This is a genomic window from Corynebacterium sp. HMSC05D03 (assembly GCF_001807205.1).
Lineage (GTDB): Bacteria > Actinomycetota > Actinomycetes > Mycobacteriales > Mycobacteriaceae > Corynebacterium > Corynebacterium aurimucosum.
The window spans coordinates 113,704-171,374 of the sequence record NZ_KV788182.1 but is presented as its reverse complement, the minus strand read 5'-3'; the positions used below and the strand labels follow the sequence as shown (position 1 = coordinate 171,374).

The window sequence follows — 57,671 nt, the reverse complement described above, 5'->3', positions numbered from 1 at the left end:
GGCCCGGATGCCACGGGAGCTGCTCGGCCGCCTTGACAGTGATGTCAACACCGGCGGCGCGGGCAACCTGGCGCGCGGACTCAATGGCATCTGCGTAGCTATAAGCACGACCAGAGCCCCACGGACCCTCGTGCTCAATGTTGCCGGTAGCGACCGTGGCCACGTGCAGCGGCTGTAGCGGCAGCGACTCCAAAAGCTCGCTCACCACGGAGTCCTCCGGGCGCGTCTCCACCGACGGCATCGGGGACGCATCAGCACGCTTGAATGCCACCTGTTGGAGACCGAAGAGGGCGAGGTCACTTCGACCACGGGCCACGTTGCGGGCGATGGCTTCAAGGAGATTCGGAAGCAACGTCGTGGACAGAATGGCCTTATCCGATTCGAGAGGATTCTGCACGGCAACAGTGCGGCGGCGCGGGTCTTCCTTATCCAGACCCCAGGTGTCGAAGGTGTCGTTGGCAATGAACGGCGAAGGCAGAACCTCGGCATAGCCCGCATAAGCCAAGCCGTGTCCGATTGCACGGCGACGCTTCTGCGCCGGAGTAAGGCCGCGACCTCCCACCGGGGTAGGCAGAATGGTCGGAATATCTTCGAGGCCCTCCAGACGCAGGATCTCCTCGATGAGATCCACATCCATGTCGATATCGGTGCGCCAAGACGCGGGGACGACGGAAAACTCTTCTTCGCCAGAGACCTCGCAGCCCACCTCAATAAGGCGCTTCACCACGGTCTCGCGGGAGTACTCAACGCCGGCGTATTCGCTCGGCTTGGCGGCGCGCAGTGTAATGGGCTCGCGCTTGGCGACGTCTCCCACGAGCGTCCTGCCAGTCTCGATGGTGCCGCCAGCAATCTGCTGCAGCAGCGCACACGCAACGTCGAGAGCAACCTCTACGATGGCCGGGTCGACGCCACGCTCGAAACGGCGGGAGGCTTCCGAGGACAGCTTGTGGCGGCGCGACGTGCGGGCCACGGTAATCGGATCCCAAATGGCCGATTCGAAGTACACGTCAGTGGTCGTCTCGGAGATTTCAGAGGTCGTGCCGCCCATGACACCAGCCAGGGACTGAATTCCGTTGCCATCGCAAATGACCACGTCACCCGCCGAAAGCTCACGCTTGACATGGTCGAGGGTCTCAAATGTCTCCCCCTCGCTAGCATTGCGCACCACGAGTTCGCCGTTCACGACGTTGGCATCGAAGGCGTGCATCGGTGCTCCGAGGAGCAGCATAACGTAGTTGGTGATGTCGGTCGCCAGATTGACGCTGCGCTGGCCGGACAGCATGAGCTCGCGCTCCATCCAGAAGGGTGTGCGGGCAGCGGGATCAATGCCGCTAACCTTGCGCAGACCAAAGCGCTGGGCCTTGGTTTCTTCACGCAGATCGACGGCGATCAGCTCGCCCTTCGGCGCCGGTACAGCAGAGGTATCGACTCCAGCAACGTTCGGATCCTGCGCCACGTCGGGGAAGGCGAGGTCGAAAGCGGAGGCAATCTCCCGCGTCAGGCCACGTGCCGACAAAGCATAGCCGCGGTCTGGGGTGATGTTGACGTCGAAAACCGTATCGGACAGCCCAATGAGGGGGCGAGCGTCCTCACCGACCTTGTCGGCGACTTCCTCTCCCAGAACGATGATGCCATCAGCCTTCGCACCAAAGCCCAGTTCAGCCGCGGAGCACATCATTCCGTTGGAGATGTGATCATAGGTCTCACGCGCAGCAATCTTGAAGCCTCCCGGCAACTCAGCCCCCGGAAGGGAAACCACAACATAGTCATTGAGGCGGAAGTTACGCGCGCCGCAGATAATGCCCTGTAGCTCGCCGGTGCCATTGGCCTTACCAACATTCACCTGACAGTAGCGGATTGGCTTCTTGAACTGGGTGAGCTCTTCAATCTCCACAACTTGGCCAATAACGAGCGGGCCCGTGGTCTCCGGAAGAGCCTCATAGCCCTCGGTTTCGAAGCCGACGCGGACAAAACCGGAGTCTAGCTCTTCGGCGGATACGTTCCAGCCAGAGTTTGCGGTGCCGAGGAGGCGGGTAACCCAGTCTTGGGAAATAAGCATTGTTTTCTTTCTATCCTTTCTCTGGGTTCCTATGCCTGCACGCCGAATGGCAAGGTAAAGCGGACATCGCCTTCCACCATGTCGCGCATGTCGGTGAGACCATTGCGGAACTGCAGGGTGCGTTCAAGGCCCATGCCGAAGGCGAAGCCGGTGTACTCCTCCGGATCGATGCCGACCGCACGCAAAACGTTGGGGTTAACCATGCCGCAGCCACCCCACTCGATCCAGCCGGCGCCGCCCTTCTTGTTCGGGAACCACACATCGACTTCAGCAGAAGGCTCGGTGAACGGGAAGTAATTCACGCGCATGCGAGTGGTGGTCTCCGGACCGAAGAGAACTTTGGCCAGGTGCTCCAGAGTGCCGCGCAGGTGGGCCATGGTCAGTCCCTTATCCACGGCAAGGCCTTCCACCTGGTGGAAGACTGGCGTGTGGGTCGCGTCGAGCTCGTCGGTACGGAAAACTCGGCCTGGGCAAGCGATGTAGAGCGGTACATCACGCTCGAGCATCGTACGCACCTGCACCGGCGACGTGTGAGTACGGAGAACCTGCTTCGAGCCCTCCTTACCCACATGGAAGGTGTCCTGCAACGTACGTGCCGGATGATCGGGCTTGAAGTTCAGAGCATCGAAGTTGAAGTACTCAGCCTCGACCTCTGGGCCGTCGGCGATTTCCCAACCCATGCCCACGAAGATGTCCGCAATGCGCTCCGACAGCGCAGTAATTGGGTGTAGTGCACCGGTCTGCGCCCGGGTAGTTGGGACGGTGACGTCGACTTTCTCCGCCTTGAGCTGCGCGGCGCGAGCCTCCTGCTCGAGCACTTCACGAATTTGTGCAAAGCGCTTCTCCATCTTGCCGCGCGCGATGTTCACCGCACGCCCAGCATCCTTGCGCTGATCCTTTGGCAACTGCCCCAGCGACTGGCGGGCCTGCGGGATATAGCCGCCATCACCAAGGTGCTCACGGCGGGCGGAAGTGAGCTCGTCGAGGTCGGATGCAGCCTCGAAGGCGGCAATGGCCTTCTGCGCGGCGGCCTCGAGGGCCTCTTCGGTCAATTCGATCTGAGGTGTGTCGGACACGTGCCTTGATTACCTTCTTCTCGCACAAAAACTAACGCGAGCTATCTTACCGTGCTCCCCGACTTCTGTGGCCACCAGCCCCAGCCCAAGGAGAGACTAGCGGTTCTGCTGCTTGGCAGATTCGTACAGGCAGATGCTGGCAGCCGTGGCAAGGTTCAGAGACTCTGCACGGCCCAGAATTGGAATGCGCACGCGCATATCGGCTTCATCCAACAGTTCTCCTAGTCCATGCGCTTCGTTTCCAAACAGCCATACGGTGGGTTGGGAAAGGTCCGCATCCGCGAGGTCCACCTCGCCGTCAGCGGCCGTTGCCAGCACCTGCATGCCGGAGGAGCGCAACTTACCCAAGACATCTTTGATATTGGGATCACGAGCCACGGGAATATGGAAGAGTGAGCCTGCTGATGCACGCGCGACTTTACAGCCCAAAGGGTCGACCGTCTCACCCGCGAAGATGACGCCATCGGCGCCCATGGCATCCGAAGTCCTGATCAAGGTACCTGCATTGCCCGGCTCGGAAGTAAGCACTGGGACTGAGACCAAACGCGGCTTGCCCGCCAGGATTTTACCTGCAGTCCACAGGACAGGACGGCACACAGCAAAGAGGCCTGTGCTCGTCGCCGTATCGGAGAGGTGCTTGGCTGCCTTGTCGGTGATGGGATGAACATAGACGTCCATATAGCCGCAGGTTTGCACAATATGTGCAAAGCGTTCGGCGGCCTTTTCCGTTACGAAAACGTCCGTGGCTGCGCCAGTGGACACCGCTGCGTCGACAGCATTTTCACCCTCAATAAGGAAACGCTCTGCCTTCCGACGGCTAGCGGCACGATGCAATTTTGCGGCATTGACTATGCGTGGCGTGCGCTCGGTGAAGGCATTCTCAAAGTCCAGTATCATAGCCTCCACCCTACCGAGGCCTCCTGCGAGCTCACGGATCGCATGGGCAGCACAATGCAGCTAGCCCACCTCTTCCAAGCTTGAGAGAGGTGGGCTAGAAAATATGTGCAAAAGACTACTTCTTCAGCGGGATGCCGTTGGAGTCTCGGTCATAACCGCCTGCACCGGCGATGATCATGATGAACTCAATAATCACCCAGATCCAGAGGATACCCGCCGAGATTGCACCAATACCCAGCCACGACGTTAAGACGCTAAAGACACAGAGGGATACCTGGCCGATAGCGCGACCCGTGCGGCCAACGTAAAAGTTATGAGCGCCGAAGCCACCGAGGAAGAAAGCCAGCAAAAGGGCAACCAGCCAGGACTTCTGCGGCGCGTTGACCGGAGCCTGCTGAGAGTAATACTGGCCTTGACCTTGGTACCCGCCCTGCTGGGCCGGCAGGTTCTGGCCGTAGTTGCCGCCCTGGTACTGGTTTCCGTTGGAGTCGAACGGATTGGAGTACTGAGGGTTATTGCCCGAAGCATTCGGGTTGTTCTGCTGGAAACCGCCGTTGGGGTTGGTCATGAGAAAGACTCCTTTTTAAGCCTGTAAACACAGGAAGAGAACGTGGGAACTTGATTAAGGTAACACAAAGCACACGCCATGTCCCCTTTTTCTTCACCTCACTGGGGCCTATTCCCCATTGGCTCCTGTTCCCATAATTGAAGCTTGGAACGCCAAACGCCCACCGTTTCCTTGTTGTGGGAAGCAGTGGGCGTGGGCAGGCTAGTGAAAGCTTAAGCAGCCTTCGGAGCGTTAACGTCCTCCGGCAGTGCAGCCTTGGCGGCCTCGCACAGAGCGGAGAAAGCCTCGAAGTCATTAACAGCAAGCTCAGCCAGGATCTTGCGGTCAACCTCAATCTCAGCCAGTCGCAGGCCGTGGATGAGGCGGTTGTAGGTGATGTCGTTCATACGAGCAGCAGCGTTGATGCGCTGGATCCACAGCTTGCGGAACTCAGACTTACGGGCGCGACGGTCGCGGTAAGCGTAAGTCATGGAGTGCAGCCACTGTTCCTTGGCCTTGCGGTAAAGACGGGAGCGCTGGCCGCGGTAGCCCTTAGCGGACTTCAGGATCGCGCGACGCTTCTTCTTGGCGTTAACTGAGCGCTTTACTCGTGCCACAGTAATACTTCCTTATCTTGATTGTGGTGTGTGGAAATGGAGTGTTTCGGCGCTGACTATGCGCGGCCGAGAAGGCGCTTGATGCGCTTGGTGTCTGCCTTGGCAACGTCCTCGGTGCCCTTCAGGCGACGGGTGCGCTTGGAAGGCTTGCCCTCCAGGAGGTGGCGGCGGTTGGCCTGCTCGCGACGCAGCTTGCCGGAGCCGGTCACCTTGATGCGCTTGGCGGTGCCCTTGTGAGTCTTCTGCTTCATGAGAATTAAATCCTTAAATCCTAAGTGGAGCGTGGTCTACTTCTTGCCTTTGCGGACGGGCCCAAGAACCATGGTCATGTTGCGACCATCCTGCTTGGGGCGCGACTCCACGACGCCAACCTCTGCGACGTCATCAGCCAAACGCTCCAGCAGACGGAAACCGAGCTCCGGGCGCGACTGCTCGCGACCACGGAACATGATGGTTACCTTTACCTTGGAACCCTTCTCCAGGAAGCGCACCACGTTGCCCTTTTTGGTCTCGTAATCGTGATCATCAATCTTCGGACGGAACTTCTGTTCCTTCACCACGGTTTGCTGCTGATTCTTACGGGACTCGCGGGCCTTCTGGGCCTGCTCGTACTTAAACTTGCCGTAATCCATGATCTTGGCTACGGGCGGCTTCGCGTTCGGGGCGACCTCGACCAAGTCAAGGTCTGCTTCGTACGCGAGCTTGCGAGCATCGTCTGTACGAACGATGCCCACCTGTTCACCACCGGGGCCAACAAGACGGACCTCGGGTACTCGGATGCGCTCATTAATGCGAGCTTCAGCGCTGATTGTGGTTCTCCTCGATTGTGGGGGCTAGTAGTGTGCCTACCGTGACCACAAACGAATAAATCCCGGTGCCATAGGCATCCGGGAGTTTCTTTTCAAGCACGCGCCATAAATGACGCCTACTCTTAACCTTTATCCTGCACTGGACAATTCATCCTGCGCGGCATCGGGTGGGAGAAACTCCGCTTGCGGCCCAAGTACCTCCTGGAGGAGGCGCTACGGGCGGTAGTGCGCACTACTCTATCACCGCGATCATCGTGAGCCAAATCGGCGTGCCGACGTGTTTGTCGATACCTCTCTTGCAGCGGTTGACGACGTCCCTACCACCGCTGATGGCGCACTGGGTTGCGCGCAACCTTCCAACGGCGTTAGTGCTCTGGCTTTCAGCGCCTCAGAGACCACTCGGTCAACTCCGGCGGCTAGCATGTCGAGGGCGGGTATCGCTTCATCGGCATACTCCCCAGGCATAGTGACCTCAATGGCCAGACCCACCGCGCTATTCTCCGCAGTCCCGCCGCCTGCAGTTTCTCGAACTCCAATTTGACGGTGAGTATATCCGTTATCAGTTTCAGATAATCCCCAGCCACCTTTGGCGCGGGTGTCCGGCAGCTTATCAAGCCCATTGTCTTGCCACTCCACGATGTCATCCATCGCGTCATACACTTGCTCAGCTTCTGGTATGCACGGCAAGTGCGCGCCGAACTTCGCTTGTTCTTCGAGCGACCACGTGGAATAGCCAAAGGGTTCGGCAAATTCACCGGTTGAGTCATACTCTTTCAACAGGGATTTCACCGCGCTGCCGGCATCCCCCTCGGTCCATTGGACGTGGGACCACAGTGCATAGGCTGCATCATTATCAGATTCTTTAATTGCGAGGTCCACGAGCTCGAGGCTAGCTCCATCACGCAGAGCGGCAATGGCGATGGGAACCTTCACGGTCGACCATGCGGGTTCATGGCCCTTGAGCCCAGCGTTGAACGTCTCCTTTTTATCCGCCACGGACACACCGGCACGAACGTCAAACTCGCTTTCTACGTCGGCGATAACGGCGCGCAGCTCCGAGGACACGTCGAAGTTCGGCGTATCACCCTCACCTGCTTCTTCAGTAGATGGATGCTTGATGTTCTGTTCGGGGCTCGAACAGCCAGTTAAGGTTGTTGCCACGGCGAGGCAAAGAGCTAAAGCAGCCCTGGGGGTGTTCTTCTGCCTCACCATCACACCATCTCCTTGAGGAAACCTCCCGTATAGGAGCCTTCTACCTGCGCCACGTCCTCCGGCGTGCCTTGGGCCACGACAGTCCCGCCACCGGAACCGCCTTCTGGCCCCATATCCACGATCCAGTCGGCGGCCTTGATGACGTCTAGGTTGTGCTCAATGATGATGACCGAATTGCCCTTGTCCACCAGCCCCTGGATGACGAGCATAAGTTTGCGGATGTCCTCAAAATGCAAACCAGTCGTCGGCTCATCCAAGATGTAGACCGTGCGTCCATTCGTGCGCTTCTGAAGCTCGGATGCCAGCTTTACGCGCTGTGCCTCACCACCAGAAAGCGTCGTAGCGGCCTGACCCAAGCGGACATATCCCAGGCCTACCTCCACCAAGGTGTTGAGGTAGCGATGAATTGAGGTGATGGGTTCGAAGAACTCGGCTGCCTCCGAAATCGGCATATCGAGAACCTCTGCGATGTTCTTACCTTTATAAAGGACCTCCAGCGTTTCGCGGTTATAGCGGGCACCATCACAGACCTCGCACGGCACGTAAACATCGGGCAGGAAGTTCATTTCAATCTTGATGGTGCCGTCGCCTTGGCAGGCCTCACAGCGTCCACCCTTAACGTTGAAGGAGAACCGCCCCGGCTTGTAGCCGCGGACCTTCGCCTCCTGGGTTTCCGCGAAAAGATTACGAATCTTGTCGAAGACGCCTGTGTAGGTTGCCGGATTCGAGCGCGGGGTGCGGCCGATGGGGCTCTGGTCCACCTGCACCAGCTTGTCTAGGTGTTCCACGCCCTCCACGCGTGTGGCACGACCGGGCACTTGGCGGGCACGGTTGAGCTTGTTGGCCAAGGTCTTGGCCAGGATTTGGTTGACCACTGTGGACTTTCCTGAGCCAGACACACCAGTGACGCAGACGAGGACGCCCAGTGGAATCTCGACGTCAATACCCTTGAGGTTATTCTCGCGCGCGCCGACGACCTTGAGCATGCGCTCGGGGTCAATCTCACGGCGTGTATCCGGGACCGCAAGGTTCTTCTTTCCTGACAGATACTGCCCCGTCAGGGACTCCTCCACGGATTCGATACCGGCGGGTTCTCCCTGATAGACCACAGTTCCGCCAAATTCGCCGGCGCGGGGGCCAACGTCGACAAGCCAGTCCGCTTCCCGGATGGTGTCTTCATCATGTTCCACCACAATCAAGGTGTTTCCGATATCGCGCAGGCGCTTCAACGTGGCGATAAGGCGCTGATTATCGCGCTGGTGCAGGCCAATCGAGGGCTCATCCAGCACGTAGAGGACTCCCGCCAGACCAGAACCAATCTGGGTGGCGAGTCGAATGCGCTGTGCTTCACCGCCGGACAACGTGGAGGCGCCGCGGTCAAGGGTGAGGTAGTTCAGGCCGACGTCGAGAAGAAAGCGCAGGCGAGCCTGGATTTCTTTGAGCACGGCACCGGCAATGATCTCCTCGCGGTGGCCCAACACGAGCGAGTCGAGGAACTCCGCCGCCTCCTCGATGGACAGCGCCGTCAAGCCAGCGATGGACTGCTCGCCATGTGCGGTGGAGGCTAAGCGCACCGCCAAGATTTCCGGCTTCAGGCGGGTACCGCCACAAGCGTTACAAGGCACGCGGCGGGTGTACTGAAGCAGACGGTCCTTCTGGGATTCAGAATCCGTCTGATCGAGCTTGCGTTCCAAGAAGCCGATGGCACCCTCGAACGGCGCGGTCCAGTTGCGCTGGCGGCCATAGCGGTTCTTATAGCGCACGCTGACTTCCACATCCGTGCCATAAATCAGCGCGTGGCGCTGCTCCTTGCTCAGCTCGGACACCGGGGTGCGCGGATCAAAGTCCAGGGCTTTCGCTAGCCCTTCAACCAGTTTGACAAAATATCGCGCATTGGGGCTCGACGTCCACGGTTGGATGGCTTCGACAGCCGGGGCATCCGGATCCGGGATCAACAAATCCACATCCACTTCAAGGCGCGTGCCCAAGCCATCGCACACCGGGCAGGAACCGAAAGGCGCGTTGAATGAGAACGCGCGAGGCTCGTATTCCTCAATGGTCAGCGTGTGGCCGTTGGGGCAGGCTGCTTTCTCCGAGTAGGTGTGTGTGAGCTCTTCGCGGTCTACGAAATCCAGGGTGACTAGGCCGTCTGCCAAGCGCAGTGCTGTTTCCACCGAATCCGTCAGCCGCTGCTTTTGGGAAGCCTTCACCTGCAGGCGGTCCACGACGACATCGATGTCGTGCTTGATCTGCTTCTTCAGCTTGGGCGGGTCACTGAGCTGGTAAAGCTCACCATCCACCCGAACGCGGGAATAACCCTGCGCCGCGAGATCTGCGAAGAGGTCAACGAACTCGCCCTTGCGGCGGCGCACCACAGGGGCAAGGACCTGGAACTTCAGCTTCTCCTCGTGACTTAAGACCTCATCCACGATCTGCTGCGGGGTTTGGCGCTCAATGACGGCATCGCACTCAGGACAGTGCGCTGTACCCGCGCGAGAAAAGAGCAAACGCAGGTAGTCATAAATTTCAGTGATGGTTCCGACGGTGGAACGCGGATTGTGGTTGGTGGATTTTTGGTCAATGGACACCGCCGGTGATAAGCCATCGATAAACTCGACGTCCGGCTTATCCATTTGGCCAAGGAACATGCGCGCATAAGAGCTTAAGGACTCCACGTAGCGCCGCTGGCCCTCGGCGAAGATGGTGTCAAAGGCGAGTGAGGACTTGCCGGAGCCTGATAGACCGGTAAACACCACCAGGTTATCGCGCGGAATGTCGATATCCACGCCCTTGAGGTTGTGCTCACGCGCGCCTCGTACGACCAAACGATCAGCCACTAGTTGCTGCCTTCCTACACAAAAGAATGTGTGTTCAGAGAGTTCTCACTCAGAATGTACCCGTATGGTTGGACTTATGAACAACGCGCTTGAGCTTCACAAAATTTCCGTGTCCGAGATGGACAACAATTGCTACCTGTTGTGCGCCGGTGACGAGGCGCTGCTTATCGACGCCTCCGCTGACGCCCCTGCGCTGCTCTCCTTGGCCGCCGACCATGGGGTAAAGATCACTTCCGTTCTCACCACGCACCGTCATTGGGACCACGTGCGCGCGCTCAAAGAGGTTCTGGATAAAACCGGTGCCGTGCACTACTCCTCTTTCCTGGACTCCCCGGCCTTGCCGGCACCCGTCGACGTCGAGCTCAAGCACGGCGATACGCTCCCATTCGCCGGCTACGAACTACCCGTTATTATTCTGCGCGGACACACCCCCGGCGGTGCGGCCATTGCCGCAGAGATTGATGGGGTTACCAACCTTTTCGTTGGTGATTCACTCTTTCCTGGCGGAGTGGGCAAGACCACCTCGGAAGGTGACTTCGTGCGTCTGTACAAGGATGTCACGCAGCGTCTCTTTGATGTCTACCCGAACGAAGCGATCGTCCGCCCTGGGCACGGCGCACCCACAACGCTCGGCGCAGAGCGCCCGCACATGGACGAATGGTGGGAGCGGCGTTGGTAACAACTTATTAACTGCTGCACTGACAGCGGCACTTGCTTAACCCGCGTACTATGGTGTGACGAACGTCTTTAAAGATCTATTGAATGGAGCACGTTATGATTCGTAAATTTGCCCGTCCTATGCTGGCCTCCGTGTTTGTCTGGGATGGTGTGGATACGCTCCGCAACACCTCGGAGCACGTCGCGGACACCGAGTCCGCGCTCAAGCGCCTGCGCAAGGTGCTGCCCCGCGAATATGCAGGCTACATCCCAAATGACCCAGAGCTCGTTACCCGCGCACTCGGCGGTGCAAAGACCGCTGCAGGTACCACCTTGGCACTGGGCAAAGCCCCGCGCACCTCGGCTGCAGTGCTCGCGCTGACGCACGTCCCTAACCTGGTGGGCAACGCTTTCTGGACCGCCGATTCCAAGAAGGACAAGGAAGCACAGCGCAACAGCTTCATCACCAACACTGCCCTACTTGGTGCCTTGGCCATTGTTACGCAGGACACCGAAGGCAAGCCCTCCGTGCGTTGGCGTGCTGCCAAGGCCTCGGAGCGTGCCAACAAGAAGATCCAGCAGGCGCTGCCGGGTAAGTCCGAGCAGCAGAAGTTCGCAGAAGACTTCTCCAACCGCGCCAACGAGATTTCTTCTGATGTGACCAATAAGGCTAATGACTGGTTCGAAACCGCCAAGGACTACGTCGAGGACAACCGTGATGATTGGGAGTCCGCTGGCCGGGACTTCATCGACTCCGCGCGCTCCTTCGTCGAGGACAAGGCTGAGACCGCTCGTGAGTTCTTTGAGGAGAACAAAGATGATTGGCTTGACGCTGCACGTGACAACACCGAAACCGCCCGCAAGGGTCTGGTAAAGGCAGCCGGCAAGGCACAGGACCGCGCTGACGAGGCCCTAGCCAAGGCAGATTCGCTCGACGGAAAGCGCGCCCAGAAGAAGGCTCGCAAGCGCGCTGAGAAGCTCCAGAAGCAAGCCTCCAAGAAGCTGGATAAAGCTTTCAAGAAGTTTGGTGACCGCTTCTAAGCTCTCCTTCCTACGCTGCGGAAAGCCCCGCAACGCACCGCGATAATTACCGCGGTGGAGACAACAACGGCTCAGCTAGTATGCTGGGCCGTTGTTCTTTTTCCTGTCCACTCTTCCTTTATCTCCCTTCTTACTTCCCGTCTGTTCACGAGAAGCCTTCATACGCACCCAAGGAGCCTTGTGTCTGAATCTTCACCCGCGACTCACACCGGGAAAACCAGCGCCCACGCGAGCGAGCACAGCGCCGAAATAGCTAGCGAACAAGCCTATGTCGACGGCCTCTTTGAGCGTCTGGACAACGAGGTCCACGCTGCCAATGTTCGCCTCAACGAGGTGCAAGCAGCCGTCGACCCTCATACCCCAGATGCTGATGCTCTCGTGCGCCGCGAAACCGAGTACCACGGCCTACAAGCAAAACTGGATCGGCTTAACGTTGCCCAACTCGGTCTAGTTTTTGGGCGCATCGACATTGATGCACCTGGCGATAATCCCACCCCGGAAGGCCTCGACCGCCGCTATATCGGCCGCATGGGACTTGATGCCCGGGAGGAGGACTACCGCACGCTTCTTTTGGATTGGCGTGCCCCGATGGCGCGGCCCTTCTACCTGGCAACCACTGCGCACCCTGAAGGGGTTCACGTCCGCCGGCATATCAGGACTACCGGTCGCACTGTCACCGGTATTAGCGACGAGATCCTCGAAGGAGACAACACTGCAGCAAGTAGCGATGTCGCTAGTGAATCCGCCCTCCACCACGTCATGCAGCGTGCCCGCACTGGCCATATGCCCTCCATCGTGGAGACCATTCAGCGCGAACAGGATGAGATCATCCGTGACAGCACGCGCGGCGTCATGGTGGTCGAAGGCGGACCAGGAACCGGCAAGACGGCGGTGGCGCTGCACCGTGTGGCTTACTTGCTCTACACCTACCGCGAACAATTAGCCGCCACGGGCGTGCTCATCGTGGGCCCCAATTCCACCTTCCTGGAATACATTTCCCGAGTACTCCCGGAACTTGGTGAGACCGGCGTTGTACTCTCCACCATTTCTTCTCTCTTCCCCAGCATCGAGGCTACACACGCTGAAACCTTGCTCGCCCGCGAAATCAAGGGTTCAGAGGCCATGGTGGAGATTCTCGGCAACGCGGTGAAGGACTACCAGCGTGTGCCCGAGCAGCTGCGCACGCTGGAGATCGATCGGCTCGAGCTCACCGTGGCCCCCCAGATGGTCAAGGCAGCACGAACCCGCGCACGGCGCTCGCGCAAGCCGCACAACGATGCTCAAGCGGCGTTTGCGGAACACCTCATTGAATCGCTGGCCCAACAGATGGCCGAACGCATCGGTTCTGATCCGCTGGGAGGCGCCAACCTGCTCTCCCGCGCAGATGTGGACCAGCTCCACGATGATCTTGCTGAAGAACCGCAGGTCCTGGAGCTCATCGACGAGTTCTGGCCCCATCTGGCGCCTACAGATGTGCTCGCCGAGCTCCTGAGCAGCACCGAACGCATCGATTCAGCGGCCAGCGCCTACGATGAGGAAACCCGGGGTGCCCTCTACCGCGAGGATGGCCGGGCTTGGGCGGCGTCCGACGCTGCGCTTCTCGACGAACTCGCTGTCCTCATCGGCATGCCAGACCCAGAAGCGGAACGCGCTGCAGAGGAGAAGGAATGGCGTGAGCAGGTCGCCGAGGCAGAAGATGCCCTCGACATTCTGAGCTCATCTGATTCCACCGACAACGATGATGACATGTTCGAAGCGGAGATTCTCTCTGCCCACGACGTCATCGATGCCGAGCACCTCGCTCGACGCCACGAAGTTCGGGATTCCCGCACCACCGCTCAACGTGCCCGCGAGGACTACACGTGGGCTTACGGGCACGTCATCGTCGACGAGGCACAGGAGTTGACCCCAATGGAGTGGCGCATGATTTTCCGGCGCAGCCCTTCCCGGTGGATGACGCTCGTCGGCGATACCTCCCAGACTGGAGCTCCCGCCGGCGTTGATGATTGGGGCGAGACTCTCGAGCCTTTCGTCGGCCAGCGCTTCCGATTGCACGGTCTGAGTGTCAACTACCGAACCCCGCGCCCGATCACGGAGCTGGCCAACCAGCTCCTTCAATCCATCAACCCCGAGGCGACGCCAGGCATCGCGGTGCGCGACGGTGTGGACGTTATCTGGCAGGACGGTGAGAGCGACCTTCAGCCCGCAACCTTCCAGGACGCTGACGGGCGCCTGCGCGCTGTGATCACCGCAGCCAACGTTGAGCAGATCAAAGGACTGGAGTTTGACCACGTCACCGTAGTCAATCCGGATGACATCGTGGAAGCGTCCCCGCAGGGTCTGCACAACCTCTACGTGGCGCTGACGCGTGCGACGCAGTCCCTCACCATCGCCGGCCGCTACGCGGAGGTTTTCCGTTAATCTGGTGCGCATGGCACTTTCCGATATCGCCCGCAAAGTCGAATCCACCGCAAATGCTTACTCGCTCAAGCGCTCAGCACGCAAAGGCTGGCGCCCCAGTGTTACTGGCTATGCCGGCTACGGCAACGAGGAATTCGTCCACGTGCTGGGGCGGGTCCTCATGCATGACCCTGCCGCCGAAGAGCGCGATACGTGGGCTCAACGCGGATACCGCCAGTTCTTCACCATTCAGGTCACGCACCACGAGGTTGAAGTTACGGTTGGCGGGAAAACGGTAGCGGGCACCACGAACGACAACGGCTATGTCGACGTGCTAGTCCATGACCACGGGCTCGAACCCGGTTGGCACGAGGTCACCATCCGGGCCAAGGGCGCCGAGGAAGCCAGCGCGGAGGTCCTCATCGTGGATAAGGACACGACCTTCGGTGTGGTCAGCGATATCGATGACACCATCATGGTGACGTGGCTGCCACGCGCGATGATTGCGGCGTGGAATTCTTGGGTCAAGCGCACCAATACGCGCAAACCAGTAGAAGGCATGGCCAGCTTCTACCGAGAGATCTCCCAGCAGCACCCAGAAGCTCCCTTCATTTACCTCTCCACCGGTGCGTGGAACACCTATGACACGTTGGTGAATTTCATGGCGGACAACGGATTCCCCCGTGGCCCGCTACTCCTGACGGATTGGGGGCCTACACCTACCGGCCTCTTCCGCAATGGCCTGGAGCACAAGCGCGTCCAATTGCGAAACCTGTTCATCGCTTTCCGCAAACTGCGCTGGCTGCTCATCGGCGATGATGGACAGCACGATCCCTTGACCTATGCGGACGCGGCAGCGGAGCACCCCAACCATGTGGCAGCAGTTGCGATACGCAACCTCACACCGCAGGAGCAGCTGCTGTCCCACGGTTCGCTCGCCCCTTTGGTAAAGGTCAACGAGCAGTCTTCTTTCGATATCCCGCTCATTCAAGGCACCGACGGTAACGCCCTTGCCAGTGCCTACCGCATTCTTCCTTCCAGCTAGGAAGATAAGAAAAGGCGCGCAGCGGCCCAGGTAACCCTTTCTTTGAAGGTCTCTGGGCGCTGCGCGCCGTGCACGCAATAAAGTGCTAGTTGACGGTGTGGACAATCATGACATCGCAATCAGACTGACGTGCGACATCCGCCGGAACCGAACCAAGCAGGCGGCCGGTCAGGGAGTTGATTCCACGGTTACCCACGATGAGCAGGTCTGCCTTGTTGTCGTTGACAATGGACATCAGGGCCTGAACCGGGGTGCCCGGGCGCACAGCGGTCTCCACCTTCGCCACGCCGAACTTCTCTGCGTGCTCCTTGCCAGAGGCGAGGTTGGCCTGGGCCTTCTCATCACCGAGAATCGTCACGGAATCCTGGCGCAAAGTCTTGGAAGCCTGCTCCTGGTTCTCGTAGTAGGCGCAACCGATGATGAGGGTGGCATCGAAGGCTGCGGCGATCTTGGCGGCGCGCTCCACAGCAAGCAGGGAGGACTTGGAACCGTCGGTGCCGACCACGATCTTGTTGTAATCGCTCATGATGACCTTTCTTCGCTGGCCTCAACCATGAGGCCACCGCTTGACAAAATTTTAAAGCTTTTGCGCACCCGCTAGTCTAACAACGCTGGCGCGTTCACGTCGATCAGCGCGCACGAGGCTCAGCGCGCCATGTTCTGCCCTAGTCAGTGGTGTTGACCACGACGACGTCAGCGTGGGCTTTACGAGTGAGCTCCGTAGCCACGGAGCCGAACACGCGACCACGCACCGAATGAATTCCCTTGTTACCCACAACGAACATATCAACGTCGTGGTCCCTGCCGACTTCGAGGAGCGAATTCACAGGGTCACCGGACTTAGCGATGATCTCAATCCGCTCCGCCCCCTCGCTGTGCGCAATCTCCGCGGCATTGTTGAGGAAGCTTTCCGACATCTCTTCGCTCACAACCGGTACTCGGGCATCCTCTGAGTTCGGGGCGCCGAGCATCGAACCCGAGTGGTTGTAGAAAGCAGACACGATAATCAGTGTCGCGTCATAAGCGCGCGCCATGGATGCGGCAGAACGGACAGCGCGCATGGACGTCTGAGAACCATCGGTTCCGACAGCGATAACGTTGTAGCTCAGCATAATTCTCCTTATAAGTAGCGATTAATCCTTAACAGTATGACACGGTCTGCTATGCCGAGACGGGTTTTACCCGCACATTGAGTTGGCAAATTTCAGGACTGGACGCGTCGTCAAATGCCGGCCTCCTTGAGACCGCGTTGCTCCTTTTTCAGATCAGCGATCTCATCGCGTAAGCGCCCCGCCAACTCGAATTTGAGCTCCCGGGCTGCCTCGCGCATTTGGGTCGTTAGGTCGTCGATAAGCGCCTGCACCTCGTCGGCAGCCATGGAGGACACATCCGGCTTGTCGACGATGGCCGTGGGATCCGCGTCCTGCCCCTGCTCATCGGCGTTCTCATAAACCTGGTCCAAGATATCGGCGATCTTTTTGCGTAGCGGCTGCGGGTCGATGCCGTGCTCCTTGTTATAGGCAATCTGCTTCTCACGGCGGCGCTCAGTCTCCTCGATGGCTTCCTGCATTGAGTCCGTAATCTTATCGGCGTACATGATGACCTCACCGGACACATTTCGGGCGGCGCGGCCAATAGTCTGAATAAGCGAGGTGGTGGAGCGCAGAAAACCTTCCTTATCGGCATCCAAGATGGCGACAAGTGAAACTTCAGGAAGGTCGAGGCCCTCACGCAGGAGGTTGATGCCCACGAGGACATCGAATTCCCCCAAGCGCAATTGGCGCAGCAGCTCCACGCGCTGAAGCGTGTCAATATCCGAGTGGAGGTAGCGCACCTTGATACCGTGTTCCAGCAAATAGTCCGTGAGGTCCTCTGCCATGCGTTTGGTCAACGTCGTGACCAGGACGCGCTCCTGCTTCGCGGTGCGGGCGCGGACCTCATCGATGAGATCATCAATCTGGCCCTTGGTGGGCTTGACCGTCACCTTGGGATCTACGAGGCCGGTGGGGCGAATGACCTGTTCCACGAACTCGCCGCCGGAAGCCGTCATTTCGAAATCACCGGGCGTCGCCGACATGTACACCGCTTGTCCCACACGTTCTTCGAACTCATCGAAAGTGAGCGGACGGTTGTCTACGGCAGAAGGCAAACGGAAGCCAAACTCCACGAGGTTGCGCTTGCGGGCCATATCGCCCTCAAACATGCCGCCGATCTGCGGGACGGTCACGTGAGACTCATCGATGATGGTGAGGAAGTCCTCTGGGAAATAGTCCAGGAGTGTCGCCGGCGCGGAGCCGGCGGGACGTCCATCAACGTGGCGCGAATAGTTCTCAATGCCGGAGCAAAAGCCCACCTGCTCGATCATCTCAAGGTCGTATTCGGTACGCATGCGCAGGCGCTGCGCTTCGAGCAACTTGCCGCGGTTCTCCAGCTCCGCGAGGCGCTCCGCGAGCTCCTCCTTGATGTCCTCGATGGCACGGGCCATGCGCTCTGGCCCAGCTACATAGTGCGTTGCGGGGAAGATTCTTACCTCGTCGACCCGCTCCAGCACGTCGCCCGTCAAGGGGTGGATGTAGTAGAGCTCGTCCACGTCATCGCCGAAGAACTCGATGCGCACCGCGCGCTCTTCATAGGCAGGGATAATATCCACGGTATCGCCCTTGACGCGGAAGGTTCCGCGCGTAAAGCCCACGTCATTGCGCTCATACTGAATATCCACGAGCAAGCGGAGGAAGCGATCGCGGTCGATCTCCTCCCCTTCCTCTAGCACAACAGAGCGATCAAGATAGGACTGCGGCGTGCCCAGACCGTAGATACACGACACAGAAGAAACCACAACCACATCACGGCGAGAAAGAAGAGCTGACGTGGCGGAGTGGCGGAGGCGCTCCACGTCCTCATTAATAGAGGAGTCCTTCTCAATGTAGGTGTCCGTCTGCGCGATATAGGCTTCCGGTTGGTAGTAGTCGTAATAGGAGACGAAGTACTCCACCGCGTTGTGCGGGAGAAGCTGGCGCAGCTCATTCGCCAGCTGCGCCGCCAGCGTTTTATTCGGCGCCATCACAAGTGTTGGGCGCTGCTGCTTTTCGATGAGCCAGGCGGCTGTCGCGGACTTACCAGTACCCGTGGCACCCATGAGTACCACGTCGCGCTCGCCGCGACTGAGCCGCTCATCCAGTTCCGCGATGGCGGCGGGCTGGTCGCCAGCGGGCTGGAATTCGGACTCAACACGGAACTCGGCTGAGCGCCGCTCGATTTCGCCAACAGGGCGATGTTCGGAGACGGGCAGGATGGGGTGTTCAGCAGCAAAAGCCATGCTGACCAGTCTAACGCGCACACCACGAAACCTGCTAGGGCCCACTAGCTAGGCAACCTGTCTCACCTGTGTCTGTGAAGGGAGGCCTCACTGCATTTTAGGGCAACGCCGCGCGCGTCCTGCGCAACCACAGTTCAAGCTCACCCGTGGTTTCCCACAACGCATAAATCGGGGAACTGTTGGGCTCCATCGCTGTATTGATTTTCTTGCGCAACCAGGCCCGGGTTTGTGGTGTGCGCAATGCTTTAACGTCATCCGCGCTAATTCCAGCGGGGAGCTCATCTTCAGGCGTGGTGGCCAATGCCCCCAGGGCGATGATTACCCCAGCATCGTCGACATCGATGGGAGAATCCACGCAGCTTTTCTTAAACGTATCAAGATCGAAGGAGCCATCACGGATTGCCGCGAGCACTTCGCACGCGGCGTGATTATCAAAAGGCCCAACATCCCACGTTCCCATGGAGGTGCAGATTAAGCAGGGAATGTGAACGGGATGCGAGCACAAGGTAAATTTTAGCCGCCATATCCTTTAAAAGTTGGCGCTCTCCTTTAGAATCTGCTGACATGAAGCTTCGTTCTCTTACCAGCGCGTTGACCATTGCCGGACTAGTGCCTGTCGCTATCGTGACCCACTCCCCTGCGGCCCACGCGTCACCGTGTACGGCCTACTCGAGGTCCGGCAGCTTCACGTCGAAACCCGAGACTTCCGGCTCTTCGCTCGGTGGGCTCGACGCCCTACTCGGCAGCTCTTCCCGGTCCAGCAGTTCGGGCAATACTGAGGCACCACAGCGCAGCAACTATAACCAGCGCCAGATTAGCGGCGGGCCAACCCAAATCATGCAGCTCATCACTGGTTCCGGTTCTCCAAACCGCACCGACCGGAAGTTTGATATTTCCGGAACTGACCTCGGCATCGCCTACTCGGATGGCGCGGGCAAATCCTACTATGTCTTCGGCGATTCCATGGATTGCTCAAGCGAGGGCGACGGGTGGCGTTCCAACCTCCTTTTGCGCACGAGCGACCACGACTATGGTGACGGCCTGCGCCTGGAGGAAGCACTAACGAACTCTGGATGGTCGGCTCAAGGCCGGGCTAAGGAGTTCATCCCTTCCCAGAAGGTGGGAGATAAAGACACCAACGGCGAGCGCACCACTATCCCCACGGCCGGCATAGTGGTCGACGGCGTGCACTACATCGACTACATGTCGGTGCGCTCCTGGCACGATCCGAAGACCGGCTGGTCCACCAACTTTGGCGCGACCGTGAAGTCGACTGATGGCGGAGTCACGTGGCGCGCAGTGCCAGAGGCCACCCGAACCAACACTAGCCACGGTGCGAACGCGCCGATTCCCGGCGGCGCCAACTACCGCAAAGGGTTTGAAAAACTTCAACAATCAGCCTTCATCGAGCACGACGAGTACATTTACCGCTTCACCACCGGCAACGGCCGCCGCGGCCCAGCATATTTGTCCCGTGCGTTGAAGTCGGAGTTTCCTAACGAGGAAGCCTTCAGCTACTACTCTGACGGCTCCTGGGTGAAGAATCCGGCGCGCGCCACCGAGGTACTCGACGGCAAGGTATCCGAACTCTCTGTGGCTTACAACCACTACTTGGGCAAATACATCACTATGTACGGGGTGGAGGGCGAAGGCATCGTTATGCGCACGGCCGATAGCCCAGAAGGCCCATGGTCGCCGCGCCGCATGCTGGTGAGTGAAAAGACCACCAAGGTCGTCAGCGGCCAGCCGCTCAATGACACCTATGCTCCCTTCGTTCTGCCGAACCAGGACGATCAGCACCTCTATTACACTCTGACGTCCTGGCATGACTACAACACCATGCTCATGCGCACAGACCTCGACTTCGTGGGCGAAGACATGGAAAACAACGACCACGTTGAAGTCTCTGACGTCGTAGCGACGCGTTAGTTAATTGCGCGTCCCTAGGCGAACCGGGAGCGGAGCTTGTCGACGACCCCGTCAACCTGCGCATCGAGCTCATCGCGAGCGCCGTTGTTATCAATGATGAAATCAGCAGCGGCGCGGCGCACATCGTCCGGGACCTGCGCGGCTATCCGGCGGCGCGCATCCCCCTCATCCAGCCCGCGATACTCCACGAGGCGGCGAACCCGCTCCTCCACATCGACGTCAACGACGATGGTGGCGTCCATATTTTTGTGTAGACCCTTGTCCACGAGGAGCGGCATGTCATACACCACGAAGTCGGCGCCAGCGCGGCGCGCGGAGTCGAAGCGGGCCTGGGTTTCCTCCTGAATACGCGGGTGCGTAATGGAGTTGAGGAGATCGGTCTTCTCCCGGCTGGCGAAAGCGCGGGAAGCCAGCAACCCACGATCGAGGCTTCCATCGGCTTGAAGGATATCCTCCCCGAAAGCGTCTGCTAACTCAGCGAGCGCCGGTTGCCCCGGTTCAACGATGTCCCGAGCTATCTGATCGGCATCAACTAGCTCCCATCCGTGGTGCAGGAGAAGCTGCGCCACTGTAGATTTTCCGCTGCCGATACCGCCGGTGAGTCCAATGAGCTTCATACCGGCTTAGGATACGCGAAAGGCCGCCCCTCCCACAGTGGGAGAAGCGGCCTTTCTCAAAAGCTAGACCATCTCGGGTTCATCGCTGAGTGCGAACCGAGAAAGATCCATTCTTAGTTGCCAGCGAGCTTGTCGCGCAGAGCAGCGAGCTGCTCGTCGGATGCGAGGGAGCCGCCAACCTCTGCCTGAGAATCGGATGCCGGAGCTGCATCCTGAGACTCGGAAGAGTAGTTGGAGTTGGCAGCGGACTCAGCGGCCTCAGCAGCTGCAGCACGGTTGCGCTCGATCTGAGCGGTGTGCAGGTTGAAGCGACGCTCGGACTCGGCGTAGCGAGCCTCCCAAGCCTGACGCTGCTCGTCGTAGCCCTCGAGCCACTCGTTGGTCTCTGGGTCGAAGCCCTCCGGGAACACGTAGTTGCCCTGCTCGTCGTAGGAGTCAGCCATGCCGTACTTGGACGGATCGAACTCGTCAGTGTAGTCCTCGTCGGCCTGCTTAACAGACAGGGAGATACGACGACGCTCGAGGTCGATGTCGATGACCTTGACCATGACTTCCTGGCCAACGTTGACAACCTGGTCCGGAACCTCCACGTGGCGCTGAGCCAGCTCGGAGATGTGGACGAGGCCCTCGATGCCCTCCTCGACGCGAACGAAGGCGCCGAACGGAACGAGCTTGGTGACCTTGCCCGGGACGATCTGGCCCACAGCGTGGGTGCGGGCGAAGACGCGCCACGGATCTTCCTGGGTTGCCTTCAGGGACAGGGACACGCGCTCGCGGTCCAGGTCGACGTCGAGAACCTCGACGGTGACCTCGTCGCCCACGGTGACAACCTCAGACGGGTGGTCGATGTGCTTCCAGGACAGCTCGGAAACGTGAACCAGGCCGTCGACACCGCCGAGATCGACGAAGGCGCCGAAGTTGACGATGGAGGAGACAACGCCCTTGCGGACCTGACCCTTCTGCAGCTGGTGCAGGAACTCGGAGCGGACCTCGGACTGGGTCTGCTCGAGGTATGCGCGGCGGGACAGGACAACGTTGTTACGCTGCTTGTCCAGCTCGATGATCTTGGCCTCGAGCTCCTGGCCGATGTACGGCTCCAGGTCGCGAACGCGGCGCATCTCAACGAGGGAAGCCGGGAGGAAGCCACGGAGGCCGATGTCGAGGATGAGACCACCCTTGACAACCTCGATAACGGTACCGGTAACCGGCTCTTCCTTGGCGTGCAGCTCTTCGACGGCGCCCCAAGCGCGCTCGTACTGTGCGCGCTTCTTGGACAGGATCAGACGGCCTTCCTTGTCCTCCTTGGTGAGAACAAGTGCGTCGATCTCGTCGCCGACCTCGACAACCTCATCCGGGTTGACGTCGTGCTTGATAGAGAGCTCGCGGGACGGGATGACGCCCTCGGTCTTGTAACCGATGTCGAGCAGGACCTCGTCGTGGTCAACCTTGACCACGGTGCCCTCGACGATGTCACCATCGTTGAAGTACTTGATGGTGGCGTCGACGGCTGCGAGGAAGTCCTCTGCGGTTCCGATGTCGTTGATCGCAACCTGAGGGGTGTTAGAAGTTGGCATGTAGTTATGCTCCGAATAAACGTAGGAGATCGTAATTGGACAGTTACGCGTCTCTTGAAAAGCGTCATTAAGCAGCGCAAATACGCAAGGCTTAAGATGGATTTCAATCCCGACTCGCAGCCGTGCCGAGCTCTCCTACAGTAGCCCAGCGCGTCCCGAGTCATAGACACGCCCGTACAACCCTACATCCTCGCAGCTAAAACGGCAAATACAACACGGAAAAGAAATTGGAAAAGTGAGAATGTCTTCTGCAGCCTTTTCTGCTTCCTCAGCCAATCGCAATTTTTGGGATCGTGACGCCGATTCCTACCACGCGGAACACCCCGAATATCTATCCTCTTTCTACTGGTGTCCTGAGATGCTGCACGAGGCGGAAGCGCAGCTACTGGGCGATGTATCCTCCGATACCGTCCTCGAGCTCGGCTGCGGCTCCGCGCCTTGCACGCAGTGGCTGCAAGGACGCGCGCGCTTTGCCACGGGCTTCGATCTCTCGTCTGGAATGCTTTCCCATGCCGAGAGTGGCCTACCTCTCGTTCAGGCTGATGCCCTAGCACTTCCCTATCGTGACGAATCCTTCGACGTCGTCTTCTCCGCCTTTGGCGCCCTTCCCTTCGTGGCCAACCTTGACCAGGCACTGAACGAAGTCCACCGTGTTCTGCACCCTCATGGCCGCTTCGTCTTTTCTGTGCCACACCCCATGCGTTGGGTCTTCCCCGATGATCCACAGGACCTCACTGCGCAGCTGTCTTATTTTGAACGCGCCTACCTAGAGCAGGATGACAGCGGTGAGCTCAGCTATGCCGAATTCCACCGCACGATGGGCGATTGGGTGCGAGCACTCCAAGTGCGCGGTGCATTTGAAATTCGCAACCTCATCGAACCCGAGTGGCCGAAGGAAAACACACTTACGTGGGGACAATGGTCGCCTGAACGGGGAGCCATTTTCCCCGGCACCGCCATCTTCGTGTGCGAAGCACGGTAGGTCAGACACTACCTCCCCTGGTATCGAATCAATCGGCTGCAGCGAACTAAGCTGACAGCCATGCTTCTAGAACGCCTCGGGATTTTCGTGCGCCGCGCAGTGGCCTGGTGGATTGATGCCTTTCTCGCCGCCGCCATCATCGTGGCACTCAAGTGGCTTATCAACCTCATCGCCGATGAAGTGCTGAGCGGTCGAGCAGGCGCTGTCTATGACATCGTTGCCCTCGCACTCGTCTTCTACGTCTACCGAGTGTGGGTAGAGGCCGCAAAGCAGACTTCCCTGGGTAAGTGGTCGCTAAAGCTAGAAGTCATTGCTGAGCATCCCGGAATCGGCAGCCCAGCCGTTCGCAACGGCTGGCTCCTTCTCACACTTCTCGCGTTGACAGGACTCCCCTTCGTGGAGGCAACCATCCTGGGCATCCTCGGCCTCAGCGTCCTGCTGCTGGGACAAACCCCATTCGACCTCCTTGCCGGATGTTTGGTCGAGCGACGCACGCCCACCGAAGACGAGCGCGCGGTGGGCTTGACCTAAGCCCTAGTGCGCTGCGGCATCCCAGTTTTTGCCCACACCAACGGAGACTTCAAGGGGCACAGTCAACTCGATAGCCTTGTCCATCTCTCGCTCCACGATGCGCTGGACGTCCTCCGCTTCGCCGGGAGCCACCTCCACGACGAGTTCATCGTGAACCTGGAGCAAGACGCGCGAGGCCAAACCTTCAAGCGCCTTGTCCACGCGAATCATGGCCACCTTGATAATGTCTGCTGCAGTTCCCTGAATCGGGGCGTTGAGCGCTGCGCGCTCGGCGTTCTCGCGAGCAACACGATTATCGGAGTTCAGCTCCGGTAGGTAGCGGCGGCGCCCGAAGACCGTGGAGGTGTAGCCGTCCTTTCGAGCTTGCACGACAACTTCGTCGAGGTAGCGCTTTACACCACCAAATCGCTCAAAGTAGCTCTCCATGATCTCCTTGGCTTCCCGTGCGGGGATGCCCAGCTGTTGCGACAAGCCAAATGCGGATAGCCCATAGACCAAGCCATAGGACATGGCCTTGACTCGGCGGCGCAGCTCTGGGGTGACCTCATCGACAGGAACATCGAAGACCTTGGAACCAACGTAGTTATGGAGGTCCTCACCCTCCCGGTAGGCCTCAATAAGCCCAGGGTCGGCAGAGAGGTGCGCCATGACTCGCATCTCAATCTGCGAGTAATCGGCCGTAATCAAGGTTTCGAAGTCTTCACCGACCACGAAGGCCGAGCGGATCTGGCGACCAGCCTCCGTGCGCACCGGGATGTTCTGCAGATTCGGCTCGGTCGAGGATAGGCGGCCGGTTGAAGTCACCGTCTGGTTAAACGTGGTGTGAATGCGGCCATCCGGCTGAATGGTCTTGATGAGCCCCTCCAGCGTCGTCTTCATTTTCTGGTATTCGCGGTGCGCCAGCAGGTGATCCAGGAAGGGGTGCGGATGGGTAGCGGCCAGCTGCTCAATTTCCTTAGCTGCGGTCGAATAACCTGTCTTAGTCTTCTTCGTCTTCGGCATATCGAAAGTATCGAAGAGCACCGCCTGCAGCTGCTTCGGGGAATTCAGGTTAAGAGAATCATCACCAGCCAACTCGCGGGCGGCGCGTTCCTGCTCATTGACCTGCTCAATGAAAGCATCACGCTGCGTTTCCAAGACATCGCGGTCAACTGCAATACCAGCGGCCTCCATCTGGGCCAGGATGGTCACGAGCGGCAACTCAAGGTCTGTATACAACTCGAAGGAATCAATCTCTTGGAGTTGACTAGTCAGTTCTGCCGCCAGCTCCATGATGGCGCCGGCCTGTTCTACAAGTTGATTGTCATCCAAGAGGGAAAGCTGCTCCGTGGCCACCCCCAAGGACTTCTGCAGATGGCGCTGGTACACGTCCGTCAACGCATACGTGCGCTGACCTGGGCGCAGGAGGTAGGCCGCCAGGGCTGTGTCATGGGCAATTCCACGTAGTTCAATCCCTCGCCCCGCCAGCATGTGCCAAGTAGCCTTTGCCTCGTGCACATACTTCGGCGCATCTGATGACAACCACGCGGCCAGGGCGGCGTCATCTTCTGCATCCAGGTCCGCCAATTCAATCTGGAGTCCTTCAAAAGCTGAATCGACCAGTGCTAGCGCTGCCGCATCTCCTGCTCCTGGGGTTCCGTCACCCTGCACGAAAACCGCGACATGCTTTTTACCTTCGAGCCACTCAGCCAGCGGCGTGTCCACCACGGTCACCGATACATCCGGCGTTTCCTCTGCCGCGGCAGCTTCGGCGGCGGCATCGTGCGGGACAGCGTTGAGGACCCGCTCGCGCAGGTTGGTGCCAAATTCCAACTCGTCGAAGCGAGCCGCGACCTCGCTAGCGACCGCTCCCTTGAATTCCAGGTCTGCCGGTCCAACCTCCAGGTCCATGTCCGTCACCATTTGGGTGAGCTTCCGGTTGAGCTTGACCTGTTCAATGCGGTCGCGGAAGTTCTGGCCCGCCACTCCCTTGATTTCCTCGGCATGCTCGATGAGGCCATCGAGGGAACCATACTGGGTAATCCATTTCGTGGCGGTCTTCTCCCCCACTTTCGGAACGGAAGGCAAGTTATCGGAAGGATCTCCGCGCAGGGCTGCGAAATCCGGGTACTGCTCGGGGCTCAGGCCGTACTTCTCCTTCACCGCCTCCGGTGTGAAGCGATGCAGCTTGGACACCCCACGCATGGGATAGAGGACGGTCGTGGAGTCGTCGACAAGCTGCAAATAGTCGCGGTCACCGGTAACCAGGAAAGTCTCATAGTCCGCGCCCGCCTGTGTGGACAACGTGGCCACGATGTCATCGGCCTCGAAATTCTCGCGCGAGAGCGTGGTAATTCCCAACGTTTCCAGCACGTCACGAATGAGCTCAACCTGGCCGCGAAACTCTTCGGGGGCGGCCTCTCGTTGCGCCTTGTACTCGGGGAACATGTCGGTACGGAAGGTCTTGCGGCCCACGTCGAAGGCTACAGCGACGAAGTCCGGCTTCTCCTCGGCGAGGATATTCGCCAGCATGGACAGGAAGCCGTATACCGCGTTCGTGTGCTGGCCACCCGAGGTGGAAAAGTTCTCCGCGGGCAGTGCATAAAATGCGCGAAAGGCCATGGAGTGGCCGTCAATGAGCAAGAGTCGGGGCTGAGAAGTAGTCACCCGGCCCATCCTAACGTGTTGCACGGAGCGGCACCGTTGAGGGCCGTAGGCAGGCAATTAGGTTCACGTTGGTCGGCTGCGCTACTATCGTTGCTTGTGCGCCCCTGTAGCCCAATTGGCAGAGGCAACGGATTCAAAACCCGTGTAGTGTGAGTTCGAGTCTCACCAGGGGCACAATTCCACCCCGCAACAGACCCTGTTGTGGGGTGTTAGCGTTTTCAACCGAAAGGAATCCATTACCATGCGTCGCACTATCATCGCTGTGAGCACCGCCGTTGCCCTCACCTTGGGTGGTACCACCGTGGCTACTGCCGCAGATTCGAGCGCCGACAAGGAGGTTTCCTCCAAGGTGGAAGGCTCCTCCTACTACCAGGAGCTGCGTAAGTCTGCGGCGTCCTCGGACGATCCGCAGCTCAACACTTTCTACACCGTGCTTCTCGACGGCCTTGTAGGCCTCGCTGCCTTCGCCATCTTGGGTTCGATCTACGGCGAGGTGGCCAAGCGCTTGCCGATGTAGGCAACGTATAACCTTCTATGGGCTGAATAGTTTGCATAAGCCCTTCGCGGAGTGAGAGAATAAGGAGTCATCTGCCCATTCCTCTCCTTCGGCACGGCATCCCCACCGAGGAGACTGTCAACGTTACTTTCGGTTTATGCACTATATTCTTAACGCCATTTGCGGCGCCCTCATTGGCATGGCCGAGTTGGTCCCCGGTATTTCCGGAGGCACCGTGGCGCTCATCGTAGGCATCTATGAACGCGCTTTGCACAACGCCAATGATCTCATTTCCGGCCGTTTCAAAAAGGTTGAGTGGGGCTTCCTCCTCTCAGTCGCCGCCGGCATGTTCCTTGCCGTCTTCGGTTTTTCCACGCTGCTCCACAACTTTGTGGAAGGACAAGTGTCCTTGTCCCGCGCATTGTTCCTCGGCATGGTCGCCGTGTCCATCATCGTTCCAATAAGCATGATGTCGCGGTTTACGCCCGCGTCCATCGCCGCATTCATCATCGCCACCGTCGCGATCTTCTTCGTTACCGGCTTTACTTCAACTCCTGTCGAAGACCCCAGCCTGATTGTGGTGTTCTTGGCGGCCATGGTGGCCGTCTGCGCGCTCGTTCTCCCCGGCGTATCGGGCTCACTCATCTTGCTGACGATGGGCCTCTACCAGCCTGTCATTGGCGCGGTCTCTGACCGGAACATGACCATCGTGGGCGTCTTCGCCCTCGGCGCGCTGTGCGGCCTTGTCGCGTTCGTCAAGGTTTTGAATTACCTACTCGATACCCACCGCGATCCGACCTTGGCCGCCATGGCCGGCTTTATGCTGGGCTCGCTTCGCGCATTGTGGCCGTGGGGCGCAGACCAGGATGCTTCCACACCGCTTATCCTGCTTATGTTCGCGCTCGGCGGCATCATCGTCGCTATTTTCATCGCCGTGGATAGGCGCAAAGCCGCAAGTTATCAAGAGAGTTAAAGCATGAATAAGAAGAAGGCCATCGTGGGCGCTGTCGGAGCGCTGGCCTCCGTTGCCCTCTCCGGCTGCGTCACCAACGAGGAGCCAGCGCTGCCAGAGGGCTGGTCCGCGCCCAACGTGGACGAAGTTCCCGAGATTGCCGCGATGTATGAGGACGCAGATGGAGTCCTCACCGTAGGCACGAACCCACCGTTCGCACCTTTCGAGTTCAAGGATTCCGATGGCTCACTCATCGGTCTTGAATTGGACTTGGCCAATGCAGTCGCTCAAGTGATGGGCCTCAAATTTGAGCCGGTGGAGCAGGACTTTTCCATGATCTTGCCGGCAGTCCAGTCCGGGCAGATTGATCTTGGCGGGTCTGGGTTTACCGATACTGACGAGCGCCGGGAAAATTTCGACTTTGTCGATATTCTCTACGCCGGGATTCAGTGGGCGGAGCTCAGCGATGGATCCAAGGACGTTGATCCTTCCAACCCCTGTGGCCTCACCGTCGCGGTGCAACGCACCACGGTCTCTGAGACCGACGATCTGCGCCCCAAGCAGGAAGCCTGCGATGGCAACTTAACCATCCTGCCCTATGACACGAGCGATAACGCCGCTCTAGCGGTTTTGATGGGCCGAGCGGACGCGCTCTCAGCCGATTCACCGGTCTCCGCATGGGCGGTTAACCGCTCGGATGGGCGTATGTCCATGGTCGGCGAGATGTTCGACGCCGCACCCTACGGCTTCGCCGTGCCAAAGGATTCAGACCTCGGCCCTGCCGTGGCGGCGGCGCTCCAGCATCTCATCGATACCGGGGCATACGCCGAAATTCTCGATAAATGGGGTGTTGACGACGGACTCGTCGAACACGCAATGATTAACGAAAGGCCGATCAATGACTAACTCCTCTCTCCCGGCAGCGTCGAATTCATCGGCTTCGACTGCCCCAGAAAAGATCGAAGCCCGCCCACTGCGTCACCCCTGGCGCTGGGTATTCGCCACTGTCCTCGCTCTGCTTGCCGTATGGTTCATCATCTCCTCGGCACGCAACGAAGCCTTCGGGTGGGGCACGTATTTCCAGTATCTTTTCGATACTCGGATTGCCACCGCTGCCCTGCACACCATTGCCATTACGATTCTGGCAATGATCATCGGCGTCGTAGGCGGCGCTGCCCTCGCGGTGATGCGCATGTCCCCTAACCCTGTGCTAGGTGGCGTGTCGTGGGTCTTCCTCTGGCTCTTCCGTGGCACCCCAATCTACGTGCAGCTCGTCTTCTGGGGTCTACTTTCAGCCCTCTACCAATCCATCAACCTTGGATTCACAGAGATTTCCCTCACCGAGGTACTCAATAACGCATTCCTCTTGTCCGTCTTAGGCTTAGGCTTGAACGAAGCCGCATACATGGCGGAGATTGTTCGCTCCGGTATCTCTTCTGTTCCGGAGGGCCAGAAGGAAGCCAGCAAGGCCCTGGGAATGGGATGGTGGATGACCATGCGCCGCACTGTGCTCCCGCAGGCCATGCGCATCATCATCCCGCCGACCGGCAACGAGTTTATTTCACTGCTCAAGACTTCTTCACTTGTGGTTGCTATTCCCTACACGGCGGAAATTTTTGGCCGCGCCACGGACATTTCGGCTGCGCTCTTCGAGCCCATCCCCCTGCTTATGGTCGCGGCGACGTGGTATTTGGCCATCACCTCTCTGCTCATGGTGGGCCAGTACTTCTTAGAGCGCCGCTTTGAGCGCGGCGCCACCCGCGAGCTCACCGGCCGCCAGTTGGCCGCGCTGGCGGATGCCGAAGGAACCATTCCCCGCAACGTCTCTGTCATCCCGGAGGTAAAGAACTAATGCCGACACCCATGATTTCCGCACAAAATGTGCACAAGTCCTTCGGCCAACTTGAGGTTCTCAAAGGCATCGACCTCACCGTCATGCCGGGTGAGGTCACGTGCCTTCTGGGGCCCTCCGGTTCTGGTAAGTCCACCTTCCTGCGCTGCTGTAATCACCTGGAGAAGGTCACGGCCGGCCGCCTCTACATCGACGGCGAACTGATTGGTTTCCGCGAGCGCAACGGCGTGCTCTATGAAATCTCCGAGAAAGAAGCCGCCGCCCAGCGCCAAGATATCGGCATGGTTTTTCAGCAATTCAATCTTTTTAGCCACCGCACCGTGCTGGAAAACATCATCGAGGCCCCCATCCAGGTAAAGAAGCAGAACCCGGAGCAGGCAAAGAAAAAGGCCATGGAGCTGCTGGAAAAGGTTGGCCTCGCGCACAAGGCGGACGCCTACCCAGTCCAGCTCTCTGGTGGTCAGCAGCAACGCGTCGCCATTGCTCGCGCGGTTGCGATGGACCCGAAGCTCATGCTTTTCGACGAGCCCACCTCCGCCCTCGACCCCGAGCTCGTCGGTGAGGTGCTCCGCGTGATGAAGGAACTTGCCGCCGATGGCATGACCATGCTCGTTGTCACCCACGAGATGGGCTTTGCCCGGGAGGTCGCCGACACCATCGTTTTCATGGACGGCGGCAGCGTCATCGAAACCGGCACCCCACAGCAGGTCTTGGACAATCCTCAGCACCAGCGCACGAAGGATTTCCTCTCTTCGCTGCTCTAGCGCACTGCACCACCACGCACGCAGCACCGCCGCAACTGCCCTTGTTGCCAAAGTTTCTCGCCCTCACCTCAAGATCTGGCCAGATCTTTGGCAACAAGGGCAGTTTTCTATTTGAACCCGTCCAAGACAAAACCCCGGCCAGTCCGCAAAGCTAACTGGCCGGAGTTTTTCTGGAAAGGGCTGGCGAAACAATTAACGCCAGCGGTGGGTCCCTATTCGGTGTCCCCTTCCGTTTCCGCAGTCTCAGCGGGCTCTGCGGGCTCCTCGGCAGAGGACGAGGCCATCGGGCTATCCGCAGACTGTGATTGGATGACGTCATCCAGCACCGCATGGATATAAGGCGCGGCCTTGTCATTGGAGTATTCGGAAGCAAGCTCCACGCCTTCAACGAGCGCGGTAGCGTTCGGAACATCCGCGTTGAAGAGCATTTCCCATACCGATACTCGCATGATCGCGCGGTCAACGGCGGGAATGCGTTCGAGCGACCACTCGCTGGAGAGGTAACGAGCAATCGCATCGTCAATGGCGTCCAGCTCTTCAGCTGCTCCGCTGACAATTTCGCGGGTGTAGTCCGCGATCGGCGCCACGCCGTTTTCCGGGTCGCGAGCAAGCTCGACGCGGTCTTCCACGATGGCTACCGGATCAACGTCGCGTGATTCTGCTTCGAAGAGAATATCCGCAGCTCGGCGGCGCGCGCGGTAGCGCGCGGTGTGCCGCTTATAGTTAGGCTCTGGTCGGGTCATCTTAGTTGTTGACGCGGGAGAGGTACTCGCCAGTGCGGGTATCGATCTTGAGGGTGTTACCGGTCTCGATGAACAGCGGCACCTGGATCTCGGCACCGGTCTCGAGTGTCGCCGGCTTGGTGCCGCCGTTGGAGCGGTCACCCTGCAGACCTGGCTCGGTGTGCTCAACTTTCAGGTCAACGGAGATCGGAAGCTCACCGAACAGAGCGTCGCCGTCGTGGAAGGAGACCTGGACACGCATGTTTTCCAAGAGGAACTTGCCGGCGTCGCCGAACTTATCAAACGGCAGCTCGTACTGCTCGTAGGTCTTATCATCCATGACCACGTAGTTCTGGCCATCGTTGTACAGGTAGGTCATGTCGCGGCGGTCAACGTTGGCGGTCTCCACCTTCACACCAGCGTTAAAGGTCTTGTCGGTGACCTTGCCAGAAACCACATCCTTGAGCTTGGTGCGCACGAATGCAGGACCCTTGCCAGGCTTGACGTGCTGGAATTCAACGATCTGCTGCAGCTTGTTGTCGATCTTCAGAACGAGGCCGTTCTTGAAATCAGTGGTATCTGCCATGAAATGACTCTCCCAAATAACTTGTAGTCGAAACTATGAAAACAGTGTCTAAGCATACCGTACGCGGCTGCTGCACGGTACGAAGGGGTGCTGGCTACAGCACCTGAAGTTCCTTCGGATAGGCCGTGATGATCTTTGGTGCCCCTGAGGTAATAAACAGGCTGTCCTCGATCCGCACGCCGCCCTTACCAGGAACGTAGATGCCCGGCTCAATGGTCAGCGTCATCCCTTCGGCGAGCTCGCCCTTGCCGGTTTTCGCTGCGGAGGGCCCTTCGTGCACGTCGAGGCCGATTCCGTGGCCAGTCGAGTGAACGAAGTACTCGCCATAGCCGGCCTCAGTGATGATGTCACGGCAGGCCGCGTCGACGTCGACAAGCTTGGCACCTGGCACCGCTGCCTTCACACCTGCCTCCTGGGCGCGCAGGACAATGTCGTAGATTTCACGGGCAAACTCAGTGACCTCACCGATAGCGAAGGTGCGTGTGCAGTCGGAGTTAAAGCCGCGCAGGTGGGCACCGAAGTCGATCGTAACCAAATCCCCCTTGCGCAACTCGCGGTCATCCGCACCGTGGTGGGGCTTAGCGGAGTTTTCACCGGAAGCCACAATGGTGTCAAAGCTCACGCGCTCCGAGCCGAGCATGCGCATGCGGTATTCCAAATCGGCAGCGACTTGGCGTTCCGTGCGCCCAGCGGCGACCTCCCCAGCCTCTACGAGATCGGTGAGCGCCTGGTTGGCCAAGGCCGCTATCTCTTCGAGCTTCTGCAGCTCAACGTGATCCTTGACCAGGCGAATCTTCTCAATCACGCCGGTGACCGGTACCAGAGTCACGCCCTCCGGCTTTGCTTTCTCCAGACGCTGCAGTTGTGCGACAGTGACGTAGTCGGCTTCATAGCCCACCCGCAGATCTTGAGAAACCTGCCCCAGCAAGTGCGGGCCTACATCGCGACCAAGGCTGGCTTCGATGTCCGGAACCTCTTCCGCGATCTGCGTGGTGTAGCGACCGTCCGTTGCCATGAGCGCGGAGAGGTCCTTGCGCAACAGCAGTCCACCATTCGATCCCGAAAAGCCGGTCAAGTAACGCACGTGCGTCAGGTGGGTAACGATAATGGCGTCAATGCGCTGACCAGTCAGCTCAGTCATGAGCTTGCGGCGGCGGTTGCCATAACGAGTATCGGCTAATGCCATGAGAGAACCACTCCAATCAATTCAAGCGATACTCCATGATAGCTAATCTGCCAGGAAGTACCCCAGTGCCGCGACATATCCATAAGAGCCGAGGCCCGCGATAACACCGCGAGCGATGGGGCTCAGGTAAGAGTGCTGCCGAAATGCTTCCCGCGCATGCACGTTGGATAGGTGCACCTCGACGAATCCGGGGCCATCGGCTACCTCCGCCAAGGCATCACGCAGGGCCACCGAGGTATGTGTAAAACCGCCCGGGTTGATGATGACAGGCCAGCCTTCGTCGGCAGCGCGATGCACCTGTTCAATGAGTTCGCCCTCGTGGTTGGATTGGAAGAAGACGATCTCTTCCTCCCCCGCCGCCGCGCGGACGCGAGTCTCTATATCCTCCAAAGTTTCGCTGCCATAGATTTCTGGCTGGCGCTTGCCCAAGCGGTTCAGATTCGGGCCGTTGAGGACGAGAATGGTCATGGCGAACTCCTTAAATTCCTATACGGTCAGCTGCGCGTAGGCTGCGCGCAGCTCCTCATCAGTGGCGTCTTCCAAGCGCGTGGTTTCCCCGATCCCGGTGAGCGCTACAAAGCGGATGTGGCCGCCGCGGTTCTTCTTATCATGGCGCATTGCATCCAGCAGCTCCTCGAAATGGCCCTGCTCATAAGTGGTCGGCAGCCCAATCCTGGTCAAGATGTCGCGGTGCGTGGCCACGAGGTTGGCATCGATAAGCCCGCGCGCGTGGGATAGGTGGGCAATGAACATCATGCCCACCGCTACCGCGCGGCCGTGTCGCCACGAGTAGTTCTCGCGACGCTCCACGGCGTGGCCAAAGGTGTGGCCGTAATTGAGAGTCTCGCGCAGCCCGGATTCCTTCAAGTCCTGACCCACCACGTGTGCCTTGACCGCAATAGAACGCTCGATGAGCTCCGGCAGCAGGCCGTCGGGCTCAAGGCATGCGGCGGGATCCTTCAGGTAGTGCTCAATGATCTGCGGGTCATGGATGAAGCCAGTCTTGATAATCTCTGCAGAACCGGCGACGATTTCTTCAGTCGGCAGTGTGCGCAAATGCTCCACATCAACAAAGACTGAGTCCGGCTCATGGAAAGCCCCAACCAGGTTCTTTCCCGCGGCTGTGTTGATGCCGGTTTTGCCGCCCACGGCGGCATCCACCATGGCGAGCAACGTCGTCGGCGCCTGAATCACCGGGATGCCGCGCATCCACGTCGCCGCAGCAAACCCAGCCAGGTCCGTTACCGCACCGCCGCCTAGGCCAATGACGGCATCGCGGCGGCTAAAACCTGCTTCTCCGAAGATATCCCACAAGCGGGCGAGCACGTCGATCCGTTTGGCGGCTTCGGCATCGGGGACCACAACTGCGGTGGCCTCAATCCCCTGTACGCGAGCCTGTTTAACTAAGTCTTGGGCAGCCTGCGCGAGCGGCGGTTGGTGGATGATTGCCACCTTAGCCGCCCCAATCGCCGCGGCGCGCTCAATCATGGCGGTACTCAGGCCACTGCCAAGAGTGACCTCATAAGGCGATGGTCCATTAACAGCAATGGTGTGCATGGGTGGTGCTCCTTCGGCTGGGGTGGCAGGGTTCGTGAGGCGTCGACACGTAGCGGGTAAAGAAGTTTCGTCGTCTTAGAGGGTTTCGAGGAAGCTCAAGATGTCACCCACCACCTGCTGCGGGGAGCGCACACCAGTGCGCACCTTTAAGTCAGCGACCTCGCTGTAGAGGGGTCGGCGCGTTTCCAAAAGTTGGGTGTAGTGCGCCAGCGGGTCCGCAGACTCCAGCACGGGACGGTTGCTGTCCCCCAGCGTGCGGGTTACGCCTTCTTCGGGGGTGATATCAAGGAATACAACAGTCAGGCCATCGAGCAGGGCGCGTGTAGATTCGGTCAGCACTGCCCCGCCGCCTAGACTCACCACGCCAGTAGTGGCGAGTGCCTCGCGCACCGCTTCGGCTTCGACCTCACGGAATGCTGGTTCACCCAGCTCAGAGAAAATCTCGCCGCAAGCCTTGCCGTAGCGGGCCTCGATGAGGGCATCAGAGTCAACAACCTCGCAGTTCAGCGCGCGGGAGAGGCGCCGGCCAATCGTGGTCTTTCCGGAGCCAGGAGGCCCTACAAGAACGACGTGCGGGGAATTCATGCCTCGCCCCAATCCAAGCGGCTAGCCACGTAATCCTGGTAGGCAGCAATGTTTCGCTTGGTCTCGGCTAAGCTATCGCCACCAAATTTCTCCAACACGGCACGCGCAAGGACGAGCGCCACCATGGCTTCGGCCACCACGCCAGCCGCTGGAACTGCACAGACATCAGAACGCTGATGGATGGCAGTGGCTGGCCCACCCGTAGCCATATCAACGGTCTTCAGGGCGCGCGGGACGGTAGAAATCGGCTTCATCGCCGCACGCAAACGCAGCGTCTGGCCATTAGTCATGCCGCCTTCCAGGCCACCAGCCCGGTTACTCTCCCGGTCCACTCCCTCATCGGTGCGCACCATTTCATCGTGGGCCTCGCTTCCGCGACGGCGCGCCTCAGCGAAGCCGTCGCCTACTTCAACGCCCTTGATCGCCTGAATACCCATCAAGGCGGCGGCGAGCTGCGCGTCGAGACGGTCCTCCCCCGAGGTATGGGAGCCTAAACCAATCGGCAGGCCCTCCACGATGACCTCTACAATGCCGCCGAGGGTATCGCCCTGCTTCTTGGCGGTCTCGATTTCTGAGATCATCGATTCCTCTGCGGCCTTATCGCAGGCACGAACCGGAGAGGCGTCGATGGCCTCAAGGTCCGCAAAGCTAGGGTGCGGGCCCTCATAAGGTTCTGAGACACCAATGGAGATGACGTGGGACAGCACCTCGACTCCCAGGGTTTCGCGAAGGAAGTTGCGGGCAACGGTGGCCGCGGCGACGCGGGCAGCGGTCTCGCGTGCGGAGGAACGCTCCAGAATGGGACGGGCCTCCGCGTGATCAAACTTCACCATGCCGGCGAAATCGGCGTGCCCAGGGCGTGGACGAGTGAGCGGAGCACCGCGACCGGAAGCCATCGCCTTAGCAGTCTCCGGGTCATCGAGATCTAGCGCATCCGGGGACATGATGGTGGTCCACTTTGGCCACTCCGTGTTGCCAATCATGATAGCGATGGGGCTACCCAGGGTAAGGCCGTGGCGAATGCCGCTGAGCAGAGTGAGATCATCAGCTTCAAACTTCATGCGGGCGCCGCGGCCGTAGCCGAGGCGGCGGCGAGAGAGCTGGAGAGCAATATCGTCTTGGGAAACGGGAACCCCGGCCGGCATGTGCTCAATGAGTGCAACGAGTGCCTGGCCGTGAGATTCACCTGCGGTAGTCCAACGAAGCATGCGGACTATTATCACACGCCAAGGGTTCCTTCGGGGTCACTAGGCCTGCTATCACACCATGTCGGGGCTAAATAACACAACAAGTCCTGCGGCAATCAACATCCCGGGTCCATGCGCGGGTGTCCTATCCCTGGATATATAGCCCCAGAGCACCGTGCTCAGCGACGCCCCCATCATCGCCAGCGCAACCCCCGGTACGCCCGCCACGTGTGCGGTCACCATTCCCAGCGGCAGCGCCAGTTTGAGGTCTCCCCCGCCGATGCTTCCGGCGCGGCTTAGCAACGCCGCCACCACGTAGATACCCGGCCACAGCAGCCCGGCCACGCTGAACCAGCACAGCGATAAGGCTGCGGCAGGCAGAGTCAGATAGTTAGGCAGGCGTTTGAAACGCAGGTCATAAATAATTAAAGCGCACCCCCACGCCAAGAAAAGCAGTTCCCCCATGGTCCTGCAGCCTACCGCGTGGGCGGACAAGACGCACGCACCAAGCTGTGGGGACTTGCTTAGGGCAGCTTGAGCGCCTTGTTGAGCGCCGCCAGCATCTCTGCCCGCGGGGCAGTATGCCCGGTAAACTGCTCAAATTGCGAATAAGCCTGATTAGCCAGCATGATGTGCCCGCCGACGGCCCGGTAGCCATCAGCGGCCGCATGCACAGTGAGCGGAGTAGGCCACGGATCATAAATAACGTCAAAAACCGGAGCCTTGGCCAGCTGCGTCAGGTATCCCTCCAACGCAGCAGAGGGCACGGTGGAGACAAGGAGATCTACTGCTCTCGCAAGGCCTGCTAGATCATCCTCGAAGGTTGCCGCATGGAGTGTGAGACCGAGGGCGTCAGCGAGCGGACGCAGCTCAGCTAAACGGTCGGAGCGATTCAACACGGTAACGTCCTTCACTCCGCGCTGAGCCAGCCCCCACAGGACCGGCCGCGCGGTTCCGCCGGCGCCGATGAGCAGCGCCGAAGACGGCTGGGAAGAGCCCAAAAGCTCATCGAGCGCGCCCAGCACGCCTTCGGTATCCGTGTTATCCGCGCGCCACCCTTCCGGGGTGCGTACCAAGGTGTTCGCGGAGCCAATGAGCTCAGCTCGCTCGCTGACGATATCGGCACAAGCAAGGGCATCAAATTTGAGCGGCATGGTGACGGAGAAACCGCAGTACTCCTCGCCTACTTCGGCGAGGAAGGCCGGCAAGTCCGTCACCTCATGCTTGGTATAGTCCCACTCCTTCAGGGTCAGGGCCTCATACCCAGCGTTATGCAGGACTGGTGAGAGCGAGTGGGCAATGGGGCTGCCCACGACTGCGGCGCGCGGCATTGGTTTACTGCTCCTCGGCTGGCGGCGCACCTTCGGCCTCGCGCTGGCTGTCCAGGATGCCAGAGCGCACCGCATCATCGACGTTGGCAAGGTGCTCATCGTAGTTATCGGTAAACACGGTGGTGCCCTTGTCATCGACGGTGACGAAGAAGAGCCAGTTTCCTTCCGCCGGGTTCTCCATGGCCTGGATAGCTTCCTCCGAAGGCGAGGCAATCGGCGAATCAGGCAGACCGTCCTTGGCGTAGGTATTCCATGGCGTCTCGCGGTGGCGGTCCTCATCGGTGGTGGCCAGCTCCACGTCCTCGAGGCCATAGTTCACGGTGGAGTCCAACTCGAGGCGCATCGGTTCATCGAGGCGGTTGAGGATCACTCGAGCAACCTTGTCGAATTCACCAGCCGGGGACTCGCGTTCCACTAGCGAAGCCGCAGTCAGAAGCTCATAGGGCTTCAGACCAATTGCTTGGGCTCGGTCAACGATGTTGGTGTCGTTGTACTTCTTCGTCGAGCGGGTGATCAGATCCGTCAGAATCTCCTGGGCATCCATGTTCGGGTCGAGCACGTACTGGCCCGGGGCAATCAGCCCCTCAAGGCGCTTCGGGTCCTCGCCTCGTGCGCGAACCTCTTCCAGGGCCCACTCCGGTGCACCCAGCTCAGCCGGGTCCACGGTGGCCGCAATCTTCTCGAGCTCTTCAGCGGAGACGCAGCCACCTTCCTTGCACGAGACCTGGGAAATCAAGGAGTAAATGCCGTAGCGAACATCACCGCCAAGCACGTTGACGTCGAGCAGCGTGGCACCGCCTTGGACGTCGAGGAGGTCCACCATATTGGCTTCATCGAGCAGCGCTTCGACAGCGGCCTTCGCGCTCATCTCCTCCTGGAGACGGTAAAAGCCGGGTTTGATTTGGCTTGCGCGTGGGTTGGAGTTGGCTGCTGAGGAGAAAGCTTCGGATGTCTTCACCACGTTCTTTTCTGCCAGCTCGGGTGCTAATTCACCCATGGACGAGCCTTCTGGGACCTGAACAAGCTGTGTGACACCGTTGCCTTGCCCCTCGTAGTCCAAGGTACTGCCCCCTCCCAGAAGGCGGAAGCCGATGTAGCCGAGTCCGCCAATGATAAGGACCAAGCTTGCGATGAGCACGGCCATGCCGCGCTGACGGCGCTTGACATATTGAGGTTCCATCGAGCGTCCGATGCGTGAAGGTTTACGGCTCACGTACTTCGTCTCCTACGTTTGAAGGGCTGTGGCCGTGCAACGCGAAATGGCGCGCATCCAGCCAGGACTGCAAAATTTCCACCGCGGCAGCTTGGTCAATGACCGAGCGACCACGCTTCTCTGACACGCCAGAGGCCCGCAAAGCAGAGGTTGCCACCACCGTAGTGAGGCGCTCATCCACCATGCGTACGGGCGGAGGTTCCTTCATCCTGTCATCTTTTGCCAAGCGGCGGCGGATACGAAACGCGATTTCCTTGGCATGTTTAACACTCGATGAGCCGTTGCCTTTGAGATCACGCGGCAGGCCAACGGCCACCTCGACGGCGTCATACTCATGGATCAGCTCGAGCAAACGGTCAATATCGCCCTTGTCGCGGTCCTTAAACCCGGTCTCACGCCGGACGGTTTCGACCGGCATGGCCAAGCGCGCGTCTCGGTCAGATACCGCCACGCCGATGCGGACGGTACCGACGTCGAGGCCCAAACGGCGCCCCGGGCCGGGATCGTCGACGCCTGGTTTGTCAGGCTCTACGGCCATCGTGCTCCTCCTGATTCTGCGACTCAGCTATTTGCATGCACCTTACTAGTGCTGACCGAGCTCGTCGCGTACAGCATTGAAGGCCGCCTGCAGGCCGTCCGCGTTCGCGCCCGAGCCCTGGGCCATGTCCGGCTTTCCGCCGCCCTTGCCGTCGACATAGCCAGAAATAACCTTGACCAAGTCACCAGCCTTGACACCGCGCTCGACTGCAGGCTTAGTGGCGCCAACGATGAACGGGAGCTTGCCGCCCTCGTTCTCCGATGCCAGGACAACCACACCGGCGGCATCACCGAGACGGTTCTTGATATCAGAAGCCAGTGTGCGCAAGTCTCCACCGTTGACCCCCTTAGGCAGCTTGACAGCCACGAGGGTGAAATCGTTGACGGTCTTCGCAGTAGAGATCATCTCCGCGGTCTGGGACATGAGCTGGGCCTTGTGAAGCTCGGCGATTTGCTTCTCTGCGGCCTTGAGCTTCTCCGTCAGCTGCGCGATGCGCTCCGGCAGGTCCTCAGTCTGGACCTTGAGCTCACGAGAGACCCCCTCGACGAGGGCGGTCTCCTTCGAGTAGTAGCGGAATGCATCCAGGCCCGAATAAGCCTCGATGCGGCGCGCGCCCGAACCCACGGAGGATTCGCCGAGGACAGATACCGGGCCGATCTCTGCAGTGTTCTTCACGTGCGTACCACCGCAGAGCTCGATGGAGAAGGGGCCGCCCATCTCCACGACGCGGACCTCAGAACCGTAGTTCTCACCAAAGAGGGCCATCGCCCCCATCTCCTTGGCCTTCTCCAAGGAGGTCTCGATGGTATTGACCGGGAAGTGCTGGTCCACCGCCTGGTTGGTCACCAAAGCGATCTCATCGAGCTGCTCCTGCGTGAGCTGGTCGGTGTAGTTGAAATCAAAGCGCAGGTAGCCCGGACGGTTCAAGGAACCAGCCTGGACTGCGGTCGGGCCCAGCACCTGGCGCAGCGCGGCGTGGATAAGGTGCGTTGCGGAGTGCGCCTGCACGGCGCCGTGGCGCCACTGCTGGTCAACTGCGGCGGTCACGCCATTGCCAAGCTCAAGGCCACCGGCGGTCACCGTGGCCTTGTGAACCCACAACTTCTTGCCAATCTTCTGAACATCCTTGACCTCCAGCAGGGTCTCGCCCGCGATAATACGGCCGCGGTCGGCGGTCTGGCCACCGGCTTCGGCGTAGAGCGGCGACTGGTCCAAGATAACCTCGACCGTGTCCCCTGCCTGGACCTCGGAGACCTTCTCGCCATCGCGCACAAGACCGATGACCTTGGCGTCCGACTCCAAGGTCTCGTAGCCCGTGAACAGCGTCGGGTGGTTATCCACCCAGTCACGGTACAGAGACAGATCAGCATGACCATGCTTCTTGGCTTGGTTATCCGCCTTGGCGCGGCGGCGCTGCTCACCCATGGCGGCGTCGAAGCCTTCCATGTCTACGGTCAAACCGGCTTCCTGCGCCATTTCCAGGGTCAAGTCGATGGGGAAACCATAGGTATCGTGCAGCTCGAAGGCCTTTTCACCGGACAGGACTTTCGGGGTAGCTGCGCGGGAGGTGCTCTTCAGCTCGATCACTGCTTCGTCGAAAAGCTTGGTACCCGACTCCAAGGTCTTGAGGAAGGCTTTCTCCTCTGCCACGGCAACGCGCAGAATACGCTCGCGGTTTTCTGCGATCTCCGGGTAGGACGGCGTCATGGTGTCCATGATGGTGTTCATGAAGCGCTCCATGGTCTCGCCTTTCGCGCCCAACAACTTGGCGGAGCGAATGATGCGACGAAGCAGGCGACGCAGGATGTAGCCGCGGCCCTCGTTACCGGGGGTAACGCCATCCAAGATGAGCATCATGCCGGTACGCGAGTGGTCCGCCACCACGCGGAAACGGATCAGGTCTTCCTTCGGCGCATCCGGAACGTACTTCGCACCGGTGAGCTCTTCGGCTACGTCGATGACTGGGCGCAACAGGTCCGTTTCGTACACATTGTCCACGTCCTGCAGGATGCAGGCGACGCGCTCGATGCCCATGCCGGTATCGATGTTCTTCTTGGGCAGCTCGCCCACGATCTCAAAGTTGCCCTTGCCAATGCCTTCGCCGCGCTCGTTCTGCATGAAGACCAGGTTCCAGATCTCCATGTAGCGATTATCGTCCGCGACGGGACCACCGTCCTGGCCATATTCCGGGCCACGGTCATAGTAGATCTCGGAGCACGGTCCGCACGGGCCAGGAATGCCCATGGACCAGTAATTATCCTCCATGCCGAGGCGCTGAATGCGCTCGCGGGGAACACCGATTTTGTTGTGCCAGATATCGGCTGCTTCATCGTCATCGAGGTAGACCGTGACCCACAAACGCTCGGGGTCAAGCCCCAAGCCTCCATCCTCTACCGAGTTCGTCAACAGGTTCCAGGCGTGGGTAATGGCCCCCTCCTTGAAGTACTGGCCAAAGGAGAAGTTGCCTGCCATCTGGAAGAAGGTGTTGTGGCGGGTGGTAATGCCTACTTCCTCGATATCCAGGGTGCGCACGCACTTCTGGATAGAGGTCGCCGTACCGTTAGCAAAAGGCGGGTTCTGCTGGCCCAAGAAGTAGGGCTTGAAGGGAACCATGCCGGCGTTGACGAAGAGCAGGTTCGGGTCATCCAGGATCAGCGATGCGCTGGGCACGGCCTCGTGGCCGGCCTTGACGAAGTGCTGGGTAAAGCGTTCCCGGATCTCATGAGTCTTCACGAGCAAAAGTCCTTCACTGTTGAATGGTTTCTAGTCAGCGCTCAACTTTACCCGTCCGGTGCTCTGCTTAGCGACGCCGCCCCCGGATGATGCCCCGCAACCTCCCCAGGTACTCGCGCACCCGTTTTTCCGCGCCGTGGTCGGTGGGCTGATAATACTCGGCATCGGTGAGCGTCTCCGGTAAATACTGCTGGGCTAGCACACCGCGTGGATCATCATGCGGGTACCGGTAGCCGACAGCGTTTCCCAAGCGCTTGGCACCCTCGTAGTGGCCGTCGCGCAGGTGCGGCGGGACGTGCCCGCTCTTACCGGCCTGGACATCGGCTTGGGCAGCGTTGATGGCATTAATAACGGAATTCGACTTCGGCGCCGTGGCCAGGTGGATCGTGGCCTGCGCCAGCGGGATGCGCGCCTCGGGCAGGCCAATCAGGGCCGCAGCCTCCGCCGCGGCCACGGCGGTGGGCAAAGCGGTGGGATCCGCCATCCCAACGTCCTCGGAGGCATGCACGATGAGCCGGCGCGCTATGAAGCGCGGGTCTTCGCCGGCCTCAATCATGCGGGCAAGGTAGTGCAACGCGGCGTCCACGTCGGAGCCGCGGATGGACTTAATAAAGGCGGAGACAACATCATAGTGCTGGTCCCCGTCACGGTCATAGCGCACGACCGCGCGGTTGACGTTGTCTTTGAGAATGTCGACGGTGAGCTCGCCGCCATCCGGCACCGCTTCGGCGGCCGCCTCGAGATAGGTCAGCGTCCGTCGAGCATCACCGCCGGCGAGCAGCACCAGCTGATCCAAAGCGCCTTCCGTGGCAGTGATTCGCCCCGCCAAACCGCGCTCACTCCTCAGCGCCCGCTCCGCGAGGCTGCGGAGGGAGACATCGTCAAGCGGCTCCAAGTGCAGCAACAGCGAACGCGAAAGCAGCGGCGCTACCACAGAAAACGAAGGATTCTCGGTGGTCGCGGCCACGAGAAGGACAGTGCGGTTCTCCACGGCCGCCAGCAACGCATCCTGCTGGGTTTTGGAGAAGCGGTGTACCTCATCGATGAAGAGCACCGTGCGGCGACCTTCGATGAGTTCGCGACGCGCATGAGTGATCACTTCGCGGACTTGCTTAACACCAGAGTCCAGGGCAGAAAGCCCAATGAAGTTATCCCCCAAGGAGGAAGCGATCAGGGAGGCGAGCGTTGTCTTTCCGGTTCCCGGCGGGCCGTACAGGATGACCGAGGCTTCCCCCGAGCCCTCCACCAGCCGGCGCAACGGGGTCCCCGGCTCCAGTAGGTGCTTCTGCCCCACCACTTCATCGAGGCTCTGCGGCCGCATGCGCGCGGCAAGGGGTGAGCCTGAATGAGTTGCAAACATATCGGGGCCACCCGGCAGGCTGGGCGCTGACTGGTCATCGCCGAAGAGTGACTCCTGCCCCATCAGGACTCCCGGAGACGGGAAGCAACTGCGCGGCCAAATGCGGCCACCACGGAGCATCCATCATTCTTGCACTGCGCGGCAAACCGCGCCAGCGCCTCGAAAGTTTCATAAAGATCACGGCGGATGAGAGCTTCATCCTCGGTGAACGGCCCCTGGTCGGAACGGCGAAGCAACGAGCGATGCGGGTCACGATAAATCTCGGCGTTGCCCTCCGCCAGAGCTACAACGCCTTCGATCCCGCCGGCATACATGGTGGTCACGCTCGACAGGGCCCAGCCTATGAGGCAGGCCACCAGCAATTCATGCAGTGTCTTCTCATCAGCAAACTGGGGCCACACATCGACGATGCGGCGCTGCCAGGCTTGGATGAAGATTTCCGCTTCGCTATCAGTAATCGGCCGTGAGAACAGGAATTGTGGGAAGCCTGCAACAACGCAGGCCACGTCAAAGCCAACGTTACGGAAACCAGCCCATTCATAATCCAGGAAGGTTAACGCTGTCCCCACGATGATGTTGTCTGGGGACAGATCGAAGGGGGTAAAGGCGCGGTTGCGGCCAGAACTAAAGCTCTGCATGGCGGTGCGAGCCAATTCGCGAACGTGTTTCGGCGGTTCCAGTCCGGCCTCATTGAGAATGTCAGCGCCGATCATGATGGAGCTCTTCAGCGAATCATCACGTAGCGCCTGGTGCTCAGCGTATTCGGGATGCCGGCGCAGCTGACGGTTCAGCAGGGCCTCGTAATCCTCCTCGCGCCCTGCGGTTCCTGCGTGCATCTTGCCCAGCGCGCTGCCCAGGGATCGGAGCAGCTCGACGCGGTCTTCATCGCTGCTGTGGGCGAGGGCATCCGCCAAGGTGTCGCCATCGCCCGCGTCGGTGAGCACGAGGATGCGCTTTTCCACATCGTGCGCAAGAAGGACTGGGCCTGGGCGGACCTCTTCAGACAGCGCTGTGGTGAATTGATAGGCCACCACTTCACGCAGGAGTGCGGCGTCATCAATAGTGTGTCCGGTGACCGGGTTGTACTTGATGACGACCGACCGATGTGGAAAGAAGGCACTTGGTGTCGTGCGGGCACGAAGCACCACAGCATTGCCCGAGCCGGTGAGCTGTTGAATGTCACTCAGCTCAGGCTCGCCGCCATAGCGGCGGGAAATCATCAGCGATGCTTCCGCCACCACGGCATCAGCCGCAGAACTGTCCATGGACTCGTGTCCCATCGAATTCACTTGCTTGCCTGCCTCCACTTGTCGTAGGCCCAACTACCTTACCGGCGCTGCGCGGTCTTAAGACTCCTTCCCAGCCTTTTCACCCTGTGCAGCCTTAGCCGCCTTTTCCGGCTTGAAGTCCACGCCGGTCTCCTTGCGCTGCTCAGCGGGGATGGTGCCCGGAGCATCGGTCAGAGGATCAACGCCGCCGCCCGACTTCGGGAAGGCAATGACGTCGCGGATGGAATCGAATCCGCCCAGCAGGGAGACAATGCGGTCCCAACCGAAAGCAATGCCGCCATGCGGCGGGGCACCGAACTGGAAAGCGTCGAGCAGGAAGCCGAACTTCTCCTGCGCTTCCTCTTCACCAATGCCCATGACATCGAAGACGCGCTTCTGCACATCCTGGTCGTGGATACGGATGGAGCCGCCGCCAATCTCGTTGCCGTTGCAGACGATGTCATAGGCGTAGGCCAAGGCCTCTCCCGGATTCTCATCAAAGTTATCCAGGTACTCCGGCTTCGGCGAGGTAAAGGCGTGGTGGACAGCCGTCCACTTGGAGTGACCCAGAGCCACATCACCCGAAGCGGTGGCATCGGCGGCCGGCTCGAAGAGCGGTGCGTCCACGACCCAGGTGAAGGCCCAGTCGCCGTCCTTGATAAGGTCCAGCTTCTTTGCGATCTCACCGCGCGCAGCGCCCAGCAAAGCACGGGAAGACTTTACGTCACCGGCGGCGAAGAAGATGGCGTCGCCCGGCTTAGCACCGACGTGCTCGGCAATGCCCTCGCGCTCGGCGTCAGTAATGTTTTTGGCCACTGGGCCACCCAGGGTGCCGTCCTCGGCGATGGTGATATAAGCCAGGCCCTTCGCACCGCGCTGCTTTGCCCATTCCTGCCACGCATCGAACTGGCGGCGCGGCTGGGAGGCTCCGCCTTCCATGACGACAGCACCGACGTATTCGTTCTGGAAGACACGGAAGGTGGTGTCCTTGAAGAAGTCGGTGCACTCCACGATCTTGATGTCGAAGCGCAGATCCGGCTTGTCAGATCCGTAGTACTTCATGGCATCGGCGTAGGTCATGCGCGGGATGGGCGTCTTAATCTCGTAGCCGATCAGCTTCCAGAGAGCGGATACAATCTCTTCCGCTAGTGCAATAACATCGTCCTGGTCTACGAAGGACATTTCGACGTCGAGCTGCGTAAATTCAGGCTGGCGGTCCGCGCGGAAGTCCTCATCGCGGTAGCAGCGAGCAATCTGGTAGTAGCGCTCCATGCCGGCCACCATGAGCAGCTGCTTAAAAAGCTGCGGAGACTGCGGGAGTGCGTACCAGCTGCCCGGCTTGAGGCGGGCGGGCACGAGGAAGTCACGAGCGCCCTCCGGGGTGGAACGGGTCAGGGTCGGGGTTTCAATCTCAGTAAAGTCGTGGTTGTCCAGAACTTCGCGGGCGGCGCGGTTAGCGGCGGAGCGCAGGCGCAGAGCCTCGTGCTGACGCTCGCGGCGCAGGTCCAAGTAACGGTACTTCAGACGGGTCTCTTCACCGACTTCACCGGAAGAAGACGGATCATCAATCTGGAACGGCAGCGCTGCGGACTTGTTGAGCACCTCCAGGTCCGAGACGTTAACCTCAATCTCACCAGATGCCAGGTTTGCGTTAGCCGAACCTTCCGGGCGCGGCTCCACTACGCCGGTAACCTTGACGCAGTATTCAGAACGCAGATCGTGGGCGCGCTCAGCTACCTCAGATTCGCGGAAAACCACCTGGGCAACGCCAGAGCGGTCACGCAGATCAATGAAGATAACACCGCCATGGTCGCGACGGCGAGCGACCCAACCCGTCAGGGTGACGGTCTCCCCTGCCATCTCCTTGCGCAGTTCGCCTGCCAAATGTGTACGCAGCACTCTCGTTCAATCCCTTCTCATTGTTGACGCTCGCACCCACACACGCCACGCGTAGCCAGCACGCGCCGAGGGATGCAAGTACTTGAACGGCCCAAGTCTACCGCCCACACCGGACTTGCACAGCGCTAGGGTGAGCACCGTGTGCTTAACAGCAGTCCACTTATCGAGCAGACAGCACCTACGGCTTGTGGCAAAATCTCTGGCATGACTTTTAAATCTGGCGCCAATTTTGATGGTAAGCGAGCTAGCTCCGGCGGTGGAGGCCGCGGCGGCATGATCGCTACCGGCGGCGGCATTGGCTCTCTCCTTCTCATTGGTCTCTATCTACTCCTCGGCGGCGATCCCGGCGCCATCACCGAAAGCGATCCCCAGACCGACCAGACCCAGGTGGGACCAGAGGAAAGCGGCGAAGACGCATTTGCGCACTGCCAAACTGCTGAGGACGGCAATAAGTACGACGATTGCCGCGTCATGTTCGCCGCCCAGTCCGTTGACAAGGTCTGGGCCCAGCAGTTGCCGGATCAGGCAGGCATCGAGTACGTCGAGCCGGGCCGCGTCATCTTCAACAACACCACCATGTCGGGCTGCGGCCAGGCTTCAGGCGCTACGGGCCCGTTCTACTGCCCAGCGGATGAGTCGGCCTACTTCGACACGGCCTTCTTTGATCAGCTCCGCAATTTCGGCGGCGAGAATGCTCCTCTGGCCCAGATGTACATCGTGGCCCACGAATTTGGCCACCACATTCAAAAACTGGAAGGCACGCTCAGCTTGTCCAACTACAACGAGCCTGGCGAGGATTCCAACGCTGTGAAGATTGAGCTGCAAGCTGATTGCTATGCCGGCCTCTGGGCGCACTACGCCGATGAGGGCGAAGACGCTTTGCTCGAAACGATTACTGAACAACAAGTAACCGATGCCGTGAACACCGCTCGTGCTGTAGGCGATGACAACATCCAGCGCCGCTCGGGCGGCGAAGTACGCCCGGACATGTGGACGCACGGCTCCTCCGAGGACCGCGCTCAGGCCTTCCTCGCTGGATATAACACCGGCAAGATGGAACAGTGCGACACCTTGGGCCGAGGCGTCTATAAGTCTTAATACTGCGCTTAAAAGGTGCTAGTGCGGCCGATGAAAGGTCGCACCACCCCCAAATGTGCCAGAAAAGTGCAGATTAAATTCAAATACATGAAGTGTTTACCTGCCGGCAATCTTGATGCTTTACCCTGATCAAGTTCCCGCCGGATTGTGGTGGGATCCGCTCTGTCTTTAAAAGCATAAAAGAACCGTGCGTGATGCCATCACCCTGCACCGCGACAGGCACATTATCCCCTGCTTTCACGGCGCATTCGCCCTGCCTGCGGCAGCCCGCGCTTCCTCATCACGCAGCGTTCTCTTCATGAAAGGAACGACGTTTTGAGCACCGCCACGCCGACGATGCCTGACCTCGAATCGATGAATGGCAAGAACAAGGACTGGATTTGGCACTTGTTCTTCGGCGCCATCACCGCTGTCACGCTGATCTTCTTCATCATTTGGAGCAACGGAGAAGTTGCTGAGGGGGCTAATCGCGTAGTCCTGATTACAGCGATCATCTTCGCCCTATTCATGGCCTTCAACATTGGCGGCAATGACGTCGCCAACTCCTTCGGTACCTCCGTGGGTGCAGGAACCTTGTCGATGAAGCAGGCCCTCGCGGTCGCTGCAGTCTTCGAGGTATCCGGTGCCATCCTCGCTGGCGGTGAGGTGACGGATACCGTCCGTTCCGGCATCGTGGACCTTGATGCAATTGACGGTCTAGACCCGATGGAGTTCGTCTACATCATGATGGCATCGCTCCTAGGCGCCGCCATCTGGCTACTCGTCGCCACCCGGATGGGCTGGCCGGTTTCTACGACCCACTCCATCGTCGGCGGTATCGTCGGCGCTGCACTGACCGTCGGCTTCATCACCGGCAAGGGTGGCATGGACATGGTGCAGTGGGGCGGAATCGGCACCATTGCCTTCTCCTGGGTCCTTTCCCCAGTTCTTGGTGGCATTGCCGCCTTCCTTCTCTTCAAGTGGATCAAGTCCTCCATCTTGGTGTACAACGACGCTGCGGACGAACGCCTGCGTGAGATCAAGGTTCGTCGCTCGGCACTACGCAAGGAGCACAAGACCCGCTTCGAGCGCATGAATGAGCTGCAGCAGATTTCCTACACCAACGCCATGGCTCGTGATGCTGCTCTCACAGCGGAAGATGATTATGACCCAGAGGCTCTCGAGTCCGACTACTACCGGGACTTGCATAACCTCAACAAGGATCTTGAGGACATCAATGCGCACCGCGCCCTGGAGAACTGGGTCCCACTGCTGGCTGCTTTGGGCGCCATCATTATTTCCGCGATGATGCTTTTCAAGGGGTTGAAGAACACCGGCGTTGACTTCTCCACCCTGGAGAACTTCCTGGTTATGGGCATGGTAGGCGCCGTGGTCTGGATGGCTGTGTTTATCTTCGCCCGCTCCCTGAAGAAGAAGTCCCTGTCACGCTCGACCTTCCTTCTCTTCTCGTGGATGCAGGTCTTTACTGCTTCGGCCTTCGCGTTCTCACATGGCTCGAACGATATCGCTAACGCTATTGGCCCCTTCGCCGCCGTCTTCGACGTCCTGCGGACGAACCAGATTTCCGATGAAGTCACTGTCCCTCTCCCGGTCATGGTGGCCATGGGTATCGCCCTGATTTCTGGCCTCTGGTTCATCGGCCGCTTCGTTATCCAGACGGTCGGTTCGGGCCTGACTCAGATGCACCCCTCCTCCGGTTTCGCCGCTGAACTGGCCGCCGCTGCCGTCGTCATGGCAGCGTCCCTCTTGGGCCTGCCGGTCTCCTCGACCCACATCCTCATCGGCGCTGTCCTGGGTGTCGGCATCGTAAACCGCGCCGCCAACTGGAAGCTGATGAAGCCGATCGCCCTCGCGTGGGTTATCACCCTCCCGGCAGCGGCAGCCATCGCAGCCGTGACGGTTTCTATCCTGCGCGTCGCCTTCTAAAGCTTCAGCGCATCACACGCGCACAGCACATAGTGCCCTATCGCCGCGAGTGCCCCAACAACCGGGGTCCTCGCGGTGATTGTGTTTTAGCGACCGGACACAGCACGCACTGCCAAATCCGTACACTGGGGCTTCATGAGCGATAACTCCCTGGCCAGATTCTTTTCCGCCTTCAACGACATTGAACAATTTCTCCGCCAGGCAATTGGGGCGAAGAATTCAGATTCTTTCTGGTGGATTGTTGATCGCGCACACGACAAACATCTGTTGGGCAAGCGCCAAGCGGAACAGTTGAAGGACTTTGGTAACCTGCGCAATGCCATTGCCCATGGCCGCTACTTCGACGGCGCACCCATCGCTACCCCACACCCACAGGTCATCACGCAGCTGGAAAACCTGCAGCGCCTTCTCACGGATCCGCCTACGGCGCAGTCCCTTCTTTCTGACCGTGACGTGACCATTCTTGCCCCCGAAACCCCAATCATGGAGGCCTTGCGGCTTATTAATCAGACCGGCTATTCGCAGATCCCTATCTATGATTCGGGGACATACCAGGCGCTGCTCACGACCAACGTCATCGCTCGGTGGATTGCGGCCGATTTGGGAGACGATGGCGTGGTCAATGCGGCGTCGATTAGCGCCGTTCTGGAATTCGCCGAGAAGAAGGACCGCGCCGAGTTTCTGCCCCGCACAGCCAGCGCGCAAGAGGTTATCGATGCTCTCACAGAGGCCACCGTAGATGGCGTCCGTGCCAGCGCAGTCCTCCTCACCGAGCATGGAAAGGCTTCGCAGCGTCCGCTGGCTATCGCGACACCGGGGGATCTCGCAGTGTTGGTCGACGCCCTCGAATGGGAATAATCTCCTGGTACATTATTGTTGACACGTCACAGACGGGAGATTGGCATGCAATTCGGAGTTTTCAGCATTGGTGACGTCACGCAAGACCCCACCACCGGCCGCACCCCCACCGAGGCCGAGCGCATCCGCGCGATAACGGAAATCGCGCTCAAGGCGGAGGAGGTAGGGCTCGATATTTTCGCCACCGGCGAGCACCACAACCCACCTTTCGTCCCATCGGCACCCACCACTCACCTGGCCTATATCGCGGCACAGACAAAGAACCTTCAACTCTCCACTGCCACCACGCTGATCACTACCAACGACCCCGTCCGCCTCGCGGAGGACTACGCCTTTCTCCAGCACCTCGCCGACGGGCGCATCGACCTAATGCTGGGCCGCGGTAACACTGGCCCGGTCTACCCGTGGTTTGGCAAGGACATCCGCGAGGGCATCCCCCTCGCGGTGGAAAACTATCACTTGCTGCGCCGCCTCTGGCGTGAGCCCGTCGTGTCCTGGCAAGGAAAGTTCCGTACCCCTCTCCAGGGATTCACCGCCACACCGGCGCCGCTCGACAGTATCCCGCCCTTTGTCTGGCACGGCTCCATCCGCTCCCCGCAGATTGCCGAACAGGCTGCCTATTATGGCGATGGCTTCTTCCATAACAACATCTTCTGGAACAAGGAACACACCGCGAAGATGGTGAACCTCTACCGCAACCGCTATGAATCCTATGGGCACGGCCGTGCCGATCAGGCCATCGTGGGCCTCGGTGGGCACGTTTTCATCGGGTCTACAGAGCAGGAGGCGAAGGATTTCTTCCGCCCCTACTTCGATAACGCTCCGGTCTACGGCCACGGTCCTTCCCTGGAAGAATTCACGGCTCAAACCCCCTTAACGGTAGGCACCGTGGAGCAAGTGGTGGAGCGCACGCTGCAGTTTGCTGATTGGGTTGGTGACTATCAACGCCAGCTTTTCCTCATCGACCACGCCGGACTGCCGCAAGAGGTGGTGCTGGAGCAGATAGAAATCCTCGGCACCCAGGTCGTGCCGGAACTGCGCCGCCGCTTTGAGGAACGCCGCCCAGATCATGTACCTTCTGACCCACCGACGCACGCCACGCTTGGCTCCTATCCCCCACACGCGCTGGTCAGCCCTGGAGAGGAGAAATAAATGCGCTCACTGGTGGTTGTTACGGCTGGGCTGTCCTTGCCGTCGTCGACGCGCGCGCTTGGTGACACCCTCTCATCCGCCACCACCGCCCATGTCACCGCCCGGGGTGAAGGCGTGGACATCACCGTCGTGGAGCTACGCGAACTCGCGGGCGAGCTGGCCGAGGCCATGACCAACTGGGTCTCGCCCACGCCTCGTCTGAAGGCGGCACAGTCCGCCGTGCTGAATGCCGACGGTCTCATCGCAGTCAGCCCCGTCTTCCAAGGAAGCTACTCGGGTCTGTTCAAGATGTTCTTCGACACCTTGGAGCCGCATTCCTTGGAGGGGCTTCCTACCCTTATCGCGGCCACGGGCGGCTCCAGCCGGCATGCGCTGGTCCTGGACTATGCCCTGCGGCCTCTACTCAATTACCTGCACGCCACGGTGGTCCCCACCGGCGTCTTCCAAGCCACGGAGGATTATGGCACCGCGGAGGGCGCGCGTAATGAAAGGCGCATCGAGCGTGCCGCTAGGGAGTTAGCGGATCTCATGGTGCGCCCGCTCGACCGGGTCGCTGGGCTTACGGGCACCCTCAGCGAAACGCAGGAAACGCCCCAGGACAGTTCCGAAGACATACTGGATTCGGATCCTGCAGGTTTCCGCGAACTCCTCTCCCGCCACGACGGCCAACCGGACTAAGCAGCTATGGAGGCCTCTCGGTACTATCGTAAAGCGTAACTTATTTAACGCTTCTAAGGAGGTTTGACCCCACATGACAATTAGCGTGACCGATATCTTCTCCATCGGCATCGGCCCTTCCTCCTCTCATACCGTCGGCCCCATGCGCGCCGCCAAGGCTTTCCTCGAGACACTGGATGAACACCCTGCAAAGGTCCACGTCGTACTGCGCGGCTCGCTCTCTGCTACCGGCCGCGGCCACGCTACAGATCGCGCCGTAATTTTGGGCCTTGCTGGTTGGGACCCACTGTCGGTGCCGCTCGACGCCGAGCCGCGCGCTGATGCCTTCATCCCCAGCGAGGGCTCCATCTCAGGCCCTGCAGGTAAGGTGCAGTACAGCATTGAGTTCAACAACGAGCCGGTGCCGGAACACCCGAACTGCCTGATTTTCACTGCCTGGGACGAAGACGGCTCCATCCTCGCCGAGAACACGGAGTACTTCTCCGTCGGCGGCGGCTTCATTCTGTCCCGCGAGGAGTACAACGCCCAGCTCGAAACCGACACTGGAGTTCCGGCCGGTGTCGCTGCGGCGACCGCCGAGGACGCCGTTCCTTATGAGTTCCAATCGGGTGAGCACCTGCTTCACCTGTGCGCGGCCAACGACATGGCCATTTGGGAAATCGTCGCCGCCAATGAGGCAGTCCTGCACCGCGAAGAAGGCGGGCTCGACTACGTCTACCAACACCTCGACCTTGTGTGGGACATCATGCGCGAATGCGTGACCGAGGGAATTTCCACCAAGGGAATCTTGCCTGGTGGCCTCCGTGTCAACCGCCGTGCGCCGCAGATGTACCAACAGTTGTTGGCCAAGCAGGACGACGAGTCTTGTGGCTTTTCCGCAATGGAATGGGTAAACCTCTACGCGCTCGCCGTCAACGAGCAGAATGCCGCCGGCGGCCGCGTCATTACTGCACCGACGAATGGCGCCTGTGGGATCATCCCGGCGGTGCTCCATTATGCCCGCGACTTTATGGCGGACTTCACGCGCGCCGATGCCCGCCGCTACCTGCTCACTGCGGGTGCCGTTGGCATCATCATCAAGTCCAATGCCTCCATCTCCGGCGCCGAGGTGGGCTGCCAGGGTGAGGTGGGCTCCGCCTCCTCCATGGCGGCGGCCGGTATGGCTGAGCTGCTCGGCGCAACCCCGGAGCAGGTGGAAAACGCCGCCGAGATCGCGCTTGAGCATAACCTCGGCCTGACCTGCGACCCTGTTGGCGGCCTGGTGCAGATCCCCTGTATCGAGCGCAACGCTATTGGCGCCGTCAAATCCATTAACGCCGCTCGCCTAGCGCGCATGGGTGAGGGAACGCACCACGTCACCCTCGACAACGCGGTGCGCACCATGGCCGAAACCGGACGCGACATGCTCTCCAAGTACAAGGAGACCTCGCTCGGCGGCCTAGCGAAGACGATGGGCTTTACCGTCTCTCAGGTGGAGTGCTAAACCAGCTGACGGAGCTGGTTGACGATGTCCCCCACAGGGACGTCGCGCTGCTCGTGCGCGCGCAGGTCCTTGAGCGCCACGGAGCCAGCCTCTAGCTCTTGGTCACCGAGGACGAGTGCGAAGCGGGCGTTGGCACGATCAGCGCCCTTCATCGCTCCCTTAAGGCCACGGTCGCCGAAGGACATATCGGCAGCAATGCCGGCCTTGCGCAGGTCATTGATGATGCTGACCATCTTCTGCTTCGCCGCAGCTCCCAAGGCCACACCGTAGACGGCCACGCGCTCGTCGACACCCTCGAGCTCGACTCCCTCAGCCTCGAGGGCCAGAATGGTGCGGTCTACGCCAAGGCCATAGCCGATTCCGGACAGTTCCTGCCCACCAAGCTGGGCCATGAGGCCGTCATAGCGGCCGCCGCCACCGATGCCGGACTGCGCGCCAAGGCCATCGTGGACGAATTCGAAACAGGTCTTTGTGTAATAGTCGAGGCCGCGGACCATGCGCGGGTTGATGGTGTAGGGCACGCCCATGTCATCGAGCAGGCCGGTGACCGTTTCAAAGTGCTCGCGGCACTCGGCATTGAGGTGGTCAAGCATCAAGGGAGCATCAACAAGCTGCTCCTGGACCTCTGGGCGCTTGTCATCGAGCACGCGCAGGGGATTGAGCTCCGCGCGGGCCTTAGTGTCCTCGTCTAGATCCAGCTTGAACAGAAACTCCTGCAACTTCTCGCGGTAGGCCGGGCGGCAGTCGTGGTCACCCAAGCTGGTCAACTCAAGGCGGAATTGGCTCAGGCCTAGGCTGCGGTAGGAGCGATCCGCCAAGGCAATAATCTCGGCATCCAGCGCCGGATCATCCACGCCGATGGCCTCCACACCGACCTGCTGCAGCTGACGGTAACGGCCCGCCTGCGGGCGCTCGTAGCGGAAGAAGGGGCCGAAATAGTTGAGCTTCACCGGAAGCTGACCGCGGTCAAGGTTGTGTTCAATGACCGCGCGCATGACACCCGCGGTGCCCTCTGGTCGCAGCGTCACGGAACGATCACCACGATCGGCGAAGGTATACATCTCCTTCGACACCACGTCCGTGGACTCCCCTACGCCGCGGGCGAAGAGCGATGTGTCCTCAAAGACGGGGAGTTCGATGTGCTGGAAGCCGGACAGGTGTGCCTGATGTACGAAGGCCTCACGGACCTTGGCAAAGATGGCCGATTGCGGCGGGACGTAGTCCGGCACACCCTTAGGCGCGGACAGGGCTTTGAACTGCTTCTTATCACTCACGCCCTTTAGAGTACATCCCCTGCTGCGCGTAGAAACGGATTAGTCGCGCGTTCACGACGCATGGTCGTCGTCGGGCCGTGGCCCGGCAAGATAGCAAGGGAGTCATCAAGACCCCACACCGGACCGCGCAGTGAACGTTGCATCGCGGCGTGGTCGGAGTGTGGCAAGTCGGTACGCCCGATGGAGCCTTTAAATAGCACGTCGCCCGTCAGGGCAATCCCCTCAGCCACGAGGATGACACATCCCGGGGAATGGCCCGGTGCATGGAGCACATCAAATTCAAGGCCGACAAGACTCAACGTTTCCCCGCCGATCAAGTCGCGGCGGTCCACTACCTGCTTCATGGAAGCGGCAGCAAAGAGCATCTGCGACTCGGGGGACACACCGGAGCCATCCACCAGCATGAACGCGTCATCCGGGTGGATGTAGACCGGTAGGTCAAACTCGGCAGCGTCGCGCGTGTGATCAATGTGGCCGTGGGTGAGCACGACGGCTTCAAACTCCAAGGACTTCTCACGCGCGAGCTGCTCAAGCTTCTCGCGCGTGTGCATCCCTGGGTCCACGATGAACGCCCGGGAACCGTTAGCCACCACATAGGTATTGGTTTTATAGGGCCCAGCGGCGAAACCGTAGATTTCGGGAGCGCTCATTACTTGAGAGCTGCCAAAGCTGCGTCGTAGTCCGGCTCGGTCGTGACCTCCGGAACCAGCTCGGTGTAGGTCACCTTGTGCTCGGCGTCGGTGACGATGACCGCGCGGGCGAATAGGCCCTTGAGCGGGGAGCCTTCCAGGACAAGACCGAGCTTATCGGCGAAATCAGAGCGGAAATCAGAAGCGCTGACGACGTTCTCGATGCCCTCCGCAGCGCAGAAACGCTCCTGCGCGAAAGGCAGGTCGCGGGAGACGGACAGGACAACAGTGTTCTCTAGACCAACTGCCTCTTCGTTGAACTTGCGCAGCTGTGCCGCGCACACACCGGTGTCCACGGATGGGAAGCAAGACACCACTAGGCGCTTGCCTGCGAAGTCAGCGTTAGTCAGCTCTGCCAAGTTGGTTCCCACGAGGGTGAAGTCCGGCAGGGCGTCACCAACCTTGGGAAGCTCTGCGTTGGTTTCGACGGGTTCATTCTGAAAATTCGTTGTAGCCATGGCACCCAAGCGTACTGACCCGCGGGGCGGCTCGCCACGGTGAACAACGGTGCGGTTAGGATGAGTGGGTCGAAAGTTTGTGAACCACCACAGTGAAGGAAACATAGGTGTCTACTAACAGCCAGCGCTTGGATGATGCGCTCAATCAGCTCGATCGCGAGCTGAAGTCCCGTGACCGCAAACAAAAGAGCCGCCCACTGGGCGTTGTTCTCATGGCGGCCGTGGTCATTATCGCCCTCGTTGGCGGTATTTGGTTCCTGTCCACACGCTCGTCGGAGGAAGAGGAGATTCAGGCCGAGGAAAGCTCAGCTGCGAACACCACCACCGAAGCCCCCACTGCCGAGGCTTTGAGCGGCAAGCGCGCTAAGTCCCTTGGTGAGACCGTCACCTGCGAGTACAACGAGACTGGCGACGCTTCCCGTGAGGTCCCCACCCCGCAGGGCAAGGACATTCCTGCCAAGGGTGAGGTGACCGTCAATTTCGCCACCAAGCAAGGCGATATTGAGATGACTCTCGATCGCTCGCTTGCTCCGTGTACCGTCAACGCGATTACAGACATGATTTCGGCAAAGTACTACGACGACACCGTGTGCCACCGCATGACTGATGGCGGCATCTTCGTCCTGCAGTGCGGTGATCCCACCGGCAAGGGTTCCGGCGGACCTGGCTTCCAGTTTGCTAATGAATACCCCACCGATGAAGCTGACGACACAGCAATGGCCCAGCCGGCTCTGTACCCGAAGGGTTCCATCGCCATGGCTAACGCCGGTGAAGACACCAATGGTTCCCAGTTCTTCATTAACTACAAGGACTCGCAGCTTCCGCCTGCCTATACCTACTTTGGCAACCTGACGGAGAAGGGCCAGAAGACCATCGACGCCATTGCCGCTAAGGGCGTCAAGGATGGACAATCCGATGGTGAACCTGCTGAAGAGGTTCGCATCACCAAGGCCACCATCGAAAGCTAAGTTTTACCCCCTTTACGGTGATCAGCCTCGCACACGTTCAGTGAGCGGGGCTTTTCCTTTCCCATC

Annotated in this window: 53 protein-coding genes and 1 tRNA gene (1 of these 54 running past the window's edge); 20 read left to right on the top strand and 34 right to left on the bottom strand. The window is 59.8% G+C overall.

Annotated elements, in window-relative coordinates; all coding sequences use genetic code 11:
* The 9 genes from pheT to uvrA form a co-directional block, all read right to left on the bottom strand.
* Positions 1–2,059 carry the 5' portion of a phenylalanine--tRNA ligase subunit beta gene (pheT, locus tag HMPREF3147_RS09360; RefSeq protein WP_070446909.1) on the bottom strand. Its footprint begins 455 nt before the window's first position, so 2,059 of the gene's 2,514 nt are visible here — the first part of the coding sequence; its start codon is at positions 2,057–2,059; the stop codon falls past the left edge of the window.
* A 29-nt stretch (positions 2,060–2,088) separates the two neighbouring features.
* Positions 2,089–3,135: a phenylalanine--tRNA ligase subunit alpha gene (gene pheS / locus HMPREF3147_RS09355; protein WP_070446907.1), complete on the bottom strand. Its 1,047-nt coding sequence runs from the start codon at positions 3,133–3,135 to the stop codon at positions 2,089–2,091.
* Positions 3,136–3,231: 96 nt separating this feature from the next.
* On the bottom strand, positions 3,232–4,032 hold the full coding sequence (locus tag HMPREF3147_RS09350; protein WP_070446905.1) for a TrmH family RNA methyltransferase: 801 nt from the start codon (positions 4,030–4,032) through the stop codon (positions 3,232–3,234).
* A 115-nt stretch (positions 4,033–4,147) separates the two neighbouring features.
* On the bottom strand, positions 4,148–4,600 hold the full coding sequence (locus HMPREF3147_RS09345) for an NINE protein (protein ID WP_070446903.1): 453 nt from the start codon (positions 4,598–4,600) through the stop codon (positions 4,148–4,150).
* A gap of 212 nt (positions 4,601–4,812) precedes the next feature.
* Positions 4,813–5,196 (bottom strand): 50S ribosomal protein L20, encoded by a 384-nt coding sequence (gene rplT / locus HMPREF3147_RS09340; RefSeq protein ID WP_005323264.1) that lies wholly within the window; start codon positions 5,194–5,196, stop codon positions 4,813–4,815.
* Between the two features lie 56 nt (positions 5,197–5,252).
* Complete coding sequence (gene rpmI / locus HMPREF3147_RS09335; RefSeq protein ID WP_039675593.1) at positions 5,253–5,447, bottom strand: 50S ribosomal protein L35; 195 nt, start codon at positions 5,445–5,447, stop codon at positions 5,253–5,255.
* A gap of 36 nt (positions 5,448–5,483) precedes the next feature.
* Complete coding sequence (infC, locus tag HMPREF3147_RS09330) at positions 5,484–6,005, bottom strand: translation initiation factor IF-3 (RefSeq protein WP_080550383.1); 522 nt, start codon at positions 6,003–6,005, stop codon at positions 5,484–5,486.
* A 249-nt stretch (positions 6,006–6,254) separates the two neighbouring features.
* Complete coding sequence (locus HMPREF3147_RS09325) at positions 6,255–7,166, bottom strand: serine hydrolase (RefSeq protein WP_246815756.1); 912 nt, start codon at positions 7,164–7,166, stop codon at positions 6,255–6,257.
* Between the two features lie 50 nt (positions 7,167–7,216).
* A complete protein-coding gene (gene uvrA, locus HMPREF3147_RS09320; RefSeq protein ID WP_070446898.1) occupies positions 7,217–10,054 on the bottom strand; it encodes an excinuclease ABC subunit UvrA in 2,838 nt (945 codons plus the stop codon).
* 76 nt (positions 10,055–10,130) lie between these two features.
* On the opposite strand from uvrA, the gene HMPREF3147_RS09315 reads away from it, so the two are divergent.
* The 4 genes from HMPREF3147_RS09315 to HMPREF3147_RS09300 all read left to right on the top strand — a co-directional run bounded on the left by HMPREF3147_RS09315 (position 10,131) and on the right by HMPREF3147_RS09300 (position 15,197).
* A complete protein-coding gene (locus HMPREF3147_RS09315) occupies positions 10,131–10,733 on the top strand; it encodes an MBL fold metallo-hydrolase (protein WP_070446896.1) in 603 nt (200 codons plus the stop codon).
* Between the two features lie 95 nt (positions 10,734–10,828).
* The gene (locus HMPREF3147_RS09310; protein WP_070446965.1) at positions 10,829–11,752 is read left to right on the top strand and encodes a DoxX family protein; all 924 of its coding nucleotides are present in this window, start codon (positions 10,829–10,831) and stop codon (positions 11,750–11,752) included.
* Positions 11,753–11,932: 180 nt separating this feature from the next.
* The gene (locus HMPREF3147_RS09305) at positions 11,933–14,173 is read left to right on the top strand and encodes a HelD family protein (RefSeq protein ID WP_070446894.1); all 2,241 of its coding nucleotides are present in this window, start codon (positions 11,933–11,935) and stop codon (positions 14,171–14,173) included.
* A 10-nt stretch (positions 14,174–14,183) separates the two neighbouring features.
* On the top strand, positions 14,184–15,197 hold the full coding sequence (locus HMPREF3147_RS09300; protein WP_070446892.1) for an App1 family protein: 1,014 nt from the start codon (positions 14,184–14,186) through the stop codon (positions 15,195–15,197).
* An 85-nt stretch (positions 15,198–15,282) separates the two neighbouring features.
* Here the strand turns inward: HMPREF3147_RS09300 and HMPREF3147_RS09295 are convergent, their stop codons facing one another.
* The 4 genes from HMPREF3147_RS09295 to HMPREF3147_RS09280 form a co-directional block, all read right to left on the bottom strand.
* Positions 15,283–15,723, bottom strand: coding sequence for a universal stress protein (locus HMPREF3147_RS09295; protein WP_070446890.1), 441 nt, complete (start codon positions 15,721–15,723; stop codon positions 15,283–15,285).
* 139 nt (positions 15,724–15,862) lie between these two features.
* The gene (locus HMPREF3147_RS09290; protein WP_070446888.1) at positions 15,863–16,309 is read right to left on the bottom strand and encodes a universal stress protein; all 447 of its coding nucleotides are present in this window, start codon (positions 16,307–16,309) and stop codon (positions 15,863–15,865) included.
* Between the two features lie 110 nt (positions 16,310–16,419).
* Positions 16,420–18,513 carry an excinuclease ABC subunit UvrB gene (gene uvrB / locus HMPREF3147_RS09285; protein ID WP_070446886.1) on the bottom strand — a complete coding sequence of 698 codons (2,094 nt, stop codon included), beginning with the start codon at positions 18,511–18,513 and terminating at the stop codon, positions 16,420–16,422.
* A 97-nt stretch (positions 18,514–18,610) separates the two neighbouring features.
* Positions 18,611–18,973: a DUF4259 domain-containing protein gene (locus HMPREF3147_RS09280; protein ID WP_246815755.1), complete on the bottom strand. Its 363-nt coding sequence runs from the start codon at positions 18,971–18,973 to the stop codon at positions 18,611–18,613.
* A 104-nt stretch (positions 18,974–19,077) separates the two neighbouring features.
* Between HMPREF3147_RS09280 and HMPREF3147_RS09275 the strand changes: the two genes are divergently transcribed.
* On the top strand, positions 19,078–20,442 hold the full coding sequence (locus HMPREF3147_RS09275) for a DUF4185 domain-containing protein (protein ID WP_070446882.1): 1,365 nt from the start codon (positions 19,078–19,080) through the stop codon (positions 20,440–20,442).
* A gap of 14 nt (positions 20,443–20,456) precedes the next feature.
* Here HMPREF3147_RS09275 and coaE read toward each other — a convergent pair whose 3' ends face one another.
* The gene (coaE, locus tag HMPREF3147_RS09270) at positions 20,457–21,059 is read right to left on the bottom strand and encodes a dephospho-CoA kinase (RefSeq protein WP_070446880.1); all 603 of its coding nucleotides are present in this window, start codon (positions 21,057–21,059) and stop codon (positions 20,457–20,459) included.
* 113 nt (positions 21,060–21,172) lie between these two features.
* Positions 21,173–22,633 carry a 30S ribosomal protein S1 gene (rpsA, locus tag HMPREF3147_RS09265; protein WP_010190105.1) on the bottom strand — a complete coding sequence of 487 codons (1,461 nt, stop codon included), beginning with the start codon at positions 22,631–22,633 and terminating at the stop codon, positions 21,173–21,175.
* A 241-nt stretch (positions 22,634–22,874) separates the two neighbouring features.
* On the opposite strand from rpsA, the gene HMPREF3147_RS09260 reads away from it, so the two are divergent.
* Entirely contained in the window at positions 22,875–23,615 is a 741-nt protein-coding gene (locus HMPREF3147_RS09260; protein WP_070446878.1) for a class I SAM-dependent DNA methyltransferase, read from the top strand.
* A gap of 60 nt (positions 23,616–23,675) precedes the next feature.
* Entirely contained in the window at positions 23,676–24,146 is a 471-nt protein-coding gene (locus HMPREF3147_RS09255) for an RDD family protein (protein WP_070446875.1), read from the top strand.
* A gap of 3 nt (positions 24,147–24,149) precedes the next feature.
* On the opposite strand, the gene polA is transcribed toward HMPREF3147_RS09255, so the two are convergent.
* Complete coding sequence (gene polA / locus HMPREF3147_RS09250) at positions 24,150–26,801, bottom strand: DNA polymerase I (RefSeq protein ID WP_070446873.1); 2,652 nt, start codon at positions 26,799–26,801, stop codon at positions 24,150–24,152.
* Between the two features lie 91 nt (positions 26,802–26,892).
* Between polA and HMPREF3147_RS09245 the strand changes: the two genes are divergently transcribed.
* The 6 genes from HMPREF3147_RS09245 (at position 26,893) to HMPREF3147_RS09220 (ending at position 30,856) form a co-directional block, all read left to right on the top strand.
* Positions 26,893–26,966: transfer RNA gene (locus HMPREF3147_RS09245), tRNA-Leu, on the top strand.
* A gap of 67 nt (positions 26,967–27,033) precedes the next feature.
* Positions 27,034–27,309, top strand: coding sequence for a hypothetical protein (locus HMPREF3147_RS09240; RefSeq protein ID WP_070446871.1), 276 nt, complete (start codon positions 27,034–27,036; stop codon positions 27,307–27,309).
* Between the two features lie 136 nt (positions 27,310–27,445).
* The gene (locus HMPREF3147_RS09235; protein WP_070446869.1) at positions 27,446–28,261 is read left to right on the top strand and encodes a DUF368 domain-containing protein; all 816 of its coding nucleotides are present in this window, start codon (positions 27,446–27,448) and stop codon (positions 28,259–28,261) included.
* Positions 28,262–28,264: 3 nt separating this feature from the next.
* Positions 28,265–29,146 (top strand): ABC transporter substrate-binding protein, encoded by an 882-nt coding sequence (locus HMPREF3147_RS09230; protein WP_070446867.1) that lies wholly within the window; start codon positions 28,265–28,267, stop codon positions 29,144–29,146.
* Entirely contained in the window at positions 29,139–30,092 is a 954-nt protein-coding gene (locus HMPREF3147_RS09225; RefSeq protein ID WP_070446865.1) for an amino acid ABC transporter permease, read from the top strand. Before HMPREF3147_RS09230 ends, HMPREF3147_RS09225 begins: the two co-directional genes overlap by 8 nt.
* Positions 30,092–30,856, top strand: coding sequence for an amino acid ABC transporter ATP-binding protein (locus HMPREF3147_RS09220; protein ID WP_070446863.1), 765 nt, complete (start codon positions 30,092–30,094; stop codon positions 30,854–30,856). The genes HMPREF3147_RS09225 and HMPREF3147_RS09220 overlap by 1 nt, the downstream gene beginning before the upstream one ends.
* 212 nt (positions 30,857–31,068) lie before the next feature.
* Here the strand turns inward: HMPREF3147_RS09220 and nusB are convergent, their stop codons facing one another.
* The 15 genes from nusB to aspS form a co-directional block, all read right to left on the bottom strand.
* On the bottom strand, positions 31,069–31,599 hold the full coding sequence (gene nusB / locus HMPREF3147_RS09215) for a transcription antitermination factor NusB (protein WP_070446861.1): 531 nt from the start codon (positions 31,597–31,599) through the stop codon (positions 31,069–31,071).
* A gap of 1 nt (position 31,600) precedes the next feature.
* The gene (gene efp, locus HMPREF3147_RS09210) at positions 31,601–32,164 is read right to left on the bottom strand and encodes an elongation factor P (protein WP_070446858.1); all 564 of its coding nucleotides are present in this window, start codon (positions 32,162–32,164) and stop codon (positions 31,601–31,603) included.
* A 94-nt stretch (positions 32,165–32,258) separates the two neighbouring features.
* The gene (locus tag HMPREF3147_RS09205) at positions 32,259–33,350 is read right to left on the bottom strand and encodes a M24 family metallopeptidase (protein ID WP_070446856.1); all 1,092 of its coding nucleotides are present in this window, start codon (positions 33,348–33,350) and stop codon (positions 32,259–32,261) included.
* Positions 33,351–33,392: 42 nt separating this feature from the next.
* Positions 33,393–33,818: a type II 3-dehydroquinate dehydratase gene (gene aroQ, locus HMPREF3147_RS09200; RefSeq protein WP_070446855.1), complete on the bottom strand. Its 426-nt coding sequence runs from the start codon at positions 33,816–33,818 to the stop codon at positions 33,393–33,395.
* A gap of 18 nt (positions 33,819–33,836) precedes the next feature.
* Positions 33,837–34,907 carry a 3-dehydroquinate synthase gene (aroB, locus tag HMPREF3147_RS09195; protein ID WP_070446853.1) on the bottom strand — a complete coding sequence of 357 codons (1,071 nt, stop codon included), beginning with the start codon at positions 34,905–34,907 and terminating at the stop codon, positions 33,837–33,839.
* A gap of 75 nt (positions 34,908–34,982) precedes the next feature.
* The gene (locus tag HMPREF3147_RS09190) at positions 34,983–35,492 is read right to left on the bottom strand and encodes a shikimate kinase (RefSeq protein WP_070446851.1); all 510 of its coding nucleotides are present in this window, start codon (positions 35,490–35,492) and stop codon (positions 34,983–34,985) included.
* Positions 35,489–36,700 carry a chorismate synthase gene (gene aroC, locus HMPREF3147_RS09185; protein ID WP_070446849.1) on the bottom strand — a complete coding sequence of 404 codons (1,212 nt, stop codon included), beginning with the start codon at positions 36,698–36,700 and terminating at the stop codon, positions 35,489–35,491. Before aroC ends, HMPREF3147_RS09190 begins: the two co-directional genes overlap by 4 nt.
* A 51-nt stretch (positions 36,701–36,751) precedes the next feature.
* Positions 36,752–37,144: a prepilin peptidase gene (locus tag HMPREF3147_RS09180; protein WP_070446847.1), complete on the bottom strand. Its 393-nt coding sequence runs from the start codon at positions 37,142–37,144 to the stop codon at positions 36,752–36,754.
* Between the two features lie 59 nt (positions 37,145–37,203).
* The gene (locus tag HMPREF3147_RS09175; protein ID WP_070446846.1) at positions 37,204–38,010 is read right to left on the bottom strand and encodes a shikimate dehydrogenase; all 807 of its coding nucleotides are present in this window, start codon (positions 38,008–38,010) and stop codon (positions 37,204–37,206) included.
* A 4-nt stretch (positions 38,011–38,014) separates the two neighbouring features.
* On the bottom strand, positions 38,015–39,190 hold the full coding sequence (mltG, locus tag HMPREF3147_RS09170) for an endolytic transglycosylase MltG (RefSeq protein ID WP_070446963.1): 1,176 nt from the start codon (positions 39,188–39,190) through the stop codon (positions 38,015–38,017).
* Between the two features lie 22 nt (positions 39,191–39,212).
* Positions 39,213–39,761, bottom strand: a complete 549-nt coding sequence (ruvX, locus tag HMPREF3147_RS09165) for a Holliday junction resolvase RuvX (protein WP_070446844.1) — start codon at positions 39,759–39,761, stop codon at positions 39,213–39,215.
* A 45-nt stretch (positions 39,762–39,806) separates the two neighbouring features.
* Positions 39,807–42,494 carry an alanine--tRNA ligase gene (gene alaS / locus HMPREF3147_RS09160; RefSeq protein ID WP_070446842.1) on the bottom strand — a complete coding sequence of 896 codons (2,688 nt, stop codon included), beginning with the start codon at positions 42,492–42,494 and terminating at the stop codon, positions 39,807–39,809.
* Positions 42,495–42,561: 67 nt separating this feature from the next.
* Positions 42,562–43,917 (bottom strand): replication-associated recombination protein A, encoded by a 1,356-nt coding sequence (locus tag HMPREF3147_RS09155; RefSeq protein ID WP_070446840.1) that lies wholly within the window; start codon positions 43,915–43,917, stop codon positions 42,562–42,564.
* Positions 43,917–45,119 (bottom strand): phosphotransferase, encoded by a 1,203-nt coding sequence (locus HMPREF3147_RS09150; RefSeq protein WP_070446961.1) that lies wholly within the window; start codon positions 45,117–45,119, stop codon positions 43,917–43,919. The genes HMPREF3147_RS09155 and HMPREF3147_RS09150 overlap by 1 nt, the downstream gene beginning before the upstream one ends.
* A gap of 81 nt (positions 45,120–45,200) precedes the next feature.
* Positions 45,201–47,021, bottom strand: coding sequence for an aspartate--tRNA ligase (gene aspS, locus HMPREF3147_RS09145; RefSeq protein ID WP_070446838.1), 1,821 nt, complete (start codon positions 47,019–47,021; stop codon positions 45,201–45,203).
* 204 nt (positions 47,022–47,225) lie between these two features.
* Between aspS and HMPREF3147_RS09140 the strand changes: the two genes are divergently transcribed.
* The 6 genes from HMPREF3147_RS09140 to HMPREF3147_RS09115 all read left to right on the top strand — a co-directional run bounded on the left by HMPREF3147_RS09140 (position 47,226) and on the right by HMPREF3147_RS09115 (position 54,216).
* Positions 47,226–48,119: a KPN_02809 family neutral zinc metallopeptidase gene (locus HMPREF3147_RS09140; protein ID WP_070446836.1), complete on the top strand. Its 894-nt coding sequence runs from the start codon at positions 47,226–47,228 to the stop codon at positions 48,117–48,119.
* A gap of 315 nt (positions 48,120–48,434) precedes the next feature.
* Complete coding sequence (locus HMPREF3147_RS09135) at positions 48,435–50,045, top strand: inorganic phosphate transporter (protein WP_070446835.1); 1,611 nt, start codon at positions 48,435–48,437, stop codon at positions 50,043–50,045.
* Between the two features lie 135 nt (positions 50,046–50,180).
* Entirely contained in the window at positions 50,181–50,903 is a 723-nt protein-coding gene (locus tag HMPREF3147_RS09130; RefSeq protein ID WP_070446832.1) for a CBS domain-containing protein, read from the top strand.
* A 45-nt stretch (positions 50,904–50,948) separates the two neighbouring features.
* Entirely contained in the window at positions 50,949–52,055 is a 1,107-nt protein-coding gene (locus HMPREF3147_RS09125) for an LLM class flavin-dependent oxidoreductase (RefSeq protein ID WP_070446830.1), read from the top strand.
* The gene (locus HMPREF3147_RS09120; RefSeq protein WP_070446828.1) at positions 52,056–52,733 is read left to right on the top strand and encodes an FMN reductase; all 678 of its coding nucleotides are present in this window, start codon (positions 52,056–52,058) and stop codon (positions 52,731–52,733) included.
* A 73-nt stretch (positions 52,734–52,806) separates the two neighbouring features.
* Complete coding sequence (locus HMPREF3147_RS09115) at positions 52,807–54,216, top strand: L-serine ammonia-lyase (RefSeq protein ID WP_070446826.1); 1,410 nt, start codon at positions 52,807–52,809, stop codon at positions 54,214–54,216.
* Here HMPREF3147_RS09115 and hisS read toward each other — a convergent pair.
* Genes hisS through tpx form a run of 3 tightly spaced genes read right to left on the bottom strand, consistent with a single transcriptional unit; the run spans position 54,213 to position 56,637 of the window.
* The gene (gene hisS, locus HMPREF3147_RS09110) at positions 54,213–55,490 is read right to left on the bottom strand and encodes a histidine--tRNA ligase (protein WP_070446824.1); all 1,278 of its coding nucleotides are present in this window, start codon (positions 55,488–55,490) and stop codon (positions 54,213–54,215) included. The genes HMPREF3147_RS09115 and hisS overlap by 4 nt on opposite strands.
* A 5-nt stretch (positions 55,491–55,495) precedes the next feature.
* A complete protein-coding gene (locus tag HMPREF3147_RS09105; protein ID WP_070446822.1) occupies positions 55,496–56,140 on the bottom strand; it encodes an MBL fold metallo-hydrolase in 645 nt (214 codons plus the stop codon).
* The gene (gene tpx / locus HMPREF3147_RS09100; protein ID WP_070446820.1) at positions 56,140–56,637 is read right to left on the bottom strand and encodes a thiol peroxidase; all 498 of its coding nucleotides are present in this window, start codon (positions 56,635–56,637) and stop codon (positions 56,140–56,142) included. Before tpx ends, HMPREF3147_RS09105 begins: the two co-directional genes overlap by 1 nt.
* A gap of 107 nt (positions 56,638–56,744) precedes the next feature.
* Between tpx and HMPREF3147_RS09095 the strand changes: the two genes are divergently transcribed.
* Entirely contained in the window at positions 56,745–57,605 is an 861-nt protein-coding gene (locus HMPREF3147_RS09095) for a peptidylprolyl isomerase (protein ID WP_070446818.1), read from the top strand.
* The last annotated feature ends 66 nt before the right edge of the window (positions 57,606–57,671 follow it).

Coding starts and splice junctions, on each gene's coding strand:
- HMPREF3147_RS09350 (WP_070446905.1), bottom strand. CDS start 4,032: ATGATACTGGACTTTGAGAATGCCTTCACCGAGCGCACGCCACGCATA.
- HMPREF3147_RS09345 (WP_070446903.1), bottom strand. CDS start 4,600: ATGACCAACCCCAACGGCGGTTTCCAGCAGAACAACCCGAATGCTTCG.
- rpmI (WP_039675593.1), bottom strand. CDS start 5,447: ATGAAGCAGAAGACTCACAAGGGCACCGCCAAGCGCATCAAGGTGACC.
- HMPREF3147_RS09315 (WP_070446896.1), top strand. CDS start 10,131: ATGAACAACGCGCTTGAGCTTCACAAAATTTCCGTGTCCGAGATGGAC.
- HMPREF3147_RS09310 (WP_070446965.1), top strand. CDS start 10,829: ATGATTCGTAAATTTGCCCGTCCTATGCTGGCCTCCGTGTTTGTCTGG.
- HMPREF3147_RS09300 (WP_070446892.1), top strand. CDS start 14,184: ATGGCACTTTCCGATATCGCCCGCAAAGTCGAATCCACCGCAAATGCT.
- HMPREF3147_RS09295 (WP_070446890.1), bottom strand. CDS start 15,723: ATGAGCGATTACAACAAGATCGTGGTCGGCACCGACGGTTCCAAGTCC.
- HMPREF3147_RS09290 (WP_070446888.1), bottom strand. CDS start 16,309: ATGCTGAGCTACAACGTTATCGCTGTCGGAACCGATGGTTCTCAGACG.
- uvrB (WP_070446886.1), bottom strand. CDS start 18,513: ATGGCTTTTGCTGCTGAACACCCCATCCTGCCCGTCTCCGAACATCGC.
- HMPREF3147_RS09280 (WP_246815755.1), bottom strand. CDS start 18,973: ATGGGAACGTGGGATGTTGGGCCTTTTGATAATCACGCCGCGTGCGAA.
- HMPREF3147_RS09275 (WP_070446882.1), top strand. CDS start 19,078: ATGAAGCTTCGTTCTCTTACCAGCGCGTTGACCATTGCCGGACTAGTG.
- coaE (WP_070446880.1), bottom strand. CDS start 21,059: ATGAAGCTCATTGGACTCACCGGCGGTATCGGCAGCGGAAAATCTACA.
- rpsA (WP_010190105.1), bottom strand. CDS start 22,633: ATGCCAACTTCTAACACCCCTCAGGTTGCGATCAACGACATCGGAACC.
- HMPREF3147_RS09260 (WP_070446878.1), top strand. CDS start 22,875: ATGTCTTCTGCAGCCTTTTCTGCTTCCTCAGCCAATCGCAATTTTTGG.
- HMPREF3147_RS09255 (WP_070446875.1), top strand. CDS start 23,676: ATGCTTCTAGAACGCCTCGGGATTTTCGTGCGCCGCGCAGTGGCCTGG.
- polA (WP_070446873.1), bottom strand. CDS start 26,801: ATGGGCCGGGTGACTACTTCTCAGCCCCGACTCTTGCTCATTGACGGC.
- HMPREF3147_RS09240 (WP_070446871.1), top strand. CDS start 27,034: ATGCGTCGCACTATCATCGCTGTGAGCACCGCCGTTGCCCTCACCTTG.
- HMPREF3147_RS09235 (WP_070446869.1), top strand. CDS start 27,446: ATGCACTATATTCTTAACGCCATTTGCGGCGCCCTCATTGGCATGGCC.
- HMPREF3147_RS09230 (WP_070446867.1), top strand. CDS start 28,265: ATGAATAAGAAGAAGGCCATCGTGGGCGCTGTCGGAGCGCTGGCCTCC.
- HMPREF3147_RS09225 (WP_070446865.1), top strand. CDS start 29,139: ATGACTAACTCCTCTCTCCCGGCAGCGTCGAATTCATCGGCTTCGACT.
- HMPREF3147_RS09220 (WP_070446863.1), top strand. CDS start 30,092: ATGCCGACACCCATGATTTCCGCACAAAATGTGCACAAGTCCTTCGGC.
- nusB (WP_070446861.1), bottom strand. CDS start 31,599: ATGACCCGACCAGAGCCTAACTATAAGCGGCACACCGCGCGCTACCGC.
- efp (WP_070446858.1), bottom strand. CDS start 32,164: ATGGCAGATACCACTGATTTCAAGAACGGCCTCGTTCTGAAGATCGAC.
- HMPREF3147_RS09205 (WP_070446856.1), bottom strand. CDS start 33,350: ATGGCATTAGCCGATACTCGTTATGGCAACCGCCGCCGCAAGCTCATG.
- aroQ (WP_070446855.1), bottom strand. CDS start 33,818: ATGACCATTCTCGTCCTCAACGGCCCGAATCTGAACCGCTTGGGCAAG.
- aroB (WP_070446853.1), bottom strand. CDS start 34,907: ATGCACACCATTGCTGTTAATGGACCATCGCCTTATGAGGTCACTCTT.
- HMPREF3147_RS09190 (WP_070446851.1), bottom strand. CDS start 35,492: ATGAATTCCCCGCACGTCGTTCTTGTAGGGCCTCCTGGCTCCGGAAAG.
- aroC (WP_070446849.1), bottom strand. CDS start 36,700: ATGCTTCGTTGGACTACCGCAGGTGAATCTCACGGCCAGGCACTCGTT.
- HMPREF3147_RS09180 (WP_070446847.1), bottom strand. CDS start 37,144: ATGGGGGAACTGCTTTTCTTGGCGTGGGGGTGCGCTTTAATTATTTAT.
- HMPREF3147_RS09175 (WP_070446846.1), bottom strand. CDS start 38,010: ATGCCGCGCGCCGCAGTCGTGGGCAGCCCCATTGCCCACTCGCTCTCA.
- mltG (WP_070446963.1), bottom strand. CDS start 39,190: ATGGAACCTCAATATGTCAAGCGCCGTCAGCGCGGCATGGCCGTGCTC.
- ruvX (WP_070446844.1), bottom strand. CDS start 39,761: ATGGCCGTAGAGCCTGACAAACCAGGCGTCGACGATCCCGGCCCGGGG.
- HMPREF3147_RS09155 (WP_070446840.1), bottom strand. CDS start 43,917: ATGGGGCAGGAGTCACTCTTCGGCGATGACCAGTCAGCGCCCAGCCTG.
- HMPREF3147_RS09150 (WP_070446961.1), bottom strand. CDS start 45,119: ATGGACAGTTCTGCGGCTGATGCCGTGGTGGCGGAAGCATCGCTGATG.
- HMPREF3147_RS09140 (WP_070446836.1), top strand. CDS start 47,226: ATGACTTTTAAATCTGGCGCCAATTTTGATGGTAAGCGAGCTAGCTCC.
- HMPREF3147_RS09130 (WP_070446832.1), top strand. CDS start 50,181: ATGAGCGATAACTCCCTGGCCAGATTCTTTTCCGCCTTCAACGACATT.
- HMPREF3147_RS09125 (WP_070446830.1), top strand. CDS start 50,949: ATGCAATTCGGAGTTTTCAGCATTGGTGACGTCACGCAAGACCCCACC.
- HMPREF3147_RS09120 (WP_070446828.1), top strand. CDS start 52,056: ATGCGCTCACTGGTGGTTGTTACGGCTGGGCTGTCCTTGCCGTCGTCG.
- HMPREF3147_RS09115 (WP_070446826.1), top strand. CDS start 52,807: ATGACAATTAGCGTGACCGATATCTTCTCCATCGGCATCGGCCCTTCC.
- HMPREF3147_RS09105 (WP_070446822.1), bottom strand. CDS start 56,140: ATGAGCGCTCCCGAAATCTACGGTTTCGCCGCTGGGCCCTATAAAACC.
- tpx (WP_070446820.1), bottom strand. CDS start 56,637: ATGGCTACAACGAATTTTCAGAATGAACCCGTCGAAACCAACGCAGAG.